Raw genomic sequence first — 53,170 nt, 5'->3', positions numbered from 1 at the left:
GTCGCCACGAGCAGCGCGACGACCGGCAGCACGACGGGCGAGCCGCTCCCCGGCAGCACGAGGGCACCCGCGCTCACGACGGCGACGGCCGCGGTCGGCAGGACGAGGGCGGCGGCGAGCACGCGCAGCGCGGTGACCGACCCGGGGCGCCGCGAGCCGACGAGCACGACCTCGAGCGCGAGCATCGCGACGCACGCGGCGACGGACCACCAGCTGCGCTCGTCGACGACCGTGAGGACGCCGAGCCCGAACGGCACGGCGGTCACGCCGAGCACCGCCCACCACGAGTCCCGGTCGACGCGCGGGACGAGCGTCACCGCGAGCGCGGCGAGCGAGGCGACCCCGGAGACCGCGCACAGGACGGCGACGGTCCCGGCGCCGCTCCACGCGAGAGTGACGCCCAGCACGAGGAGCGCGTACCCGTAGGCGGTGCCGACGAGCGGGGCGTGCAGGGCCCTGGGCGCAGCAGCACGGGCCGCGAGCAGGAGCGCGCCGACGACCACCGCCCCGGCCGTCGCGGTCGGGCGCGTGACCCACGACCCGGCCAGGAGGAGCAGGAGGGAGACGATCACGCCGGCGACGGCGGCCGCGTACCAGGCACGCGCCTCGGCCCGCCCGACGGGTCCGACGCCGTGCCGGACCGCCGCGCGCGGGCCCGGGAGCCGCCGGGCGACCGGGCGCAGGACGCGACCGAGGGCGCGCCGGACCGCCCGGACGAGCGCGCCGGGCGCGGCGCCGCCCCCGGCCGCGCCCGTCGCGACGGGGCGAGCGGTCGCGACGACGAGCAGCGCGGCGAGCAGGGCGAGCAGCCCGAGGGAGGTGACGCCCGCGAGCCGGGGGTCCAGCACGAGCGCGACGACGAGCGCGAGCAGCACCCACGGACCGAGCGCCCGCCCGGTCCGGACGACCGGCGCGGCGCCGAGCCGTCGCGCCCCGGCGAGGCGCGGGACGGGCACGGGGACCGGCGTGCGCAGCGAGAGCCGGGCGGCGACGAGGAGGACGACCAGCGCGGACAGCAGGCCGACGATCGTCCCGTCGAGCAGCGCGGCGCCGGGGGTGCCGCCGCGGACGCCCTCGCCCCACAGCCCGGCGGAGAGGACGCCGACGCCGAGCGGCGCGTCGTCGAGCGTCGCGGCGGTCCCGGCGGTGCCGGTCACGAGGACCTCGGCCGCGCGCACCCCCGCGACGGCCAGCGCGGGCCCTGCCCCGGCGAGGGCGACGAGCGCGCCGCCGAGGAGGGCGTCCGACCGCCCGACGGCAGGGACCGGGGAGCCGAGCACCCCGGACGCCACGCGCGGCGAGGTGAGGACCAGGACGAGGAGCCACGTGGCGGCGGCGAGCGCGGGGACCAGGCCCAGCCAGGCGACGTCGCCCCCGGTCCCGAGCAGCGCCCCCGCGAGGACGGCCGTCGCACCGCCGATCGCGTACCAGCGCCGCTCCCGGGTCGCGACGCGCAGGAGCGTCGCCGCGAGCGCCGCGCCGAGCGCGACGAGGGCGGCTCCGGAGCCGGTCGGGAAGCCCGGCGGGGCGGCGACCGTGAGCCCGACGACCACGGCGAGGGGCACCGCGACCGTCCGCACGACGCCGAGCAGCGCCTGCTCGCCCCGCAGGGTGCTGCCCACCCGCGCGCCGGAGCGCGCCGCGACGGGCGCGGCGAGGGCCGTGAGGCACGCCGTCGCGAGGAGGGCGACCGCCCAGCCCCAGGGCTCCCCCGCGGCAGGCGCCGCGACGAGCGGGACGAGCGGGCCGAGCACGACGGCGCTCGTCACCCAGGCGCGGACCCGCGCCCGGTCCCCGACCACTCCGAGACCCGCGACGACCACGGCGAGCAGCGACGCGCGCGCCACCGTGGTGCCGACCGGGTCGAGCCTCCACGCGCTGAGCGCGAGCTCGACGTCCACGACCGCGAGCACGACGGCGAGCCCCGCGACCGCCTCGGCGGACGAGCGCAGGCCGCGCGACCGCAGGAGCACCGCGGCCCCGACCGTGAGCACCGTGACGACCCCGGTCACGAGGGCGCGCAGCGCGAGGTCGTCGGCGAAGGTGAAGAAGACGAAGACCACCGTCGCGACGGCGAGGAGTCCCGCCCCCGCCCCGGCGAGGACCGGCTGGAGGCCGACCGAGCGCGACGGCGCCGCGCCGGGCACGACGACGCCGCGCGGTCCCGCCACCGCGGGGACCGGCCCGGCCGCGCCGGGACGGACCGGGACCGGACGGCGTGGCCCGGGCGCGGGCGCGGTCCCGACCGCCGGCACCGGGGACGGCGTGCGCGGGCCGGCCGGCCCGCGGCCTGCCGGGTCGAGCGGGCGCATCGCCCGCGGCGGGCCGGCGGGGACCGGGCGCGCGCCGGGCGGCGCCGCGGCGGCCGTGCGGGCCGCCCACGCCGCGGCCTCGGGCTGGCTCGCACGCAGGGCGTCGAGCGCGACCTGGCGGCGTGAGAGCGCGTCGGCCGCGTCGCTCGACGCGGCGGCGACCTCGAACGCGAGCGGTCCGGTGAGGTCGAGCAGGCACCGGTCGCAGCAGGACGACCGCAGCGTCGCGGCGCACGCGGGGCAGGAACGCGTCTCGGGCAGCCGCGCCAGCGCGACGTCGACCCACGGCTCTCTCATGACGGACATCCTGGCGAACCTGTGAGGCTCCTGGGGACGCGTCCACAGGGGGTCGCGTGGCGGTCCGGTGAAGGGTCCCGGTGGGCGCGGTCCCGGGGCGTCGTCCGGCCGTCAGCCGCCGAGGCCGGCGACGAGGGCGCGGGTGAGCGGCGCGTCCACGCCCGCGCGGTCGGCGGCCCGGACGATCGCACCGCCGATGGCGTCCACCTCGAGCGGCCGCCCGGCCTCGGCGTCGCGCAGCATGGACGACTTGGCCTCGGGCGCGAAGCGGTCGTAGAAGGCGAGCGTCCGCGCGGGGTCCGACGGCGCCCCGCTCGCCGCGGCGACCGCCGCGACCTCGCGCACGAGCGCCTCGAGCTCGGCGCGGTGCGTGGTCCGCACCTCGCCGATCGGAGCGCGGTGCGTCGTCGTGAGCAGGGCGAACGGCGCGAGGAAGCCGAGCTTGGCCCACATCAGCGCCGTCTCGTCGGGGTGGACCGTGGTCGAGATGCCGGCCCCGTCCAGGAGCGCGCGTACGGCCTCCACCCGCTCGGGCGGGACGCCGCCGGGCGCGAGGTCGACGTCGGTGAACGCGCTCGTGTGCTCGATCTCGCCCGGCGCGACACGCGTCGACTCGACGCGGATCGTCGCGGGGAGCACGCGCTCGGCCCCGTACCGCGCGCGCAGCACGTCGAGGTGGTCGAGCCCGTTGAGGAACGGGACGACGACGCCGTCGCCGAGCACCTCGGGCGGGACGCGGTCGAGCGCCTCGTCGAGCGCCGTCTGCTTGACCGCCACGAGGACGACGTCGACCGGGCCGTCGAGCCGCGTGGCCGCCCGCGCGGGGACGTGGACCTCGCCCACCTGGCGGCTGCGCACGTGCACCCCGTGCTCGGCCAGGGCCGCCGCCGTGGCCTCCCCCGCGAGGAACGTCACGTCGACCCCGGACCGCGCGAGCAGCGCGCCGACCAGACCGCCGACCCCACCCGGCCCCAGCACCGCTGCCCCTCGGCGGCCCCGGCCGCTCGTCGTCTCCGTCACCGTCGTCCTCCCGTCGTCCGGGTCGTCCCGTCCGGACGGGCGGGGCCGCCCCGCCGTCACGCCGCGGGGACCTCGACCCTACCCACGGGGACGGACGCCACCGACGCGGTGCCGGGCACGGTGAGCGCCGCGATCGCCGTCGTGACCGGGATCGCGAGGACGAGGCCGATCGACCCGACGAGCGTGCGTACGACCTCCTCCGCGATCTCGCCCGAGGTGAGGCTCGTGGCGAGGTTCTGGTCGGACAGGTAGACCGCCATGAGCAGCGGCAGCGCCGCGCCGACGTAGGCGAACGCGATCGTGTAGACGGTCGAGGCGATGTGGTCGCGCCCGATGCGCATCGCGCGCGCGAACAGCTCGCGCCGGGTCGCGAGCGGCGCGACCGCGCGCAGCTCCCACACCGCGGAGGCCTGGGTGATGGTCACGTCGTTGAGCACGCCCATGCCCGCGAGGACGATGCCGCACAGCACGACGCCCTGGATGTCGAGCGAGGGCGCGTACTGCGGGATCCACAGGGACTCCTCCGAGGTGAGCCCGGTGATGTTCGACGCGCCCGAGCCCCACCACCCCAGCACGGCCGTGATCGCGAGCCCGACGAGCGTGCCGAGCAGCGCCGTCGACGTGCGCGCGGTGAACCCGTGCGCGACGTACAGCACGACGAACATGACGAGCGACGACGTCACGAGCGCGACGCCCAGCGCGTTCTGACCCGTGAGCAGCGCGGGCAGCGTGAACCACGTGATGACGACGAACGCGCCCGCCAGCCCGGCGAGCGCGGCCAGGCCGCGCCAGCGCGCGACGGCCAGCACCACGACGGCGTACGCGATCGCGAGGACCCCGATGGGCAGCCCGCGCTCGAAGTCCATGAACACGTACGGGCTCACGCCCGCCCCGACGGCCTCGGCGAGGTAGAGGACGCGGAGCCGGTCGCCCTCGTCGAACCCGTAGGCGACGTACTCGGGCGGCGCGCCGACGGTGATCGCGTCACCGCCCACGTCGTCGCCGCCCGCGCGCGACCCCGCGTCGAGGCGGGCGGGGACCTCGCCCGTCTCCGGGTCGATCGGGCCGGTGACGGTGGCGCGCAGGACCGTGCTGCCCTCCGCCGCGACGGGGATGCGGTCGGGCACGTCGGCGGACGCGGGCCACAGCACGACCAGCCCGGCGAGCGTCGCGAGCAGGGCCGGGACGAGGAGCGCCGCGAGCGTCAGGCGCACCCGCCGCGTCGCCGGGGCCGCCGGCCCGTGCGCGTGGCCGTGCGGGTCGGCGCGCGACCGCCCGGGCTGCTCGCGGCGCTCCCGGCGCCCCGGGACGGGGCCGGACGTCGGATCGGGGCTCGGCTCGCTCACCCGAGGATGCTGCCACGGCGGGCCGACGACGCGTGGTGGCACGCGCCGTCGGGCGCTACGGGGTGAGGCGGTGGAGGTCCCGGGGGAAGAGCGCGACCTCACGGACGTTGGTCGCCTCCACCAGGCGGGCGACCCAGCGCTCGAGGCCGATGGCGAAGCCGCCGTGCGGGGGCATCCCGTGGGCGAACGCCTCGAGGTAGGTCGCGTACGGCTCGGCCGTCTCGCCCCGCGCCGCCAGCGCGGCGACGTAGTCCTGGTAGCGGTGCAGCCGCTGTCCGCCCGTCACCAGCTCCAGGCCGCGGAAGAGCAGGTCGAAGCTGTTGCTCCAACGAGGGTCGTCAGGTTGCGGGTGCGTGTAGAAGGGCCGCTTCCGCATCGGGTAGCCCTCGACCGCGAGGAAGTCGGAGCCGTGGGTCGACCTCGCCCACGCGCCCAGGGCCCGCTCGTGCTCGGGGGCGAGGTCCGGCTCGTCGTCCGCCGCACCGACGAGGGCGAGCGCGTCACGGAAGTGGATCACGGGGATCTCGGACGGCACGACCGGCAGCGCCGGCCCGAGCCGCTCGACGGCGTCGCCCGCCCCGTCCCGGAGCGCCCCGACCATGCCGGCGAGCACGTCGCGCAGCACCGCCAGGACGTCCCGGTGGTCGCGCACGAAGCCGAGCTCGACGTCCAGGGAGACGTACTCCGCGAGGTGGCGTGCCGTGTCGTGGGGCTCCGCCCGGAAGACCGGCCCGACCTCGTACACGCGCTCGAACACGCCGACCAGCTGCTGCTTGAAGAGCTGCGGGCTCTGGGCGAGGTAGGCGGTGCGACCGAAGTAGTCGACGGGGAACACGCTCGCGCCGGACTCCGTGGCGGACGCGACCAGCTTGGGCGTCTGGATCTCGGTGAAGCCCGCCGCGTCGAGCGTGGCGCGGAACCCGCGCAGGCTCGCGGCGGCGAGCTCCCAGCGGGCCCGCCGGGCCGGGTGCCGCCATGTCACGGCCGCGTGGTCCAGGAGCGTGGGCAGCGCGACGTCGAGGTCGGGGCGCCACAGCTCGACCGGCGGGCGGGTCGCGGGCGCGCCGAGCAGCGTGACCGTCGGCGCGGTGATCTCGACGCCGCCCGGTGCCTGCGCGTTCGCCGTGGCCGTCCCCGTGACCTGGACGGCGGTCTCCTCCGGCGGCAGCCCCTCTGCGGGCACCTCGTGCGGACGCAGGACGACCTGGGCGAGTCCGGTGCGGTCGCGCAGGACCAGGAAGGACACCGTCGCGAGCTCGCGGCGGCGGTGCACGTGCCCGCACAGGGTCACCACGTGTCCGGGTGGTGCGGCGGCGACGTCGGCGGCCAGGGTGCGGGCGGGTGCGGGCGGGGCGGGTGGTCTCATGACTCCTCCAGGGAAGGGCAGGCCCTGGAGGTGCGGGCGGGGGCTAGGTCGCGGTGCCACCACACCTTCGTCGACGTCTCGTCGACCTCTCGTCGGTACGCCGTCACGCGCGGGGAGCCGCCGCCGGTGTCGCCACCGGCCGAGGGTCGTCACGCCTCGCAGCCTCCGCGAGCGACGATACCGACCGACCCGCACGCCGACCACCGCATTGCGGTGGTCGGCGGCCAGGGGTCACTCGGGCAGCGTCACGTAGCCCCGGCGAACGCCCGCGACGAGCCGGCGGGGGAGGGTGAGCTCGCGCCCGTCGACGACGACGGTCACGAGCTCGGGCACCTGCGCCTTCCACTGCGAGCGGCGGGCACGGGTGTTGGAGCGGGAGAGCTTGCGCTTGGGCACGGCCATGAGGGGTCCTTCCGGTGGTGGTGCGCCCAGCCTAGCGGGCACTGAGAACGATTCTCAAGACGGTCCGGGGCCACGACCCCGGACGGCGGTAGCATCCCGAGGGCCGTCCGCCCGTCCGGCGGCGACGCAGCCGTCACACCCCGTCACAGCACGCCACCGAACGCAACGAGGAGCCAGCATGGCCACGGTCGACTACTTCCTGTCCGGCGACCCCGAGGTCGCCAAGCAGCACCTGCACGCCGCGCTCCAGGAGCAGGGCTTCACCGTCTCGACGCGACCCACGGGCCAGTGGGCCGCCGAGCGCGGGAGCAAGCAGAAGACGTTCTGGCTCGGCGCGTTCGCCGGCAAGGCGCAGCACCTCGTCTTCACGGTCGACTTCATGCTCCACGGCGACCAGCTCGTCGCGCGCATCGACCGCCCGACCGGCCACGGCGCCATGGCCGGCGCGGTCGGCGTGGCCCGCTCGAACAAGGCGTTCTCCGAGGTGGACCAGGCGATCGGCACGCGCCTGACCCAGCACGGCATCCTCGCGAACGTCGTCCACGCCTGACCTCGAGCGACGCCGCGACACGACGAAGGCCCGGAGCCCCTCGCGGGATTCCGGGCCTTCGTGCGTGCTGACCGGACCGGCAGCGGCCGGTCAGCGAGACGTCACTTGGCGACGGCCTTCTTGAGCAGGCTGCCGGCGCTGATCTTCACGCCGAAGCCGGCCGGGATCGAGATCTCCTCGCCCGTACGGGGGTTGCGGCCCGTGCGGGCGGCACGCTCGACGCGCTCGACGGACAGGAGGCCCGTGACCTTGACGGCCTCGCCCTTGCCCAGCGACTCGACGAGCACCTCCTGGAAGGCGTTGAGAGCCTTCTCGGCGTCCGCCTTCGACAGGTCGGCCTTGCTGGCGATGGCCGAGACGAGCTCGGACTTGTTGAGCGACATGCGAATCCCTTCTTCGGTTCACGACGCGCGGTGGTCACCACCCGTCGTCACGGTCTCAGTGTGCCAGCCGCGAGGCCGTGCACCGGGGACAACACTAGGGAACACGCGGAGTTTCGCGCGACTTCTCGCGGCCTCCGGGCGTCGCGTGTCTGCGCTCAGCCCTCCTCGTGCTCGTGGTCGTGGCCCTCGTGGCCCTCCTCGGCGGGCTCGTCGTGGGCGTGCTCGCCCTCCTCGTGGGCGTGCTCGTCGTCGTGCGCGCCGGCCGTGGCCGGCTTCCCCGTGACCCCGTTGAGCTCGTTCGGCACGACGTCGAGCTCCGCGCTCTTCCACACCTCGCCGCCGACGTAGTCGACCGCGTGGATCGCGCGGCCGGCCGGGTCGGTGACGTAGGCGATGCCGTCCTGCACGAGCAGCGTGGGCCGCGGCTCCTGCCACTCGTCGGGCTCCTCCCACGCGTCGACGACCGGGATGGACCGCACGACCGTGCCCGCCTCCGGGTCGATGACGTGCAGCGACCCGTCCGTGCCGAGCACGAGCGCCTCGCCCGCGTCGCCTCGGCCGAGCGAGCGGAACGTGTAGCTCGCGGGCAGGTCGACGAGGCGCAGGCTCGCGTCACGCGTGTCGATGAGGGAGACGCGGGTCGGCCGCTCCAGCTCGGCGTCGGGGTCGGACTTGTAGTCGCCCAGGACGAACGGCGACTCCTCGCTGCCCGCCTGGTTGCCGATGCGCCCGTAGGCGTCCGGGGCCGCGACCTTGCTGATCGCGCCGGCAGCGACGACGACCGCGCCGTCCTCGCAGCCGATCACGACGGCCTCGCCCGCGGCGACGGCCTCGCCGTGCACGCCGGGGCACTGGTCGCTCGCCGCGACCTCGTCGCCGGCGGCGTCGAGGAGGCGAACGCCCGTGCGGGCATCCTCGGTGCCCTCCGAGACGACGAGCGAGCCGTCGGACAGCTCGACCGCGACGCCGTGGTGCGCCTCGGGGGTCGTCAGGGTGCGCGCGTCGTCGAGGCCGTGCGGGTCGGCCACCGCGGCGGAGTCGAGCACGGTGATCTCGCCCGTGCCGTCGTCGAACAGCGCGGTCCGACCCTCGTGCACGACGACGTGGCCCGGCTTCTCGGCCGCGTACGTCACGTCCGTGAGGACGGGGTCCGCGGTGTAGTAGTGGTCGTGGTCGCCGTGCGGCTCGGCCCACGTGCCGACGTCGAGCACCTGGAACCCGCCGGACGTCGAGACGAGCAGGTGGCGGCCGTCGCCCGCGGGGTTGAGGCGGTTGAAGCCGGCGAGCTCGAGGTCGTCGACGACCTCGAGCGTCGTCGCGTCGAGGACCTGGACACCGCCGTCGTACGTGATCGCGAGGCGCGGCGTGAGCGCGGCCGCCTCGCTCACGTCGGAGGTGGCCGACGGCGCGGGCTCGGTCGCGTCGCCCTGCTCGCCCTCGGAGCCCGCCCCCTGCGCGCACGCCGCGACGAGCGTGAGCGGGAGGGCGAGGCCGAGCGCGAGGGCGAGCGGGCGCCGTCGGGCCCGTGCCCCGGGAGGGATGTCACCGGAGGGGGGACTCGCCCCGGCGGGATCGGCGTGGGCGTCGGTCGGGTCGGGTGCGGTGTGGTGCATGCGTGGTCGGTCGCCCGGGGACCCGGGCGACCGCTCCTCTCCGGTGGTGGTGGGTGCGCGGGTCAGCCCTGACGGGCCTTCCAGCGCGGGTTGGCCTTGTTGATGACGAAGGTCTTGCCGTGGCGGCGCACGACCTTCGCCCCGGGCTTGTCCTTGAGCGAGCGGAGCGAGGCGCGGACCTTCATCGCGCACCCCCGCCCTGCGCACCGCCGCGGGCGCCGTAGCGCTGGCGGAACTTCTCGACCCGGCCGGCGGTGTCCACGACGCGCTGCGTGCCCGTGTAGAACGGGTGGCTCGCGCTCGAGATCTCGACGTCGACGACGGGGTAGGTGTTCCCGTCCGTCCACGTCACGGTCTCGCGCGGGACGCCCGGGCCCTGCGGGTGGTCGCCCGCGAGGGTCGAGCGGGTCAGGAACGAGAAGTCGGCGGACTTGTCGCGGTAGACGACGGGCCCGTAGACGGGGTGGATGTCCTTCTTCATGGTGGTCTCCTTGCTGGGCCAGTGACAGGCGGGGGCCGGCCGCCGCTCGGGGCGGCGGCGGTCACCAGCTCGACTTCGTGACTCCGGGCAGCTCGCCGCGGTGCGCCTGCTGGCGCAGGCGGACGCGGGAGAGCCCGAACTTCCTCAGGTAGCCGCGCGGGCGGCCGTCGACGACGTCGCGGTTGCGCACCCGCGTGGCGCTCGCGTCGCGGGGTTGGCGCTGGAGCTCGAGCACCGCGGCCGCCCTCTCCTCGGACGAGGACGACGGCGATGCGACCACGCGTTTGAGCTCCGCGCGGCGCTCGGCGTAGCGGGCGACGACCTCGACGCGCTGGTCGTTGCGCGCGACCTTGGACCGCTTCGCCATCAGCGCTCCTCGCGGAAGTCGACGTGGCGGCGGACGACGGGGTCGAACTTGCGCAGGACCATGCGGTCGGGGTCGTTGCGGCGGTTCTTGCGGGTCACGTAGGTGAACCCGGTGCCGGCGGTGGACCGGAGCTTGATCACGGGACGGAGGTCGGTGCGGGTAGCCATCAGAGCTTCTCCCCTCGGGCGAGGATCCGCGCCACGACGGCGTCGATCCCCTGGCGGTCGATGGTCTTGATGCCCCGGGCGCTGACGCGCAGGGTCACGTGGCGACCCAGCGACGGCACCCAGTAGCGCTTCTTCTGGATGTTCGGGTCGAAGCGACGCTTGGTCCGCACGTGGGAGTGCGAGATCGCGTGGCCGAACCCGGGAGCGGTGCCGAGCACCTGGCAGACGGCGGACATGGCGGTTCCTCTCGGGGTCGGGTGAGGCGACGGGAGACGACACTAGATAGTGAGAATCATTCCCGTCAAGACGCTATGCTGACCCGCTGTCGAGAACAGTTCTCAGGAGCGGGTTGTTCCCGGTGCCGGCCGCGAGGTCGCGCGGGACGCCCCAGACCACGGATCGGAGCGCTTCATGCCCTTCTCGTCACCCTCGGCGTCGGGGGCCACGCCCGACGACGCGCACGACGTGCCGTCAGGCGCCGGGGACCTGCGCGTCGCGCTGAGCGTCCTCGCGACGATCGACCCCGTGCTGCGCGACAGCGCGGTGTTCGGGCTCGTCGTCGGGGCGCCCCGCGTCGTCGCGCTCCGGCACGACATCCGGGCGGCCGAGGGCGCGCTGCGCCGGGTCGTCGTCGACGCGACCGGCGTGGTCGAGGACGAGGTCGTACCGCTCGAGCACGCGTGCCTGTCGTGCGCCGTGCGCGAGGACGCCGTGCCCACGCTGCGGCGCCTCGCCGCCGACGGCCGGTGGGACCACGTGGTGCTCGCGCTGCCCGTCGCCGCCGAGTCGCTGCCCGTCGTCCGGGCGCTCGCCGCGCAGACCACGCCCGGCAACGAGCTCGAGCGCCTCCGCCTCGCGACCGTGCTCGCCGTCACCGACGTCGACACGCTCGAGCACGACCTGCTCGACGACGACCTCGTCGCCGAGCGCGGCGTCGGGCTCACCGAGGACGACCAGCGCGCGGTCGGCGAGGTGCTGGCGGCCCAGCTCGAGCACGCCGACCTCGTCGTGACGACCGGGGACCTCGCGGCCGCGGCGACCGGCTCCGGGCTCGTCGACCGGCTCCGGGGCGTCGGAACCCGGCGCGTCGACGGGCTCCACGCACTCGCGGCCGACGACCTCGCCCGGCACACCCACGACGCCGCTGCCGGCGAGCGCCGCGCCCACCCGCTCGGCGTGCGGGGCCCGCTCCCACGCCGCGTGACGCCCGACGGCGACCGGAGCTGGACGATCGAGCTGTGGTCGGCCCGGCCGTTCGACCCCGAGCGCCTGCTGCGCCGCATCGAGGACCTCGGCACCGGCCGGGTCCGGTCCCGCGGGGTGTTCCACGTCGCCAACCGCCCCGACTCGCTGTGCGCGTGGGACGGCGCGGGCGGTCAGCTCTGCATCGGCACGCTCGGCACGTGGGACGACGCGACCACCGCCGAGGGGCGGCCCGTCGAGCCGCACACGCGCGTCGTCATCGTCGGGGCCACGCCCGACGGCGAGGGTGACGGCGGCGACGACGAGCGCGGCCGCCTGCTCGACGCGTTCCGCGACGTGCTCGCGACGCCGGACGAGCTCGCCGACGGCGGCCTGCGCTGGCTCGGCCGCACCGACGTCCTCGCCCCCTGGCTCGGCGCGCGGAGCGACGCCGTGTGAACCGCCGAGCAGCCGGGAGGGGCCGGCGGATCAGGTCGTGACGAGCAGGACCACGAAGAGCACGATCGCGCCGCCGACGGTGGCGACGAGCCACGCACGCGCGCGACGGGGGCGGGCGATCGCGAGCCCGAGGAGCAGCGGCGCCGCGACGAGGCCGACCGCGAGGGCATAGGCCTGCGGCGCCCCGTCGCACGGGCCGCCCCACGCGTCCACGCACGCGTCGCTGCTGGAGTCGAGGCCGGGGAGCAACGCGAAGAAGGCCGGTGCGGCGACGAGGAGGAGCCCGAGAAAGGCCACGAACGCCCCCGCGGCGGCTCGATCGTGCCGCCTCCGCATCTCGGACGTCGTGAGCACCGCGCGGACCCGGGGCCCCCTCTCCTGCCCTCGCGCCGTGCCGTCCCCCTGCCGCTCGGGCGTGACGTCCTGTCCCGTCGACGCGCGGTCGTCGTGCTCCATGCCGACGAGTCTCGCGCTCGCCACCCGCACCCGCTGGGACCGGCAGCGCTCGGGCGCGTCCCACGCCCCGTCGGCACGGCGCTGCGCACCGACTCCCTAGCGCGCGAGGCCGACCGCGGTGCCGACGAGGACCGCCCACGTGGCGAGGCTCAGGCAGGCGGAGATCACTCCCGTTCGCCGCGGCCTGCTCGTCCCGACGAGGTAGACGGCCAGGACCGCCGGGACGAAGAGCCCCACGACGCCCCCCGCGATCTGGAGGAGGCCCTTGCCCGGCTGGGGGCACTCGACGGGCAGGAGCGTCCCGCACGACGCGGGGTCGAAGGAGCCCATCCCGGCGACGAGCAGGAACAACGCGAGGAAGCCGAACACGAGGTAGAGCACGCCCGCGACGAGCAGCGCGAGGAGCACGCGCCACGTCTCGGGCCCCTGCCCCGCCGAGCGACGGTCGACGGGGCGCTCGATCGGCTTCCGGTCCGTCGGGCTCTCCACGCCGCGAGTCTCGCAGACGCCCGCACCGTCAGGACACGCTCGGCGAACCACCCTGATCGAGATCGCGGCGGGAGCGGCTGGCTCCAGAGCGGTTGCGTCGCGCCGGATCCCGGAGCAGCCCTCAGTACGGTGGCCTCATGGGGGACGACGAGAGGATCCGGTCGGAGATCGAGCTGGTCGAGACGGAGCTGCGCGTCCGCGACACGACGGCCGCGGCTCACCGCGAGGACCGCGCGCTCCGCCTGATGAACGACTACGGGGCGGACTGGCCGCTGTGGCCCGCGACGTCCGCGGCCGTGGAGGAGCTGGGACCGCTCATCGGGCCGCCGCTCACCGCCCGGCTCCGCCGGTGGGCCCGGACGTTCAACGACCACTACCACCACGTCGACGGCTGGGACGACCCTGTGGTCGCCGCGGAGCACCGCGCCGAGGCCGAGCGTCTGCTCGCCGCGCTCCGGGAGACTCTCCCGCCGCCGTGGACGGTCAGCCTCGACTACTGGGAGACGACCGGCGACGGCCACTGAGTCGTCACGCGACGACGCGGCGGACCAGCTCGTCGACGCGACGGTCGTAGTTCTCGGCGGAGAACCTGCCCGCGCGCTGCAGCGTCGCGACCCCGTGCATCGCTCCCCACACGACCTCGGCGGCCGTCCCCACGTCCGACGGCGGCCGGTCGAGCGCGAGGAGCGCGTCGGCGATGGCGTCGAACCCCTCACGCATCGCGCGCGGCGTCTCGTCCGAGGCGAACGCGGCACCGATCGGCAGGTGGAACATGGCCTCGTACGTCGCCGGGTGGCGCGCGGCGAAGTCGAGGTACGCCACGACCAGCGCGCGGACCCGGCCCTCGCCGCTCGCACCCTCGCCGGGCTGCGGTCGGGCCGCGGTGAGCGCTGCGGCGAGCTCTTCGAAGCCGAGCAGCGCCACGGCCGTGACGATCTGGGACCTGCCCTCCGGGAAGTGCCCGTAGAGGACGGGTTGGCTGTAGCCAATCGCGTCGGCGAGCCGGCGGGTGGTGACGGCCTCCCACCCCTGCTCCTCGGCGAGCACGCGCGCCGCCGCGACGATCTGCGCTTCCCGCTCCTCGAGGAGCCGTGCCTTGCGCGCCACTGCCGGTGTGCTCATGGCCCGAGTCTAGCGCCGCTAGATTGCCTGTGCTAGTTTTCCTAGCATTGCTAGATTCCCTGGATCGAAGGAGCCGGACATGCAGTGGTTGCCGATCGTCGCCGTGGTCGTCCTGGGCGTGATGGTGGGGGTCGAGGTGTCGGTCGCGTTCGTCGTGAACCCGATCGTCGACCGGCTGCCGGGGAACGCCGGCCTGCTCGCCCGGGCCGACGGCGGGCGGATGCTCGGGCGGGCGATGCCGTTCTGGTACTTCGGGTCGCTCGCGCTCACCGCGGCGACGGCACTCGTGCTGCCCGCCGGCGCGTGGGCGGCCTGGACCGCGGCGGCCCTCCTGACGCTGAGCGTCGTCCTGTCGGTCGCCGTGCTCGTGCCCATCAACAACCGCGGCAAGACGTGGACCCCCGAGACGGCGCCCGCCGACTGGCGCGAGCAGGCCCACCGCTGGGACCGGTACCACCTCGTCCGCATCGCCCTGCTCGTCGCGGCGTTCACCCTGCTGGCCGTCGCGGTCGCCGCCTGACCCCTCGACCGACACGGCCCCGAGGCAGAGAAGGCACGACGACGGGCACATCGGAAGACGCCGGACACGGAGGAACCGGTGGCGATCCGCCGCGAGAGCTCCCCCCAGCGAAGCTCTCGTCGCGGACCGCCACCGGTCCAGGTGTCGCCGCGTGACCCGTCGCGACGACGTCCCCCACCAGTGCGAGAGGGGGCGGGCACATGTTCGGGACGTTCACGAACAGTGATCTGAGTCACAGTACGTCGGTCGTCGCCCCGCCGCCTGCTGACGAGGCCCGGCGTCCTCTCGCCGTGGGTCGGCGATGACCAGCGCGCTCCCGAGGCCGACCTCATCCGCCGACGACGAGCTCCCCGATGACCGTCTCCCCGTCGGACTCGTACACGGGGACGCTGATGGCCTTGCCCTCGCGCTCCTCCTGCCACGCCGCGGCCTCCTCGGGGCTCGTGGGCGAGCCGCCCTGCGCGTCCTCCAGATCCCGCGCGAACGCGTAGCCGACCCGCCCGTTCGTCGCGTAGACCGAGACGAGGTCGGGCCAGCCCGTGTCGTTCGCGACCCCGTACGTGTCGCCGTTCGCGTTGGTCGCCCAGGCGGTGACCGTCTCGTCGACGTAGGTGGCGACGAGGTGCCACCGCGCCCCCGGCTCGGCCTCCACGCGCACCGACTCGTCGCCCGGCACCGCGACGACGCTCCAGCCCATGCCGGCACCCTCCCCCGCCGCGAGCCGGCGCGCCTGGTCCTGCGCGTCCTCCGTCGAGCACGTCATGTTCGCGCCGTCCTCGAGCACGAACCGCCCCGCGTCGAGGCACACGAGCGACAGCTCGACGTGCGTCGCGCCGTCCGGCCTGGGCCCGAGCTCGACGGTCGAGGTGCCCGCGCGCGTGACCTCGACCGGCCCCGCCAGACGTGTCACGACCGTGCCGCCGGGCTCGACGAGCGCCGTCACGGCGTACGCCGTCCCGCCGGCGACCGCCAGCGCACCGAGCGCCCCGACGCCCGCCCACCACCGGCGTCGTGCCGGGCGACGGGGGGCCGCCACCGACGCCTGGGCCACGAGCGCGCCACGCAGCGCGTCGGCGAACACGGGATCGAGGTCCGGCATGCGGTTCTCGCTGTTCATGAGCGCCCTCCTTCGACGAACGCGCCGCTCGGACGCGGCCTCGCGCGCCCTGGTTCCACGTCTCCGACCGCGGCGCGGAGCCGGACGCGCGCCCGGTGCAGCCGGGACTTGGCCGCCGACGGCGTCAGGCCGAGCACCCCGGCGGCGTCGGAGATCGACCAGCCCTCCAGCGCGACGAGGGTGAGGAGCCGCAGGTCGGCCGCCGGCAGCGCCCGCAGCGCCGCGCCGAGCGCCGGGTCGACGACCTCGGCCGGGTCGTCGACGAACGCGGCGTCCTCGGCGGCGGGCACGTCGCCACCCCGGGGCAGGGCGTCGAGCAGCCGGCGATGGCGTCCGGTCCCCCGGCGGACGTTCCGCGCGACGTTCGACGCCGTGACGAGGAGCCACGGCAGGGGCGAGCCGGAGACGAGCCGCACCGACGTGCGGCGGCGCCACAGCTCGAGGAACGCCGCCGCCAGCACGTCCTCCGCCTGGTGCCGGTCGACCACGAGCCGGTACGCGTGCCGGAACACGCGGTCGCGGTGCCGGTCGAAGAGCACGCCGAACGCCGCGCTGTCGCCGCCCAGCGAGGCGGCCCACAGCGCGGCGTCGGTCTCTGCGTCACCCTGCTCGCCGGCAGGGCCCGGGTCGCCGTCCATGCCCCGTAGTGTCCAGGAGGGCCCGGACGGTTTCACCCGACGGCGGCGTCCGTCCTCACGTCGCCCGGACCCGCCGCCGGGACGCCCGACCGCCCGCGATCCCGGCCACCACGGCGCCGACCACGACGGCCGCGACGAGGGGCGCCGTCGGCGTCGGGGAGGCACCGGCGGCGACGGGCGCGGGGGCGAGCGACGCCGCCGTCGCGACGAAGGTCGGCGCAGGACGTGCTCCGGACGGGTCGGTGTCCGTCCACGCGTACGACGCCCCCGACGGGCACTCCTGCACGGCGGGGAAGACGAACGCCTGCCCCACGTCGCCCGTGACCCGGACGTCGAGCGTGAAGGCCGCACGCTCGCCGTCGGGCACGGGCTCGCCGGACCACGCCACCGCGTCGTCCGTCACGTCGGAGGTCCACCCGTCGGGCTGGCCCGCCGCGAGCGCCTCGACGCCCTCGGGGAGCGTGACGCGCAGCGCGTCGGTGGGCTCGCCGTCGCACCCGTGGTCGAACGTGAAGGTGAGCGTCGACGTGCCGTCGCCATGGGGCTCCACGGTCTCGATGAGCACGTGCGCGGCCGCCGGTCCGGCCGCCAGCACCGCCAGGGCACCGGTGGTGACCGCGACGGCGACGAGGCGGGACGCGCGCAGGGCGGCCCGGTGGTGACGGGTCATGAGGACACCTCCACGGGGATCTCGACGATCGGGTTCTCGTACTTGGACGTCCGGACGCTCACGTGGAGGGTCCAGTCGCCGGCCATCGGCAGGTCGAGCGTCGCCTCGTACGCGCCCGTCCCGGTCTGCGTGAGGGGCCGGGTGAAGGGGCCGAGCGCGGGGTCGGCGAGCGTCGTGGACAGCTCAGGCACGGCGACGGGCTCCAGGGGCTGCCCGTCGGCGTCGAGCAGCTCGATCTCGAGCGCGTTGACCCCGACCCGGCCGGGCGTGACCCGCGCGCGGAGCGTCCCGTCGCCGAGCGCCTCGACCACCTCGACCGCCGGTGCCGTGGCCTCCTGGGCGGACGCGTCCGACGCGGCGACCGGGCTGCGCGACACGAGCACGCCCGTCACCGCGAGCACGAGCACGAGCAGCACCGCCTCCGCCGCGACCGTTCGGCCGAGCCGACGGCGCGCGGTCGCCCCGGTCGTCCCAGCCACCGGCGCGGCGCCTCGCCCGCCTGGACCGCCGTCGGCCACGACCGCCGGGACGAGCCGGTAGCGGTTCCAGGCCGCGACGCCGACGAGGCACAGCGCGACGCCGACCTTGACGAGCAGGGTCTGGCCGTAGGCCGTCGACACGAGCGCGTCGAGCGTCCCGAGGATGCGCCACCCGAGGACGGTCCCGGTGACGGCGAGCGCGAGGACGACCCACGCGCCGAGCGCCGAGAACCGCGCGACGGTGACCGCCGCCCGCCGCGCGTCGAGGCGCGCCGAGGGCGCGAGCACGAGCGCGAGCCCGACGACGCCGCCGAGCCACACCGCCCCGGCCACGACATGGAGCGCGTCCGCCGTGACGACGAGCCACGGCGGGCCGAACGTGCGCGTGTGCCCCACGAGCACGAGCGAGCCCAGCGCCAGGGCCGCCGCGCCGAGCACGACGCCGGCGGGCCACGCCGCCCGGGTCTCGCGCGCCGCGCGCGGCGCGAGCAGGGTCGCGGCGACGAGCCCGGCGAGGCCGAGCGCGCCGGCGAGCGTCGAGTCGGTGGCGAGGCCCGCCGCCCAGGTCGCCGGGTCGACGAGCGCCCCCAGCCCGCCGCCGGCCTGCCAGGCCGGGGTGAGCGGGACCCCGAGCACGATCCCGGCCCCCGCGGCGACGAGCGCCCCGCGGCGCACGCGCTGCAGGCGCCGCCGCAGGACCGGCGCGGCGCCCGGCGAGACGTGCAGCACGAGCAGCTCGAACCCGACGAGCCCCGCGACGAGGAACGTCCCCGCGTAGACCGCGGCCTGGTCGAGCGCGCGCACGGCGACGAGCGCCGCCGTCGGCTCGGCCACGCGCGCCTCGACAGCGGTCGCGCTCGGTGCGCCCACCGAGAACGTGAAGGCGCCCGCCACGGGATGGGTGTCGAGGGACACGACGCGCCAGCTCACGACGTAGGTGCCGTCGTCGAGCGTCGCGGCCGGGGTGACGACGAGCGCGTCGTCGACCGCGGCGACGTCCACGTCGACGGGCGAGCCGTCGGCGGCGAGGACCGTCGTCCCGCCGGTCACGACCTGGACGGGCTCGTTGAAGGTGATGGTCAGCGCGTCGGGCGGCGCGTCGAGGACGGTGCCGTCCCAGGGGTCCGTGCCCACGAGGACGGCGTGGGCCGCGGCCGGGCCGCTCGCGAGGATCGCGAGCAGGACCGCGGCCGCGGCACCGACGACGACGGCCACCACCCGGCGCAGCACCGAGGGGCGGCCCACCGGTCAGGCCTTCGGGCGCGAGCGCACGAACCCGAGCGCCCCGAGCACCAGGCCCGCCGCCGCGAGCACGAGCGCCGTCCAGGTGAGCGCGGCGGGCGCGCCGTCGGACCCGTCGGCCGGCTCCGCGGACGCCGCACCGTCGGCTGCCGCGCCGTCCGACGCGGCGGCGTCGGCGTCGTCCGCGACGGTCTCGGCCGGGGCGTCGTGCCCGTCGCTTTCGGCGGCCGTCAGCTCGAACAGCGGCGCGGGCAGCTCGAGGTCGTGCCCGTCCTCGCCGTCGGCCGGGACCTGCACCCAGGCGCTCTCGCCCTCGGCGCACTCCTGGACGGTCGGGAAGACGAGCGTGTCCCCCGCCGCGTCGGGGAGCTTGAGCGAGAGCACGAGGGCGTCGCGGTAGCCGTCGGGCAGCGGGGCCTTCGCGGTGTACACGACCTCGGCGACGCGCTCGGTGTACTGGCCGCCGTGCCCGTCGTCGACCGGCTCGTCGAGGGCCGCCATGACCTTCTCGACGTCCCAGCCGGGGTTGACGGTGGGCGTCACGGTGACGACCTGCTCGGGGACCTGGATGGAGACCTTCGTGGTCGGCGAGTCGCCGCAGCCGTGCGGGACGCCGAACGTGAGGAGCGCGTACGCGCCCGCGTCGGTCGTGTCCGGCGTGACGGTCACGTGGGCGGACGCGGCGCCCGCGCCGACGACGACGATCCCGGTGGTCAGGGCGGCGGCGCCGACGGCGCGCAGGGTCTTTCGCATGGTGGTGCCTTTCGGGGAGATGAGGACGGAGGGCCCCGGCGCGCGAGCGCACGACGGCACGCCCCGGGACGACCGGGCTCGGCCGGCCGGGCGGGGAGGTGCGCGGGTCGCGCGGGCGCGCGGGAGCGGGACGCCGCGGAGGTGTCCGGTGAGGCGTCCGGGTGGGGTCAGGCGACGGCGGGCGGACCGCGCCCGGGCGCGGCACCGCGCACGAGCAGGTCGCGGACCGTCGGCAGCGCGCCGACGGCGGGCGGCGCCGCGAGGACGACGACGGCGCGCGGGCGACCGGGGACCCGGCGCCCCGCGAGCCACGTCCACAGCCGCCACAGGACGGCGTCGCCGTACCGCAGGACGAGCGCGACGGCGAGCGTCGCGACGGCGTGCGCGCCGAGCATCGTCAGGGGTGACGCGGCGTGGGCGTGCGCGGACGCGTCGGCCGGGGAGAGCGCGGCGCAGCGGTCGAAGACGACGTGCAGCACGAGCTGACCCGCGCCGAGCAGCCCGAGCAGCCGCGGCAGCCCGACCTGGCGCCGGGTGAGGGGCCGCACCGCGACGGCGGTGAGGACGGCGAGGACGCCCAGCGGGACGGCACCGGGGTCGGTGCCGCCGGCGAGCCCGTGCGCGACGACGGACAGCCCGAGGACCGCGGCGGCGAGCAGCAGCACCCGCACGCCGCGGAGCACACCTGCTCCGGGCGACGTCACGGACGCACCCTAGCGGCAGGAGGGGTGCGCGCGGCAGGGGCGGCCGCCGTCCTCCCCGGACCGGGGAGGACGGCGTGCACCGGCACGATCAGTCCTCGGGGTCGTGCGGGGCGCCCTCGTCGGTCGCCTCGTCGGTCGCCTCGTCGGTCACGGTGCTGCGGCGGCGCACGACGAGCACGACGACGACCGCCGCGGCGACCACGAGCGCGCCGAGCCCCACGAGGACCGGCAGGAGCGACGAGCCGCCGTCCTCCGCGTCCGTGGCGGCGTCCGTGGCCTGGGACGCCGACGACTCCGGCGACGTCTCCTCCGCCACGTCGGTCGTGGCGTCCTCGGTCGCGGTCTCCTCCGGCGTCGCCTCCTCCTCCGTCGTGGGCTCCTCGGACACCGGCGCCTCGGGCTGGGCCGCGACGGCGAACGCGAACGTGCCCTCGATGGGGTGGCCGTCGGACGAGACGACGCGCCACGCGACCGTGTACGTGTCGCCGCCGAGCGCGACGGCGGGGTCGAGCGCGAGCGTCGCGGTGCTGCCCTCGATCGTCGGAGCGCCCTGCGTGACGACCGTCCCGGCGGAGTCCGAGACCACGACCTGCGGCTCGACGGGGAGCGGCTCGGTGTTGAAGGTCAGCGTGATCGCGGTCGGGGGCGTCGCGAGCTGTGCGCCGTCGGCAGGGTCCGAGGAGAGCATGCGGTCGTGCGCGGACGCCGGCGAGGCGGTGAGCGTGGTGACGGCGGCGGTGAGGCCCAGGGCCAGCGCCGCGGCGGCGAGGAGGGCGAGGAGGGCAGGAAGGGCCGACAGGGGTCGGCGCAGGGAGAGGGTCATGAGGGTTCTTCCGTCGAGGCGCGGCAGTCGCCGCACGGTGGTGCCCCGTGGCCCGGTCGTCACCGGGTCGGCCTCGTCGGGGGCCGCGTCAGGACGCGGCGAGGGGGCGCAGCAGTGCTGCCGACGGGCCGACCGCCGTCGGCGGTCCACGCGTCGGGGCACGGCGCGCACGCCACAGGGACGCGACGCGCACCGTACGGGCCTGCGGCGTGCGCGGGCGGGCGGCGGGAGGGACGGGGACGAGCGCCGCGAGGCCGGCGCGCGGCGTCACCCAGGCGAGGAACCGCTCGAGCGCGCGTTCGCCGCGCGCGAGGACCAGCGCGAGCACGACGGTCGCCACCGCGTGCGCGACGACCATCCACAGGCCCGCGGTGCCCGACGTCGCGAGGTGCTCCGGGTGCACGAGGCTCGCCCCGCCGTCGACGGGGACCGGCGCGCCGACGGGCGCCGCGCAGACGACGTCACCCACCGAGGCGACGTGCCCGCCGTGCCCGGACGTGGCGCCGACCGGGACGCACGACCCGACGGGCGCGAGCACGACGAGCGCCTGGTGCAGCGCGACCTGGGCGCCGCCGAGAAGCACGACGAGGCGGGTGGGCGTGAACCGCAGCCGCGCGGCCGCCGTCGTGCCGGCGAGCGTGAACGCGGCGAGCGCCGCGAGGACCAGCGGGTCCGGGAGGGCGCCCCCGGCGAGGCGGTGCGCGAGCGCCGTCAGCGCGAGCACGAGGGTCGCCACGAGCGCGGCGCGGGCGACGCGCAGCGGACCGACGACCGGGGAGAGCACGACGGCCACCCTAGCGCGACGCGGGCGCGTCGTCCGGGCTGCCCGCCGCCCCCGCCGCCTCCGACGACGCGGCGGACGGTGAGCGGTCCGCGTACCGGCCGATCAGGGGGCCGGTGGGCAGGAGCCGGTCGATCCCGACGATGACGAGGCCGAGCACGAGGAAGCCGGCCCCGTAGAGCACGACGTTGACGAGCAGGCCTGTCCACCCCAGCGCGTCGAGGTCGACGAACCCGTACGGGTACTCGCTGCCGGGGCTCACGAACCCGCGGATCGTCGTGAACGCGAAGTACGCCAGCGGGTACAGGAGCCAGCGCGCGGCGTCGAGGCCGCGCAGGCGCCGGTGGGCGTCGAGCAGGAGGAAGTCGACGAACACCAGGAGCGGCAGCAGCTCGTGCTCGATCTGGCCGTCGGTCAGCCCGAGGAAGACGGCGGGGGCGTCGGGGTCCTCGGGCGCGAGCACGAGGTTGGCGACGAGCCCGGTGATCGCGGCGAAGAGCGTCACGCCGCCCTTGAGCCACCCCGGCGGCTGCCGGCGGCGCAGGAGCGACGCCACGCCCGCCCACGCGAGCACGACGGCGATGAGGAAGCCCGTCTGGTTCGTGAAGTAGACCAGCCCCTCGATGTCTCCGTCGCGCCAGATGGCGCGCGTCCCGACGAGGGCGAGGACGACGAGGAACAGCCGGAACAGTCCGACGACGACGTGCATGCGAGCTCCTTCGCGCGCGGTGCGGTGGTGCGCTCAGGAGCCTAGTGGTCCGCGCGTCGCAGCGTGCGCCGTCGCCGCGCCACGACCGCCCACACGACCAGGCTCCACAGCCCCGCCCACGCGAGGCCGACGAGCGCGGTCCGCAGGCTGCGCGCGGCGTCCTCCGCGCCGTCGGCCACGACGCGGTCGAGGTCGGAGCGCGCCATGACGGTCCCCGGCGCGTCGGCGTCCTGGACGGCGGCGAAGACCCCGGCGTACGGGCTGCCCGACGGCGCGGGGAGGTGGACCGGGGGATCGACGGCCGCGGGGTCGACGCCCTGCGCGCTCGTGGCGCCGTCCGTCCCGCGGAGCTCCACGGGGTCCGGCAGCCCGGGGACGCGCGCCGTCACGGTGCCGACCTGGACGCCGTCGGAACCGGCCTTGCCCTCCACGACGAGGACGGCGTCCGTCGCCTCGACGGCGACGCCGTCCCGGTTCAGCTCGTGCGCCAGGGAGACGTCGTGGGTCGTCGTGAACCACTTCCAGACCCCGACCACGGCGAGCGCGGCCCCGATCGCGATGGCCGCGATCACGAGCATGCCCGTGAGCTCGCGCCCCAGCCCGCGCGTCGCGCGGCGGGCCACGGTCCTGGTCGTGCTGGTCATCGTCGCTCCCTGTCCGAGGGGAACCACTCTAGGGGCGCCGCGGTGGGCACCGTTCGCGGAGCACTTGCCCCGGGCGATGATGGAGGCATGACGAACCCTGCCTCCCCCGCCCGCAACCAGCCCCGCACGACCCGGCGCAGCGTCGCCGTCGTGAACGGCTACGTCGTGCCCGTCGCCGCGGACCCCGTCGAGAACGGGACCGTCCTCGTCGAGGACGGGATCATCACCGCGGTCGGGGCGGACGTCGTCGTGCCCGACGGCGTCCCCACGCTCGACGCGCGGGGCCGCTGGGTGCTGCCCGGCTTCGTCGAGGCGCACGCGCACATGGGCGTCATGGAGGAGGCCGAGGGCTGGGCCGGCAACGACACGAACGAGATGACCGACCCGAACGGCGCGGCCCTGCGCGCGATCGACGCGATCAACGTCGAGGACGAGGGGTTCCGCGACGCGCTCGTGGGCGGCGTGACGAGCGCCGTCGTGAAGCCGGGCTCGGGCAACCCCATCGGCGGGCAGACCGTCGCGATCAAGACGTGGGGCGGCCGCACGGTGGACGAGCAGGTGATCCGCGAGGCGGTCTCGGTGAAGTCGGCGCTCGGCGAGAACCCCAAGCGCGTGTACGGGGACCAGAAGAAGACGCCGTCCACGCGCCTCGGGGTCGCGAAGGTCATCCGCGCCGCGTTCGTCGACGCCCAGAACTACGCCGCGAAGCGCGACGCCGCGGAGGCGAAGGGCGAGCCGTTCGACCGCGACCTCGCCAAGGAGACCCTCGCGCGCGTCCTCGCGGGCGAGCTCTACTGGGACCAGCACACGCACCGCGCCGACGACATCGCGACGGCGCTGCGTCTCGCGGACGAGTTCGGCTACAAGCTGGTGGTCAACCACGGGACCGACGGCGCCGCCGTCGCGGACGTGCTCGCCGAGCGCGACGTGCCGGTCATCTTCGGCCCCCTGTTCACCTCGCGCTCCAAGATCGAGCTGCGCAACCGCGACATCGCGAACCTCGGGGCGCTGGCGCGCGCCGGCGTGCGCGTGGCGATCACGACCGACCACCCCGTCGTGCCGATCAACTTCCTCGTGCACCAGGCGTCGCTCGCGGTGAAGGAGGGCCTGGACCGCGAGACCGCGCTGCGAGCGCTCACCGTCAACCCGGCGGCGTTCCTCGGCCTCGACGACCGGGTCGGCGCGCTCGCCCCGGGCCTCGACGGCGACGTCGTCGTGTGGTCGGGCGACCCGCTGGACGTGACGTCGCGCGCCGAGCACGTGCTGATCACGGGCGCCGAGGTCTACACGTGGGACGGGGAGGCGAACGACGGCCGCGGCGCGGGCCGCGTCGTCGAGCGCGGCGAGCGCTTCCGCGCCTGACCCGAGATCGACCCCTGCGGCCCGAGATCGACCCCCCGAAGGTCGATCTCGGCCGTGCGGGTCGACCTCGCGGCGGACGGACCGGCGCGGGCTTCCCGTGGCGCGACCCGGCACGACGGCGGACCATCGAGTCATGCGCACCCTCGACCCCTCGCGTCCGCGCCGCGCCACCGGGCTGCTCGTCGGCCTCGTCGCCGTCGGCGGTGTCCTCGCGGCGTGCTCGGGGCCCGGCCCCGGGGAGAAGGACGTCACCTACGACTCCCTCGACGCGCTCCACGAGTCCGCGACGACCGCGGGACTCACGTGCCTGTCGTTCGTCCCCGAGGACACCGGGACCCCTGACGCCGAGATGGGGGCGTGCGACGACACGACCCTGCTGGCCGTGTTCGCCGACGACGTGGACGAGGCCGAGTACTTCGCGCTCCTGCCCGAGACGCCCGCCGCGGAGGGCGAGGCCGCGCTGGTCGGGCCGAACTGGGTGATCGTCGGCGACACCGGCGACCTGCTCGAGACCCAGGCGGGGATCGGCGGGGACTTCGCGTCCGACCGCTGAGCCTCAGCGAGCCACCACCGCGCACGCGACGCACGTCCGCGCCGTCGGTCGCGCCTCCAGGCGACCGTCCGCGATCGGCTGTCCGCACGCCTCGCACACGCCGTAGGTGCCCGCGTCGAGGCGCGCGAGGGCGGCGTCCACCTCCTCCACCCGCGCCGCGGCGTCGCGAGCGAGCGCGTCCACCTGGGCCCGCTCGAACGCGATGGTCGCGCCGTCGGGGTCGTGCTCGTCGTCCGCGTTCGAGTCGCGCGACGCCTCGACGATCCCCGCGACCTCGGCGCGCAGCGCCTCCTGGCGCGCGACGGCGTCCGCGCGCACGACGAGCAGGCGCTCGCGCGCGGGATCGTCGGGGCCGGGTGGTCGACCGTCTCCTGGTGTCGTCATCTCGCTCCCCTCAACGTCGCGGAGGGGGTGAAACCGTCCCGGACGGGGAGTCCTCACCGTGCTGGGCGCATGACAGCGGCGGTCGGCGGATGGAAGAGTGGAACCGCCCGGCTCCCCCCGGGCCCGCTGCGCGGTCTCGCCCCCGCGGCGCGCGACCGACGTCCGACGGCGAGACCACAGGGGGTCTGCATGAGCACGGTCGTCGTCTTCGAGGCCTTCGGCGGGCCCGAGACGCTGCGGGTCGACGACGAGCACGTCGGCGAGCCCGGGCCCGGCCAGGTGCGCGTCGCGAACCGGGTCGTCGGCGTCAACCCCGCGGACCTCAAGCGGCTCGCCGGCGCGTTCGGGGGCCGGGTGCCCGGCGTGCTGGGGTTCGAGGCCGCGGGCGTGGTCGACGCCGTGGGGCCCGACGTCCCCGACCTCGCCCCCGGCGACGAGGTCGTCTGGCACGGGGCCGGCGCGCAGCGCGAGCTCTCGCTCGTCCGTGCCGACCACGTCCGGCGCAAGCCCGCGTCCCTGCCCTTCGAGCAGGCGGCGGTGCTGCCCGTCGCCGCGGCGACCGCGTTCTCCGCCCTCGTCCAGGCCGACGTCGGCGAGGGTGACGTGGTGCTCCTGCACGGCGCGAGCGGCGGCGTCGGGTCGGCGGCGGTGCAGATCGCGACCGCGCTCGGGGCACGCGTCGTCGGGACGGCGTCGCCCGCGAACCACGACTACCTGCGCGGGCTGGGCGCGACGCCGGTCGCGTACGGGCCCGGGCTCGTCGACGCCGTGCGCGCGCTCCCGGACGGCCTGGACGAGGTGAGCGTCGTCGTGGACCTCGTCGGCTCCGCGGACACGGTCGCCGCGACCGTCGCCCTGCTGGGCGAGGACCTGGCGCCCGCCACCCCGGACGACCCGCCGAGCGCGGTGACGATCGTCGGGTCGGACGCGTCCCGCGCCGCGGGCGTCGTCGACAAGGTCGACGCGAAGGGAGCCCTCGACGAGGTGCTCGCGCTCGCGGAGGACGGACGGCTCCGGGCCGAGGTCTCGGCCCGTTTCCCTCTGGCGGAGGCGGCGGAGGCCCTGCAGCTCGTCGCCGACGGGCACGCCCGGGGCAAGGTCGTCCTCGACGTCCCCTGACCGGGACCTCCGTCCCGGAAGGTTGTGACGCTGGGCACAAGGTTGCGTCGGGAACCGCGGGATTCCGCCGTTCCTGGGGGTGCCGCGCGCGAATCTTCTTGCGCCCCGCGTGCACGAGAGTGTGAAATCGTTAGCATGCGTAAGTTTCTTGCCGCTACCGCGGCGCTTTCCTGTGCCCTCCTGCTGGCGTCCTGCGCCTCGCCGACCGACCCGGCGAGCGACGACGCGGCGACCCCCGAGACCACGACCACGACCGAGGCGTCCCCCGAGGTGACGCCCGCCGTCGTCGCCGTGACGACCACGTGCGGCATGTTCTACGGCGGTGAGTACTCCGCCGAGCGCCTCGTCACCGAGACGACGCCGCTGCTCGAGACGCCCGAGGACGAGGCCGCCGCCGCCGCGATCTTCACCACGCGCGAGCGCCTCGCCGCGGTCCAGAACTTCGCGGACCCCGAGCTCCAGGAGAACCTCAACGAGATCAAGGCCCCGTTCGAGGCCGCCGTGCAGGGCGAGACGATCGACGCGTCGCAGCAGCAGGAGGCCCTCGACGCCTTCCGCGCGCAGTGCACCGAGGCCGGGTACGCCTTCGCGTCCTGACCTTCCCGCGCCGCGGTCCGGGCGGCCCGTCCCTCACCGAGGGGCGGGCCGTTCGCGCGTCCGGTGACCCGTGACGGATGACCCGACCTCTCGGCGTGGAGCGGGGTCGCGGCGACCGTGGGAGCATCCCACCATGCCCGTGGTCGAGTCCTCGCTCGTGGTCCCCGTCGACCCCGCGACGGCGTTCGCCGTCTCGCAGACGACCGGCACGGTCCGCCTGCGCTGGGACCCGTTCATCCGGCGGCAGTACTTCCTCGACGGCGCCACCGCGCCCGCGAAGGGCGTGCGCACCTTCACCCGGCACCGCAGCGGGCTGTCCATGGTGAGCGAGTACGTCTCCTACAACCCGCCGACGAACGTCGGGATGCGCATGGTCCGCGGGTCCTGGTTCTTCGAGAACCTCGCGGGCGGGTGGCGGTTCGCCCCCGACCCGTCCGGCGGCACGCGCGCGACGTGGCGCTACTCGTTCCGGTGCCGCCCCCGCTGGCTCGCCCCGCTCGCGGAGCGCGTCGGGTCCTGGGTGCTCGGGCGCGACGTCGACCACCGGATCGCGGGCTTCGCGCGCGGGTGCGCCGACCCCGTCGTGCTCGCCGCGGTGCGCGAGCCGACCGGATAGACGGCAGAGCTACAACCGGAACCGGACGCCCGTCGCCTGGAGCCAGGTGAAGAACCCCGCGGCCGACGTGACGAGCGCGACGACGAGGGCGACGAGGATCCAGCGCTGGGCGCGGTCGCCGAGCAGACGGAGACCGAGCCAGGCGACGCCCATGCCGACGAGGCCGCCGGCGGTGTTGGTGAGGACGTCGGTGACGTCGCTGGCCCCGATGCCGACGACGTACTGGACGATCTCGAAGGCGACCGACACCCCGACGACGAGCAGGAGCATCCTGGCGAAGCGTCGCTGCCGGGCCGCCAGGAGGACGAGCACGCCGAGCGGGACGAACACGAGGACGTTGACGGCGAGCTCTCGGGAGCCGAGGCCGCCGGTGGCGGTGCCACCCATCGGGACCAGGTTGACCGACCGGCGGCCGACGAGGTCGCCGAGGTCGCCGGTGTGGATCTTGAGCAGCACGACCCACACGAGCACCAGGACGTAGAGCCCGAGGACGACGCGCTCCGCGGTCCGGCCCGGGCGGGCCGGGGCGGGCGCGCCGCCGTCGGCCGCGCGGCCCTCGTGCTCCTCGACGAGCCCGGGGCCGACGTACGGATCGCGCGTTGCCACGGGACGCAGGCTACAGGCGACCAGCGCGCGAGCAGCACGTCGGGCAGCGGGCCCGCTGGGCCGCCTAGCGAGAGAGCGCCGCCTCGGCGTCGACGCGCTCCAGCTTGCTCGGGTTGACGACCGAGTAGAACCGCGTGATCCGCCCGTCCTCGACCGTGACCGACACGGCCGCGGCGAGCACGCCGTCGAGCTCGATCCGCACGGCGGGCGCTCCGTTGAGCCACACCGCCGACGCGCTCAGCGCCCCCGCGGTCTTGCGCAGCCCGCCGAGCAGGAACGCGACGACCCGGTCCGCGCCCACGACCGGCCTGCGTGCCGCCCGAGCGAGGCCGCCGCCGTCGGCCACCGCGACGACGTCGGGCGCGAGGACGTCCAGGAGGCCCTGGAGGTCGCCCGTGAGGAGGGAGTCGAGGAACCGCTCGACCACCCGTTCCTGCTCGGTCCGGTCGACCCGGACGCGCGGGCGCCGCGCGGCGACGTGGTCCCGCGCCCGGTGCGCGACCTGCCGCACGGCGGCCGGCGACTTGCCGACCGCCTCGGCGATCTCGTCGAACGGCACGTCGAACACCTCGCGCAGCACGAACACCGCGCGCTCCGTGGGGCCGAGCGTCTCGAGCACCGTGAGCATCGCCATGGAGACGCTCTCGGCCAGCTCGACGTCCTCGGCCACGTCGGGGCTCGTGAGGAGCGGCTCGGGCAGCCACTCGCCCACGTAGTCCTCCCGGCGCCGTGCCAGGGTCCGCAGCCGGTTGAGCGACTGCCGCGTGACGATCCGCACGAGGTAGGCGCGCGCGTCGCGCACCTGCGCGTGGTCGACGTCCGCCCACCGCAGCCACGTCTCCTGGACGACGTCCTCCGCGTCGGCGGCCGAGCCGAGGAGCTCGTACGCGACGGTGAAGAGCAGGCTGCGGTGGCGGACGAAGGGGTCGTCGCTCATGCGTCCGACCCTACGGCCGGCGCCGCCGCGACGGACCGGGGAGCGAGGGGCGGCAGGCCGCACGACGCCGCGAACTGCTCGGACCGGATGCCGAGCGCGACGTTGGAGCGGGCCGTGGCGTTCATCAGGCCCACCCGGGCCGAGAGCTCGACGAGCCCGGCCGGACCGAGGTCGTCGAGCAGCGCGGCCGAGAGCTCGTCCGTCACCACGGGCGGGGTCTGGCTCATCCCCTCCGCGTACTCCATCACCCGACGCTCGACGGGCGTGAAGACGGCGGACTCGCGCCAGCGCGGCACCTCGCGGGCCTTCACCTCGTCCAGGCCCTCGTTGCGCGACCGGAAGTAGTGGAGGTCGAGGCAGAACTCGCAGCCGACCGTCGCGGCGGACGCCATCTGCGCGAACGTCGCGAGGTTCGGGTCCAGCCGGTCCCACTTCTCGGACTTCCGGCCCACGCCCATGAGGTCCTTGAAGACCGCGGGATGGTGCCACAGCACGCCGATCGACTCCGGCACCTCGCCGAACATCGAGCGCGTCGCGCGCTTGACCAGGGAGCCGTAGAGCCCGGTGACCTCGGTGGGCGGCACTCGCGTCGTCATGTCTCCTCCTGCGTGTCTCGTGTCGTTCCCGTGTCGTGCCGACGGGACGTGTCGGGCATGAGACACCGGCGGGGCCTCTCGTGTGACACCTCGGGCGGACCGGATCGCTCGGGGGCGTGGTCCGCCCGCGGACGGCACCCCGGGACGACGGCGGCCGGCACCCCGGTCGGACGCGGCCCGGCCGTGCGCGGCGTAGCGTGCGACGCATGGGCCCGCTCGACCGTCGCCGCCCCCGGGCGTTCCTCGCCGTGGTGCTCGCGGTGGTCTCGGTCGCCGGGTCGGTCGGCGCAACGCACGGGCAGCCGGGCGCGCGGCCGCTCGACCTCGCGGCCGTCGCCCTGCTCCTGGTGTCGCCGCTCGCGCTCGTGCTCCTCGTGCCGCGCCCGGTCGTCGCGGTGCTCGTGTCCGTCACGGCGGTCGGCGTCTTCCTCGTCGCCGGGTACGCGTGGGGACCGGCGCTCGCCGGGCCCGTCGGCGTGCTCGTGGGGGTCCTCCTCAGCGGGCCCGCGGAGCGCGGGCGTCGCGTCGCCTGGGGCGGGGCCGTGCTGCTCGCGGGTGCCGTCGTCGCGGCCGCGGCCCTGCGTCCCGACGCCCCGCCGCGGGCGACGCTCCTGGGCGGAGCGGCCTGGACGGTCGTCGTGCTGCTCGTCGCGGGCGCGATTCGGGACCGGTCCAGCCGCATCGCCGCCGCACGCGAGGCCGAGCAGGTCGCGCGCGCCGAGCGAGAACGCACGGCCGTCGCGGACGAGCGGCTGCGCATCGCGCGCGAGGTCCACGACGTCCTCGCGCACTCGCTCTCCGCGATCACGGTGCAGGCCGGCGTGGGGCTGCACCTCCTCGACCGCGACCCGGACCAGGCCCGGAGCGCCCTCACCGCGATCCGCACGACGAGCACCGAGGCGCTCGACGAGGTCCGGGCCGTGCTCGGCGTCGTCCGAGGCGAGTCGCGCGCGGACCGCCCCACGAGCGACGACGGCGCCCCGCTCGCCCCGACGTGGGACCTTGCCGCGCTCCCCCGGCTCGTGCGACAGGCGGAGGGAGGCGGGCTCACGGTCGCGCTCGCCGTGGACCCCGCCGCCGCCGAACTGCCCGACCGGCTCGTCGGGGTCGTCTACCGCGTGGTGCAGGAGGCCCTGACGAACGTGCGACGGCACGCGCACGGCGCGACGCACGTCGACGTCCGCGTCGCCGTCGACGCGGGCGGCGGGTTCCGGTCCGACCTGGGCGACGCCGGTGCGGACGGGGACCACGCCTCGCGCCGCGTGACCGTGACGGTCACCGACGACGGCACGGGAGCGGCATCGGACCCCGAGCCCGGCTACGGGTTGCGCGGCATGCGCGAGCGCGTCGAGAGCGCCCACGGGTCGCTCGTGGCGGGACCGGTGCCCGGCCCGGCTCCGGGACCAGGAGCGGGCTCCGCCACCGCTGGACGCGGCTTCCGCGTGCGGGCAGTCTTTCCCTGGCCGGGCGCCACGCCCCGGCCGAGCACCACCCGGCGTTCCGACGACGGACCGCCGCGGCGCGAGGAGGCACCATGATCGACGTCGTGCTGGCCGACGACCAGGCGCTCGTGCGCGGCGGCTTCCGTGCGCTCATCGACTCCGAGGACGACATGCGCGTCGTCGCCGAGGCCGCGACCGGTGACGACGCCGTCCGGCTCGCGCTGGAGCACCTGCCCGACGTCGTGCTCATGGACATCCGGATGCCCGGGCTCGACGGGCTCGAGGCGACCCGGCGGATCGTCGCCGACCGCGCGGCGTCCCACGTGCACGTCGTCGTCGTCACCACGTTCGAGCTCGACGAGTACGTGACGGACGCGATCCGCGGCGGCGCGAGCGGGTTCCTCGTCAAGGACACCGAGCCCGTCGACCTCGTCCGGGCGGTGCGCGTCGCGGCGCGCGGCGACGCCCTGCTCTCGCCCACGGTGACCCGCCGCCTGCTGTCGCGGGTCGCGGACGCGACGCGCGCCGTCGGGCCGGTGCGCGGCGTCGAGGAGCTCACGCCGCGCGAGCGCGAGGTGCTCGTCGAGGTCGCGGGCGGGCTCTCGAACGACGAGATCGCGGGGACGCTCTACCTGTCGGAGTCGACCGTGAAGACGCACGTGTCGCGGGTCATGGCCAAGGTCGGTGCGCGCGACCGCGCACAGCTCGTCGTCGCGGCGTACGAGTCCGGGCTCGTGCGCCCCGGCTGGGCGGGCTGACCATCCTCCCAGGGCGCCACGGGGCCGACCGGCACCACGGGACGAGCGAGGTCGGCACGCGCGGGTGACGACGCGGCGTCGGGCGACGGGAAGCCTGGAGGTGCGGCCGGATCGCGGCCGCCCCCGCCGACCGGCGGGGTGCACCGACACCGGAGGTCGTCATGCTCACCGCACTCACCGGGGCCGCCGTGGTCCCCACGGAGGCCGTCGCGCACGTCGCGCACGCCGGCTGGGGGCCCGGGCCGTGGTGGTTCGTCTTCCCCCTGCTGTGGTTCCTGCTGTTCGCGTCCGTGATCTTCCTGATCGCCCGCCGCGCGCGTCGCGGCTGGGGCCCGGGCGGCCCCGGCGCGTGGCGGACGGCGGGCCCTGACCCGGTCGCGATCCTCGGCGAGCGGTACGCACGCGGCGAGATCGACGAGCAGGAGTACCGCTCCCGCCTCACGGTCCTGCGCGAGGATCGCCCCCAACCCTGACGCCGAGAACGACATGGGTGCCGTTATCCCGTGGATAACGGCACCCATGTCGTGTTCGACAGCGCGTGAGCGCGTGTTCGGCGTCAGGCGGGGGCGCCTACCGGCTCCTTGGCGCCCGACGGCGCGGACTCCCCGGTCTTGGCCGGTGCCGTGGCCTCGGTGGTCGCCTCGGACGACGCGTCGTCGTCCTCGTCCACGAAGAGGTCTTCCGCGCTGGCGGCCTCGTACTGCTCGAGGTCGAGGATGCCCTCGCGCTTGGCCACGATGGTCGGCACGAGCGCCTGGCCCGCGACGTTGACCGCGGTGCGGCCCATGTCGAGGATCGGGTCGATCGCGAGCAGCAGACCCACTCCCGCGAGCGGCAGGCCCACGGTCGAGAGCGTGAGGGTCAGCATGACGATCGCGCCGGTGAGGCCCGCGGTCGCGGCGGAGCCGACGACGGACACGAACGCGATGAGCAGGTAGTCGGTGATCGACAGGTCGATGCCGAAGATCTGCGCGACGAAGATCGCCGAGATGGCCGGGTAGATCGAGGCGCAACCGTCCATCTTGGTGGTCGCGGCCAGCGGCACGGCGAACGACGCGTACTCGCTCGGGACGCCGAGGTTGCGCTCGGTGACGCGCTGCGTCACGGGCAGCGTGCCGATCGAGGAGCGCGAGACGAACGCGAGCTGGATCGCGGGCCAGGCGCCCTTGAAGTAGCTCGAGATCTTCAGGCCGTTGGTGCGCAGGAGGATCGGGTAGACGACGAACAGCACGACCGCGAGGCCGACGTAGATCGCGACGGCGAACCACGCGAGCGACGCGAGCGACGTCCAGCCGTACGCCGCGATGGCGTAGCCGATGAGGCCGGCGGTGCCGATCGGTGCGAGGCGGATGATCCACCACAGGACCTTCTGCACGATCGCGAGCGCGGAGCGGTTGAACGCGAGGAACGGGTCCGCCTTCTTGCCCGACTTGAGCGCCGCGATGCCGATGACCAGCGCGACGACGAGGATCTGCAGGACGTTGAAGTTCACCGACGTGCTGGCGCTCGCGCCGGCGTCGGTCACCTCGACCTGCGTGCTCGCGCCGAGGCCCAGGACGTTGCCCGGGATGAGGCCGTTGAGGAAGTCGAGCCACGTGCCGGTGCGGCCCGGCTCGGACGCCGCGTCGAGCGAGACCGACGCGCGGTTGCCCGGCTGGAACAGCAGGCCCAGGCCGATGCCGACGGCCACGGAGATCGCCGCGGTGATGGCGAACCACAGGAGCGTCTGGCCCGCGAGGCGCGCGGCGTTGGTGACGGTGCGCAGGTTCGCGATCGACGCGACGATCGCGGTGAAGATGAGCGGCGGCACGACGGCCTTGAGCAGCGTGACGAACGACGAGCCGATCGTGTCGAGCGTCGTCGTCAGGCCGTTGGGGACCTCGCCGGCCGCGTCCTGCGGACCCATGGCGAGGGCGACCGCACCGAGGCCGACGCCGACCGCGAGGCCGAGCAGGATCTGGACGCTGAACGAGGGGAACCGGCGCTTCTTCTTCGCGGGCGCCGAGGCCGGGGCCTGGCTCGCCTGCTGCGGGTCGGCCTTGGAGACGGCCGACGAGGGGGTCGAGGACACAGGGGACCTTTCGGGGGGTGACGCGGGCGCACGAGCGCCCGCTCTCGGGAGAGGGGCTCGGGACGTCGTCGCGGGGCGCCGGCAGCAGCGCGGCCCGGGGCGGGATGCAGGGCACAGAGGTGACCCGCGGCCCGACGGCGAGGGCGCGCCACGCGCGTCAGCGGCTCAGGTCGCGAGGCGACCCGGGGTCCTGACGGGTGTGCGGAGGCGGAGAGGCGTCAGCGGCGACGGGGGGTCAGCGACACAGCGCGCTGGCGACTCGACGAAGGTCGACGTCGCGGCGCTGGGTGAGCTGCCAGGCAGGCACGCTGACGAACACGAAGGTTCTCCCGGAACGGTGGGTTCTCGCTGACGAGGCGGGCAGATCGACGCCCGCGGCAACCGATCATACCCGGTCGTGGTCAACCACCCGGCGCCCGGTCCTATTCCGGACGCCGGAGGAGAGCGACGATCAGCCGTTCGGCGCGTCGAGGAACGCGTGCATCAGCGGGCCCGCGGTGACGGCGCCGCCGTCGCCCGTCTCGACGAACACCGCCACCGCGAGGTCGCCCTGGGTCGCGATCATCCACGCGTGGGACTGGCTGCCGTCGCCGTACTGGGCCGTGCCCGTCTTGGCGCCCGGCTCGCCCGGGAGGTCCTGGAGGACGGACGCCGAGCCCTCGGTGACGACGGCGCGCATGAGGCCGCGCAGCGTCGTCGCCTCCTCCTCCGTGAGGGTGCCCGCAGGCTCCTCGTCGGCGACGGTCTGCACGTCCGGGTGGACCATGACGGGGGACACCGTGTGCCCGGCGGCGACGCTCGCCGCGACCGTCGCCATCGCGAGCGGCGAGGCCTGGACCTTGCCCTGCCCGATCATCGACGCCGCGTGCTCGGTGCCCTGCGAGTCGGTCGGGACGTCGCCGAAGAACGCGGGCGCCCCCAGCTCGGACTCGACGCCCAGCCCGAGCGACGCCGCGGCGTCGTGCAGCGCCTGCTGCGTCACCGTGTCCCGCTGCCCGATCATCGCGGTGTTGCACGAGTTGGCGAACGCGGTGCGCAGCGGCACGTCGCCGAGGGCCGCCGTCGGGTAGCCCGGGACGTTCTGGAACTCGCGGCCGTCCACGGAGATCGTGGGCGGGCACGCGACCGTCGTGTCGGGCGTGAGCCCCGCGCGCAGCATCGCGAGCGTCGTCGCGACCTTGAACGTCGAGCCCGGCGCGTACTGTCCGGTCGTCGCGGTCGAGAGCCCTTCGCCCGCCGTCGAGCTCGCCGCGGCCAGCACCGCGCCCGTCGAGGGCTGGATCGCGACGATCGCGCTCGGTCCCTGCCCCGCCAGCACCGCCTCGGCCGCGACCTGCATGTCCGGCCGGAGGGTCGTGCTCAGCGGCGTGCCGTCCACCGGGTCGACCGAGAAGACCTCGGTCACCTCGCCGTCGCCGTCGCCCTCGCCAGGCACGACCTCGATCGACAGGCCCGGGACACCGCGGAGCTGCTCGTCGTACTGGCGCTGGAGGCCCGAGAGACCGACCTGGTCGCCCGCGGCGATCGCCCCCTCGGACTCCTCGACGATCTCCGCCGTCGCGTCCCCCACGCGCCCGAGGATGGGGCGCGCGAACTCGCGCGTCGGGGCGAGCGGCAGCTCGTCGTCGACCACGCGGACCCCGTCGACGCCGCGCGCCGCGTCGACGTCCACGCCCGCGGTGTCCTCGGTGCGCACCGTGATCGCCTCGACGAACGCCTTCTCCCCCGCCCCGGCGACGCGCTGCGCGTACTCCTCGGGGTCGAGCCCGACGACCGCGGCGAGCTCCCGTGCGGCGCGGTCCCACGCGCCCGAGGCGACGAGCGTCTTGTCGACGCCGATGCGGTACACCGGCCGGTCCTGGACGATCGGGACGTCGTCGGCACCGAGGATGCCCGCGCGCACGGCGGGCACGCGGTTCACCGCGATCCGGTCGCCCTGGCCGAGCTCGGGGACGAGCACGTCCGGCTCCCACACGACGTCCCACGCCCCGGGCCCGTCCTCCCCGTCCGCCGCCTCCGCGAACGACAGCTCGGCCGTCGTCGTGTACTCCCACGCCTGCTCGCCCGCGACCTCCCAGCGGTAGGCGAGCGTCGCCGTCGCGCGGTCGCCCGCGTCGTCGCCCTCCTCCACGAGGTCCACGGTCTCGACCTCGACCGTGCGCTCGTACGGCGCGAGCGGCTCGAGCACCGCCTCGAGGTGGCTCTGGACGTCCGTGGCCGCGCCGTTGCGGAACTCCAGCCCGCTCACGTCGCCCGCCTGGATCGCCTGCGCGAGCGCGTCCGCCGCGTCCTGCGCCTCCGGCCGGTCGGGCGTGCAGGCCGCGAGCGGGAGGGCCAGGACGGGGGCGAGCGCCGCGGCGCTCGCCCAGCGCACGGCCCGGTGCCGGACCCGCGGCCGGCCCTGCGTGGTCGTCCGGCCGTGGTCGTGCGCGACGCTGCTCACTCGCTGCTCCCCTGCTCCGTGCCGTTCGGGACGGGAGGGACGCTACCCCACCCCCCGGACGTCCCGGACGCTCGGGACGAACCGGCCCGGTTCGTCCCCGGCTTCTTCACGTCAGGGGCGCTGACCTGCCCTTCCCGACAGGGCCAGAATGACCGCCATGGGAACGCGGACCGCCATACTGGCCCTCCTGACGGCGACGGTCGCGGCCTGCCTCGCCGGCTGCGGCACGAGTGGCGACGAGGCGTGCCGGCGGGCGGTCGACGCGTACGGGTCGACGCTCGAGGAGCTCGCGCGCGACCTCGCCACGGAGGGTGGGTCCCCGGGGGAGATCTGGTGCGACACCGACGGCCCCGGGATCGCGGTCGTCGACGTCGAGGCCGACCGTCCGAACGACTTTCGAGCCGAGACCCGTCGCCTGCGCGACGCACTCCTCTCGCGGGGGTGGGAGCCTGCGGGGCGGGTGGACGGCGGTGCCGAGACCTTCGAAAGACCTCAGGACGGCTACTCCGCGACGCTCGAGACCTTCCTCGACGGGAGCATCTCCGTCTCCTTCTCGTCACCGCACTGGTCGCCCGGCTCCTGACCGCCGGAGAGCCGCTGGTCGGTGGTCCTTCGCCTCCCGCGCGGTCAGTCCGGGGTGACCGGGCTGATCGCGTACCAGAGCCGGATGCTCTCGTCGCCTCCCGGGCCGGGCTCGTGACTGATCTGCACGGAGGTCACGACGTCACCGTTGGAGCCGTTGATCCCGGTCCGCTCGCGCGTCCCGCCCGCGCGCGACGCGTCGAGCGACGCGGGCAGCTCGTCGAGCCAGCGGTCGACCTGGGAGCGGGGGAAGCCGAGGACCTCGGCGTCGGAGACGAGCTGGTCGTGGACCGCCTGCCCGCCGGACAGGGTGCGGAACACGTTGATCGTGCTCACGTAGCCGCGGCGCGGCTGGATCGTCAGCTCCTCGGCCGTCGTCGACCACGTCCCGTCGGGGAGGGTCAGCTCGACCTGCGCCGCGCCGTCGGGCACCTGCACGACGGCCTGCGACTCGCCCAGCCCCACGGACTCCGCGGTGATCGGCCTGCTCACGTCCCAGCGCATGGGCTCGCCCCTCTCGATGTCCTCGATCGTCGTCGCCGTCCCGGTATCGCCGCCCGACGACGCCTCGCCGGGCGCCGTGCTCGTCCCGCCCGGGCTCGTGGTCGCCTCGTCCGAGCCGCCGAACGTCACCGTGCACGCCGTCAGGGCGAGCGACCCGGCGAGCACGAGGACCGCAGCCCGCGCCGCCGCCCGTCGTCGCCCGCCCGCGCCGAGCCGGCTCACTGGTCCACGTCCACGTCCCACTCGGTCAGTCTGTCAAGGATGCGGCCGATGCGTGCGGGGTTCGTGAGCCGGTAGTCGTCGATCCGGTCGGACACGTCGGTGCCGATGATCTGCGCGGCCTGGTCCGGGTGCTGCGTGACGAGCTGCTGGTACGCGGGCAGCGTGTCGCTGGAGATGTACTCCCAGCGTGTCCCCTGGTCGGCGATGTTGCCGCCCGGGAGCGGCGTCTCGACCGTCACGGTCCCCTGGACGGGGTTGTCGAACGAGATGCCCGTGAACGGGATGCCGAGGTTCTCCGGGCCGGGCGTCTCGACGCTCACCGTGAAGGGGTCGTACTGCGCGTACGTGCCCGCGCCCGGGATGGACGGCTCCCCGACGAGCGTCATGAGATAGGTGAACGCCTCACCCGTGACGGGGTGGCCGCGCATGGTCTGCCAGTCGTCGGCGATGATCTGGTTCTGCTCGCGCCACAGCAGCGCGGTGTTGCCGTCCGCGAGCGCTTGCGCGTCGCCGCCTCGCCCGGCCTCGATGTCCGCCCAGGCCTGGTACGCGGCGTCGTCGATGACGCCGGCCTCGAGCAGCCGCTCCATCTCCTCCATGCCGCCGTTCAGGTACGCCTCGTGCATGACGGCCTGGTCGACGAAGATCTCGCGCTGCATCGAGAGGAACTGGTTCTCGTAGAGCCCGAGCTCGGCGTCGGACATGGTCGCGATCGCGTCGAGCGCCGCGCGGTCGACGCCGGGCGGGAGGGCCTGGGCGCCGCTCGCGACGCCTTGCGCGAGCTGCCGCATCATGTCGAGGTCGAAGAACCCGGCGGCGAACGACGGCCCGATCATCGCCGCCATGCCGGCCCACTGCATCCACGGGTTGTCGAGGTAGAGCTCGCCGTAGTACGTGTAGACGCCCTCGATGATCTCGCGGTTGGCCGACGCCCCGGCGGACGGGTCCCAGTCGGCGAAGTCGAAGCCCGCCTCGGCGGCGGCGACGCGGGTCCAGTGCGCGACGGCGAGGTCGGAGAAGCCCGGGGAGTCGGGGTCGACGCCGAGCCGCACGAGCTGCGCGTAGAGCGCGGCGACCTGGGCGTCCGTCGCGTTCTCGAGCCACTCCGCGCGCTCGCCCGCGTCCATCGCGGCGTACTCGCCGGGGGTCGGCGTAGGGACGGTCGGTTGGCTGCCCGGCCCCGACGTGGGGCCGCCGCCCGGGCCGCCCGAGGTGCCCCCGCCGTCGCTGCTCGCGGACTCTTGCTGGTCCGCGTCGGCGGCGAGCTGGTCGGCCGCGGTGTCGAGGAGGGTCGCGGTGGCGGCGAGCGAGGGGCCGAGGCTCGCGGCCCAGTCGCTGCGGAACTCGGCGGCGTCGGGGCCCTCCCAGCGGGTCGCGACGTCGACGACGGACGTCACCTGCGCGCGGTGGGACCGCAGCGCGTCGGCGCCCGACCGCAGGCTCGACGCGAGCGCGCGCAGCGCCCGGACGTCGGCGCCCCACATGCCGCTCATGCCGTCTCCTCCCCGCACCCGCGCGTGTCCTCTCACGCGCACGTGTCGACAGCCGCGTCTGGACGGTCGCACGCCGACGCTACGCGGCACGGACGTTCGCCGCGATGGGGAGCACTGCCCATCCCGTGCGACCCGGCGACCCGCTGGGTCGGCGCCGTGCGGGGCGTGGCCGGGGCGGCCTTGCCTCAGCTCAGGCGGCGCTCGAGACGGACGGTGACCGTGTCGCCGACGTCCTTGCCGAGGCGCTTGCGCACGGCCGCGTTGAGCGACAGCATCAGGCCGCCGGAGCCGGTGGGCATCAGCCCGACGTTCCGCAGCGGCACGCCGTCGACGGTCGCGTCGACCCGGACGGACCGGAGCGAGCCGAAGAGGTCTCGCGCGTCGGGCACCTCGACGCAGGGCCAGGTGTCGCCCTTGACGTCGACGCCGACGGGCGCGGTGAACGTGCGGTCGAGGGCGACGGGGTCGAACGGCATGCGGTCCTCCGGAGGGTGGTGGGTCGTCGGTCGGTATGCCGACCGGTCGGCCGGCGCGGAGTCATCGGGCGGTTGCGTCTCGACGGCCGGCACGTCGCGCTCAGACCGCCGCGCGCACCGACTCCCCCATGCGCTCGACCGCCTCCGTGAGGACGTCGACGCCGGTCGCGAGGTTGAGGCGCACGTGACCCTCTCCGCCGGGGCCGAACCGGCGCCCGTCCTCCAGCGCGACCCGCGCCCGGTCGAGGAACCAACCGCGCGGGTCCTTCGCGGGCGCCGGGTCGGCGGCGCCGGCGACCGGGTCGACGCCCGTCGCAGCGCCGTCGATCCTTCGACAGTCGAGCCACGCGAGGTACGTCGCCTCGCCGGGGCGGTAGCCGACCTCCGGCAGGTGCTCCCCGAGGAGGTCGGCGAGGAGCCACGCGTTGCGCTCGACGCCCGCGAGGACGGCGTCGAGCCATGCCTCGCCGTGGTCGAGCGCGGCGACGTGCGCGATCACGGACACGTGCTGCACGCCGTGGCTCGCCTCCTCCGGGATCCGGCGCAGGTCGTCGGCGACGGCCGGTCCCCCGACGGCCGCCGCAGCCTTGAGGCCCGGGAGGTTCCAGGCCTTGGACGCGGAGACGATCGCCACGGCCTGCTCCGATCCCGGGACGGCGAGGAGCGGCGTGTGGGTCGTCGCCGGGCGCCCGTCGAGCCCGGGGCGGGTGAGGGGCGCGTGGATCTCGTCCGCGACGACGCGCACCCCGTACCGGGCGGCGAGCGCGAGCCCCGCCTCGAGCTCGACGGGCGTATGGGTCGTGCCGGTGGGGTTCTGCGGGTTGCACACGAGCCAGACGGCGCGGCGCCCGCTCCCGGGGCCGCGCCCGTTCGCGGCGACGCCCGTCGCGTCGGCGAACGCGCGCTCGAGCGCGTCGAGGTCGAGCCGCCCGTCGGTGCCCAGCGGCGCGTCGACGACGCGCCGTCCCTCGTTCGCGGTGAAGCCGTAGAACGGCGGGTAGACCGGCGGGTTCACGACGACCGCGTCCCCCGGGGCCGTGAGCACGCGCAGCACCTCGACGATCGCGAGCATCACGTCGGGGAGCGTGCGCGACGTCGACGCGTCGAACGACCAGCCCCACCGTCGCGCCGCGAACCGCGCGTACGCCTCGCCGTAGGTGGTGCCGACGTCGTACCCCGTGTCGCCCGCGCGCAGCGCCGCCGTCACGGCGTCGACCACGGCCTCGCACGGCGCGACGTCCATCTCCGCGACGAACAGCGGCAGCACGTCAGGCTCGAACGCCCGCCACTTCACCGACGTCCGACGCCGCAGCTCGTCGAGCGTGAGGACGTCCAGGGGTGTGCGCATCGTGCTCCTCCCTCGGTGCCGAACCCGGGACGGCTCCTCAGCAAGTCGCCCGGGTGGGGAGCGACCCCGGGTTCGGCGGGTCGACCCGGCCCACCCTAGGTCGTCTCCGGGGTCGCGGCAGCGGGGGCCGACTCCTCCGCGGCGGCGTTCGCCGGGCTCGTCGCGAGGACGACGCAGCCGCCCACCGCGGCGAGCGTCGCGACCACCGCGGGGACGGCCCAGCCCGCCCGCACGACGTCGCCGAGCACCGCGAGCCCGACGAACCCGGGGACGAGCACCTCGAGGACGGACACGGTCGCGGCGACCGTGCCCACCGCACCGCGCTCGAGCGCGCGCAGGTACGCGAGCGCGCCCGCGACACCGCCGAGGACGATCGCGATCGCCAGCGGCTGGAGCACCGTGTCGAGCAGGTCGCCGGACGCGTGGGCGCCGCGCGCGGCGACGGCGGCGACGGAGTAGCCCAGGCCGCCGAGCACGGCGAGGAGGACGGGGTGCCCGCGCCGGTAGGCGGCGGCGGTGCCCACAGCGACGGCGGCCCCGGCGACGTTGACCCACGTCGCGAAACCCGCCGGCGGGTGCGTCGCGGGCTGCTCCCCCGCGGCGAGCGCGAGCACGACGAGCCCGGCCACGACGACGCCCATCGCCACGAGGTCCGTGCGGCGCAGCGTCGCGCCGAGCACGAGCCGCGCGAGCAGCACGACGACGACCAGCGACGCCGCGACGACGGCCTGCACGACGAACAGCGGCAGATGGTCGAGGGCGAGGAGCGAGAGGAGCCAGGCGACGCCGTCGACCAGGAGCCCGCCGATGACGAGCGGCTGCGCGACGGCCGCCAGGCCGTGGGCGCGCCGTGTCGCGACGGCCTGCATGATCGTGCTCACCGCGTACAGGACGCTCGCCGTGACGGCGGCGAGCAGGGACAGGATCACGAGGCCTCGTCCCCGGGTGCCGCGGGTGCGGCCGTCGGCGCGGCAGGAGCGGCCTCCGTCGGCGCGGCGCCCACCCCGCGCAGGAACCGGCCGATCACGGGGATCTCCGTGACGCCCTCCGCCCCGGCCATGACGAGCGCCTGCGCGGCGGCCTGCTCCGCCGAGTCGAGGACGACGTAGCGGCGCGTCCAGCCCGGGTCGAACTTGTCGTTGAACGTCGCGAGCGTCTCCACCTGCGTGCCCTCGGAGAACTTCTTGACGACCGGCCGCACGAGCTGGTCGAGGCGCGAGTCGCGCTCGCCCTCCATGAGCTCGCGCAGGACGGCGAAGTTGAGCCCCAGCCCGCGCTGCCCCCGCGCGACGAGCTCCGCGATCGTCGCGACGATCGTCGCGTCCACGAGGCCGTTCGGCAGGTCGGGCACGTCGAGGCGGCGGCGCATGACGTCGAGCGACCAGCCGTCGATGTCGCTCGCGGGCACCCACTGGCAGAACGCGTCCACGCGCCCCTCGGAGGACCGGGTGACGGAGAGCATGAGCCCGGCGTCGTGCGGGTCGAACAGGCGCGAGAGCGTCATGGAGAACCCGCGCTCGTCCTCGCCGCGCCGGGACTCGTCGCTCATCGCGGAGATCTCGTCGCGCAGCGTGGGGTCGAGGGCCGTGGGGTCGTGGAACGTCGTCGTGTAGCCGGCGCGCGCGACGCGGTTCACCGCCTGGCGCAGCGACTTGTGGGCCTTGCCCTCGAGGCTGAACGACGGGCAGTCGACGGTCGCCTCGTCGCCGAGGTAGGCCGGGAGCAGGCCCGACGCCTCGTACACGGGCAGCCACGGCTCCCCCGCCGCCACGACCGCGACCTTCCACCCGTTGCGCCCCACGTGGTCGAGGAACTCGGCCCAGACGAGCTCGCGCTCGTCGGCCGGGCACACCGGGTCGGGCGAGACGAGGCACACGCCGTTGCGCACCGAGTGCGCGACGACGCCATGTCCGACGAAGAACCAGTCCTTGTCGTCGCGCAGCGCGAAGTAGTCGAGCGTGCCGCCCCCGTGCGCGGCCACGACGGCGCGCGCCTTCTCGCGCTCGGCGACGTGCTCGGCGGGCGTCGCGGGCTTGGGCGACCGCGGCGAGAGCAGCCACCAGAGCACGAGCACCACGAGCACGAGGTTGAGCACCGTCGCGACCGCGGCGAGCACGCGCGCCGCGCTCTCCAGCTCGGCGTCGCCCGCGTCGCGCGCCGCGAGCACGACGGCGACGCCCACGACGACCAGGACGAGCGCGACGCCGATCGCGACGAGGAGCAGCACCGCCCGGCGCACCGCGCGCCGCGTCGGCAGCACCGGGAACGCGCGCCACTGCGTGAGCAGCCACCCGACGGCGAGCAGCACCACGACGGCCGGCAGGGCGTGGCGGTGGTGCAGGAGGTGGGCGACGGCCGTGACCCCCAGCACCACGCACGTGACGAGCCAGGACAGCCGGTGCCCGTTCCGCAGCCCGCGCGCCGTGAGGAACAGGACCACCGCGACGAGCAGGATGCTCGACGCGTGGCTGCTCGCCTCGAGCCCCGGGATCAGGTCCTGGTAGAGCGAGAGCCGAACCCACAACCGCCGCGCCACGAGGCCCACGAGCGAGAGGACCGCGAGGACCACGACGACGGTCGCGGCGACCCGGCGCACGCGGACGCGGTGCCGCTGGGCCGCGAGCGGGGAGTGTCGACCGGTCGCGACGAGCGCGGCGTGCGGCGCGGACCGTGACGCGCCGGACGACGCGCTCGGGGACTGGCTCGGCGGCGCGCTCGGGTGGGGGGTCTCGTCGGGCACGCTCCGATCATCCGTCAGGCCCGGCCCGACCGCGCGGGCGGCCGACCTCGGGACGCGACGACGACGCGCGCCCCGAGAGGCACGGCGCCGCGTCCGTCAGCCGGCGGGGAGGATCAGGCGTCGTCGCGCGCGGGCGCCGACGACCGTCCGCCGCGCGCGTGGGCGGGCCGCTCGTCGTCGTGCACCCAGCGCCAGACGCGCGTGACGACGAACCACACCACCGCGGCCGCGACGACCGCGATGACGACCTTCTGGAGCACGCCCGCGTACTCCTCCACGACGTGCCACTGCTCGCCGAGCGCGTACCCGGCGTAGACGAAGATCGTGTTCCACACCGCGCTGCCCGCGGCGGTGAGCGCGGTGAACTTCCACAGCGGCATGCGCTCGACCCCGGCCGGGATCGAGATGAGGCTGCGGAAGATCGGGATGAAGCGGCCGAAGAAGACCGTCGCGCCACCGTGCTTGAGGAAGAACTGCTCGGTGCGGTCGACGTCCGCGACCTTGACGAGCGGCAGCCGCTCCGCGATCCAGCGCGTGCGCTCGCGCCCGATGATCGCTCCCACGGCGTAGAGCGCGAGGGCCCCGACGATCGACCCGGCCGTCGTCCAGACGATCGCCTCGACGAGCCCGAAGCTGCCCTGGCTCGCGGTGAAGCCCGCGAGCGGCAGGATGATCTCGCTCGGCAGGGGCGGGAACAGGTTCTCGAGCGCGATCGCGATGGCGGCGCCGACCGGGCCGAGCGTCTCCATGAGGTTCACGGCCCAACCCGCCACGCCGTCGAGCGCGGGCTCCGCCGTCGACGCGGCGGGCAGGGCGGCCGAGAGGGCGGCGGAGAGTCCGGAGGGCATGGTTCACGAGCCTAGGCGAGCGACCGGGTGCCCGAGGGCCGATGAGTTCGAGAGCGTGTGGAGGTCTCGTGGGGGAGCGCCGGGATCGCCCGGCCGGCCCGGAGGAGGAGCGCATGCGGATCACCACGACGGTCGAGGCGAGCGGCGGCACGACGACGGGCCTGCCCGTCCCGGAGGACGTCGCGCTGTCCTTCGGGCGGGGGCGCAAGGTCCCGGTCCTCGTGACGATCGGCGACCACAGCTACCGCTCCTCGCTCGTGTTCTACCGGGGTCAGTTCGTCGTCTCGCTGAGCGCGGCCAACCGGGAGGCGGCGGGGGTCGCGGCGGGGGACGAGGTGGAGGTCGACCTCGAGGTCGACGACGCGCCGCGCACGGTCGACGTCCCGGACGACCTCGCCCGCGCGCTCGACGACGCCGGCGCACGGGAGTCGTTCGACACCCTCTCGTTCTCGCGGCAGCGAGCGATCGTGGAGCCGGTGGCGTCGGCGAAGGCCGCCGAGACCCGGCAGCGCCGCATCGAGAAGGCGGTCGCGTCGCTCTCGTGAACGGCGTCTGTGCCGTGCGCTGCCCGTCACCCCGTCAGCCGGCCGGCTCGGTCAGCCGCGGACGAGCGCGTCGATCTGCCGCACCGGGCCCCAGGCGCCCGCCTCGCCGTTGGACACGACGACGACCGTCACCCCGGGCGCCCCGGCCGGCGGGAAAGCGTCCGGGCCGGATCGGCCCGCGCCCGGGTAGTGGCGCAGCATCGCGCTCGACCCGGTGTTGATCCCCTCCTTGTACGCGGAGCGCACGGACCCGTCGGCGAGGAGCTCGAACTCGAGCCCGAACCCGTAGTGCACGCTCGCAGCCCGCTCCACGCCTTCAGCGTCCTTGCCGTCCGTCTCGTCCGTGTCGCCGTCGTCGTGCTTGACCTGCGGGGTGAGGAACGCGCGCGTGAGGTCGGGCGGCAGCAGCTCACCGCCGCGGACCGCGGACCAGAACCGTGCGAGGTCGCGCGCGGTGACGTGCGCGCCGCCATCGGGCGAGCCGACGGGCGGGTAGGAGTAGATGTTCTGCCGCCAGCTGGTGACGGGCCCCTCGTCGTCCGGGCCCTCGTGGACCGGCTCCCAACCCTCCGCGACGTCGGGCTCGGCCTCGTCCATGCGGAAGAACCCGGAGCGGTCCATGGCCGCCCGCGCGAAGACGTGCTCGCGGACGTACTCGCGGTAGGTCGTCCCGGCGACCTTCTCCAGCGCGAGGCCCGCGAGGACGAACCCGACGTTGCAGTACCGGCACCCCTCCCCCGGCGGGAAGTTCGGCTCCTTGTGGACGAAGCCGGGGAGGAAGTCGGCCGTGCGCGTCACGGAGTAGCTCGGCCGGTCGACCCAGAGCGCCTCGTACGACTCGCCGGCCTCCTCGTCGGCGTCGTCCGCGATGCCCGAGGTGTGCGTGAGCAGGTGCCGGACCGTCACCCCGCTCGGGATCGTCGTGCCCGCGAGGTCGACGTGGTCGTGGATGCGGTCGTCGAGCCCGAGCCGCCCCTCCCCGACCTGCTGGAGCACCGCGACGGCGGTGAAGAGCTTGGTCACGGACGCGACGTCGAACCGCGTGCTCGTGCGGACGGGGACGCCCCACCGGCGCGACGCGACGCCGTACGCGCGCTCGAACAGCGGGTCGCCGTCGCGCTCGATCCGCACGACGCCGGAGAACGCGTCGGCATCGGCCGCCGCGCGCAGTTGCGTGTCGAGGGCGGAGAGGGCGGCGTCGTCGAGCGCGGTCATGCCCCGACGGTAGGCGCCGCGCTGCGCAGACCGCCAGGACTTTGCGGCCCGTCCCGGGCGACCTCGCAGGTGGGAGCGCTGTCAGAGTACGGTCGCCGTATGGCGACCTCGACGACCCCCGCGCTCGGCGTGATCCTGCCGCGCGAGCTCCCCGCCGACCAGATCGTGCCGTTCGCGCGCCGCGCCGAGGAGGTGGGCCTCGACGAGGTGTGGGTCGTCGAGGACCTGACGTTCCACGGCGGGATCGCGCAGGCCGCGACCGTCCTCGCCGCGACGCAGCGCCTCACCGTCGGCATCGGGATCCTCCCCGCCGCGACGCGCGCGCCGTCGACCGCCGCGATGGAGGCCGCGACCCTCGCCGCCCTGCACCCCGGCCGTCTGCACCTGGGGCTCGGGCACGGCATGCCCGCGTGGATGCGGCAGATCGGCGTCTGGCCCGCGAGCCCGCTCGCGATGCTCGAGGAGACGACGTCGGCCGTGCGCGCGCTGCTGCACGGCGAGCGCGTCTCCGTCTCGGGCCGGTACGTCACGATCGACGAGGTCGCGCTGCACGCGCCGCCCGCCTCGCCGCCGCCGGTGCTCGCCGGGGTGCGCGGCCCGCGCTCGCTCGAGGTCTCGGGCCGCGTCGCCGACGGGACGATCCTCGACATGCCCGTGACCCCGGAGTACCTGGCCGTCGCGCGCACCGCGATCGACGCGGGGCGCGCGAGCGCCGGCGACGCGGCCCCGCCCGAGCACCGCGTCGTCGCCTTCGCCATCGGCGCGGTGCACGACGACGTCGCGACCGCCCGCGCGATCGTCCGGCCGCACCTCGCCGTCCTGGGCGAGGCCGACTGGTCGGCGCAGATCGACCCGCTGCCGTTCGCCGCCGACTTCCGCGCCCTGCGCGACGCGAGCGACACCCCCGAGGCCTTCGCCGCCGCGATGCCGGACGCGTGGGTCGACGCGCTTGCCGTCGTCGGTCCGCCCGATGCCTTCCGCGCCCGGCTCGACGAGCTCGGCGCGGGCGGGGTGTCGAGCGTCGTGCTCGTCGCGACGAGCCCCGACCCGGCCCGCCCGGACGACCCGTTCGCGGCGCTCGACGCGCTGGAGGCGGTGGCGCACACCGCTCAGTAGCGCCAGGCGCGCATGTCCTCCTGGTACGTGCGCTGCACGGTCGGGGACAGCAGGGTCGACGGCGGCAGGTCGCGCGGCGGGTTGTCGGCGGGCAGGTGCGTGGTCGCGGCGAGCGACGCCGCGTCGTGGAACCGCAGGCCCTCGGGGAGCGGCGTGCGCGCGAAGAGCCCGGGGACGTCGTCGGGCTCCCCGGCCCCGGGTGCAGCCCCGCCCGGCGCGAGGGAGAGCGCGAAGCCCCACTCGCCGAACGACGGGACGTTGACCGTGAGCGGCACGACGGCTCGGTCCGGTGCTGCGGCGCGGACGGTGGACACGACCTGCCAGAACGCGTCGGGCGTGAAGTAGGTGGACGTCGCCTGGGTCGCGAACGCGCCGCCCGGCCGCAGGTGCGCCGCGACCATGCCGTAGAACTCCTGCGAGTACAGCTTGGCGACGCGCTCGGTCGACGGGTCGACGAGGTCGACCAGCACGACGTCGAACGTCCGAGGCGTGTCCTCGACCCACCGGAAGGCGTCGGCGTTGACGACGCTCACGCGCGGGTCGTCGAGCGCGTGCTCGTTGAGGTCGGTGAGGAGCCGGTTGTCACGGGCGAGGTCGGTCACCGCGGGGTCGAGGTCGACGAGCGTGACCTCCTGCACCGACTCGTACCGGAGCACCTCGCGCGCGAGGAGACCGTCGCCGCCGCCGAGGATCGCGACGGACGCGGGCGCGGCGACGGACGTCATCGCCGCGTGCGCGAGGGTCTCGTGGTAGCGGGCCTCGTCGACGGAGGAGAACTGGAGCTGGTTGTCCAGGTACAGGCGGGTGTCACCGCGGTACTCGGTGACGACGACCTGCTGGTACGCGCTGCGCTCCTGCGCCACGACCGGGTCCTGGTACATCCCCGCGCTGATGCGCGTCTCGAGCCACGTGGACGCGGCGAACCCCGCGAGGAGCACCACGAGCGTCACGGCGGCGAGCGCGGTCCACCGCGGCGGGTGGCCCATGCGCGCGAGCATGAACGCCGCGACGGCGACGTTGAGCACCGCGACCGCGAACGCGGTGCGGACGAGCCCGAGGTACGGCAGCAGGAGGAACGGGAACAGCAGGGACGCAGCGAGCGCCCCGAAGTAGTCGAGCGCGAGCACCTTCGACAGCAGCGAGACGGACCCCTCGCTCCCCCGCTCCTTGAGGACCGCGACGAGCAGCGGGATCTCGACGCCGATCGCCGTGCCGATCGCGAGCGAGAGCACGACGAACACGACCCACGCGAGCTCGGTCTGGGCGTACGCCCAGAACAGGGCGAGCACGGACGTGCCGCCCAGGAGCGAGAGCACGAGCTCGTTGCGCACGAAGCTCAGCCCCGCGGTGCGCTGGAGCCGCGGCGCGAGGAGCGAGCCGAGGCCCATGCCGAACAGCGTGAGCCCCGTCGCGACGGAGAACGCGACGACGGAGTCGCCGAACAGGTACGACGCCGCCGTCCCGAGGATGAGCTCGTAGACGAGGCCGCCGACGGCGACGAGCAGCGCGGCGGCGAAGACCGTCGGCCGGTCCATCGGGCGTGTGCGGCCGGTCCGCCCGGCCGGGGGCGCGGCGTCGCCCGAGTCGTCCGCGGCGGTCTCGGGCGGGCGGCCGGGCGGGAGCTCCTGCTGGTCGAGCACGGTCAGGAGCTGATCGTCCCCGCGATGATGAGGCCGATCGCGACGGCGAGGCCCGCGATCATCACGCCGAACGCGACGTTGTGCTCGTCGACGAGCTCGCGGTGGAGGTTGAGCCGGAACACCTTGTTCGCGACCACGAGCGTGACCAGCAGCAGGACGATGCCGAGCGCCGAGTACAGGATGGTCGAGAAGAAGGACCAGAGGAACGCCAGCGGGGCGGCGGCGGTTGCGATCACGGTGTCTCCCGGGGTCAGGTCGTGGGACGGGCGGTCGGGTTACGGGTTCGACGAGGGTTTCGACGGGCGAGCGGGTCACTTGCCGAGCCCGCCGCCCCCGCCGCCGTAGACGGTGCGGCGCACGCACGTGCCGTCCTGCTCGGTGGTGGTCACCTCGCCGGACGGTGCGACGGTCTCGACGGTCCGGGGCGTGCACGAGCCGTCACTCGTCGCGGCGCGCGCCGTGCACGAGGCGGCGAGCCCGACGAGCACGACGGCGGCGACCGCGAAGGCCACGAACCGGCCCCCGGGGAGCGTGCGCGGCGCGACCCGGCGCCCGAACAGGCGACGCTGCTCCACGACGTCGATGCGCCGGCCGCGGTACACGGCGGTCACGGGGCCGAGCGGGCCGGTCGTGCGCTCGATCGAGACGACCGTCCCGTGGGCCGAGAGGTCGACGTACTCGACGTGCTGCCCCACGACGAACGGCTCGGCGAACTGCCCCTCGACGTGCTCGACCCGGCCCGTCCCGCGCTCGCGCACGACGAGCGAGTACTGCCGCCCGTCGAGGCGCAGGCAGAGGGTGCGCCCGGTGTGCAGCGCCGAGAGGTCGACGACCGGAGGCCACGCCTCGGTCGGGTGCAGGAGCGTGACGTCGCGCGTGTCGTGGTCGTACTCGATCCAGACGTCCGAGCCGTCGTGGGCGAGGAGCTGCCACTCCTCCCACGTGAACGTCGTGCCGCCGTGCACGGTCGACAGGACGGCGACGGCGCGCGGCGTCGCGCGCTGGGGCGGCGTGCCGACGAGGTCCTCGCCCACGCGCAGCGCGAGCCGGGGGCGCGTCCGGCTCACACGAGGCTCCGCACGGCGACGTCGGCCGCGCCCAGCGCGTCGGCGAGCAGGGCGCGCACGTCGTCGGTGAAGGTGGCGGACGCCGGGGCCCGGCAGGTCGTGAGGGTCACGTAGGCGGTCCCGAGCTCGGGCCACGTGTGCACGGCGAGGTGCGACTCGGCGAGCAGGATCACGACGCTCGTGCCCTGGGGCTCGAACCGGTGCGACGCCTCGCCGAGCGGCGTCATGCCCGCGTGCCGGACGATCGCGTCGAGGCACCCGCGGACGGTCGGGTCGTCGTCGAGCAGCGCGGGGTCCGCGCCCGTCACGTCGAAGACGTGGACGAGGTTGCGCTGCACGCCCGCTCCCCCTGTCGCGCTCCTCGGTCCGTGGGCCGCACGCGGGTGAGCCGCCCGCGGTCCGGTGGCCGCGCCGTCGGGCCGCGCACACCCTAGCCGACGGGCGCCGCCCGCCGGCCGGCGCCTCCGCGACGCGAGACCCGAGGTCGAGGGTGGGGACCGCTCAGTCCGGCCGCGCCGGACCGTCCACACAGGAGTCAGGTCCATCTCGACGAGGAGGCCATCATGGCCGTTCAGCTCAGCCCCTACCTGAACTTCGACGGCGACGCCCGTGAGGCCGTCGAGTTCTACGGCACCGTGTTCGGCGTCGCGCCGGACATCAGCACGTACGACTCGATCGGCCCGGTGGACGACCCGGCGCAGGCGAAGAAGGTGATGCACTCCCAGCTCCCGATCGAGGGCGTCGGGACGCTCATGGCGTCGGACGTGCCGCCGGGGACGACGCTCACGGACCACGCGTCGGTGGCGCTCTTCGGCGCACCGGAGGACCGCGATCGCCTCCGCGCGTGGTTCGCCGCGCTGTCCGACGGCGCGCAGGAGGTCATGGCGATGGAGACGGCGCCGTGGGGAGACGAGTTCGGCATGCTCACCGACCGGTTCGGGGTCGGGTGGCTGGTGAACGTCGCCGGCGACGCGGCGCCCTGACCGGGGCGCGCCGGTCCGGTCGCCCTCAGGCCTGCGGCGCGAACTCGGAGAGGGTCAGGCCGGCGCCCTGCGGGTCGCGCACGGTCGCGTGTCGCGCCCACGGATCTTCCGTCGTCGCGAGCACGGTCGCTCCCGCGTCCCGGGCGGCGTCGACCGCGGCGTCCCGGTCCGCGACGGCGAACGCGACGGACCAGCGTGCCGGGCCGTCGTCGGGCACGATCCCGGCGACGGCGTCCGCGAAACCGGGCGGGGCGAAGCCCTCCTGGCGCTCGTGGATGCCCGGGTCGGACGTCCGCGCGAGGTGGTCGCCGTAGCCGGGCACGCGGGCCATCCCGGCGGCGAGGTCGGGGTCGACCTCCCACCCGAGCAGCGCGCCGTAGAAGGCGAGCGCAGCCGCGGGGTCGGGCGTGAGGACGTTGCTGAAGTTCCACGTGCCGGGCTCGTTGACGCGCTGCGCGCCGGGACGGGAGCCCGCCTGCCACAGCCGGCTCTCGACCCCCTGCGGGTCACGCACCGTCGCGGCGCGACCGGCGGGCAGGTCGGCCGGCCCCACGTCGGCGGGTGGCTCGAGGACCGCGCCGCCGAGGGCGACGACGCGACCGGCGGCGGCGTCGACGTCGACCGCGACGGAGGTGACCCAGCGGGCGGTGTCGAGGCCGGTCACGCCCGCGACCGCGGCGACCGCCGTCCCGTCGGTGCCGTCGAGGGATGCGACGACGTACCTCGCGCCCCCGCGCGGGGGCTGCTCGACGAACCGCCACCCGAAGAGCTCCCCGTAGAACGCGGCCGATGCGCCGACGTCGCGCGTCTCGACCTCGACCCAGCACGGGACGCCGTGCGGGTACGTGCGCTGCGTGACCATCGTGGCTCCATCGGCTCGGCGTCGGGGGTGAGCGAGCAGGCGACCGCACCAGCGTGGCACCGAGGGCATCGGCTCGCACCCGTGGCCCGTGGCCCGCGAGCGCCCGCCCGGGCGTCGGGCGGGCGGCAAGCGTCCCAGGGGGCGAGCGGCACGAGTGGCACGTATCGTCGTCCCGCTCACGAGACGGGAGACCTTCCACCATGGAGGACGGAGTGACCGGAGGCGTCCAGGTCGACGACGACACGCGGCACTGGGTGATGTGGGGAGAGATCGACTTCTCCGTCGCCCACGCGGTCAAGGAGCGCCTCGCCGCGACGATCGGCCAGCGGCCGTGGACGATCGACCTCTCGCGGGTCACGTTCATGGACTCCGGTGGCCTCCACCTCGTCCTCATGGGGACGCGGACGGGATACCGCCCCCGGCTCCTGCGCACGCCCGGGCACGTGCTCCAGCTCCTCGAGTTCAGCGGGGCGCTCGATCTCGTCGAGCTCGTCGAGACCGCGGCGGACGCCCCGGACCCTGACCCTCCGCTCGAGCGCTCGGCCGGCTGAGCAGCGCGTTCCCCCTCCCGCCACCCCTGGACAGGACACCCGATGAGAGCGTGGACACCCACGACCGAGATGGTCCGACAGCTGTACGTCGCCGGACGCGAGTCTCGCAGCCCTGCCGAGACGCTCCGCATGCACCCGGACGAGATCGCGGCGGAGTTCGACCGCTGGCTCGACTCCTTCCGCACGACGGCCGGAGAGCCCCCCGTCGCGACGGGCCTTCCCGACGCGTCGTAGCGGCGGAGGCCGTCCGCGTGCGAGCCCCGACGGTCCCTGCCATGCTGACAGACCTGGGGGCAAAACTCGCACAGCAGACAAAAAGGAGAAATCCATGGGTTGGCTCGCGTACATCGTCCTCGGTCTCGTCGCCGGTCTCATCGCGCGTGCGGTGCTGCCGGGCAAGCA

64 protein-coding genes (2 of these 64 running past the window's edge) are annotated in these 53,170 nt (G+C 75.4%); 19 read left to right on the top strand and 45 right to left on the bottom strand.

Going from position 1 to position 53,170, the window contains the following annotated elements; translation table 11 throughout:
- The 5 genes from A0J59_RS13780 to rpmF form a co-directional block, all read right to left on the bottom strand.
- Window positions 1-2,609: the 5' portion of an SCO7613 C-terminal domain-containing membrane protein gene (locus tag A0J59_RS13780; protein ID WP_156533043.1), read on the bottom strand. It extends 1,543 nt beyond the left edge of the window; only the first 2,609 of its 4,152 coding nucleotides appear in the window; the start codon lies at window positions 2,607-2,609; its stop codon lies off the left edge, out of view.
- 111 nt (window positions 2,610-2,720) lie between these two features.
- Window positions 2,721-3,629 carry a ketopantoate reductase family protein gene (locus A0J59_RS13775; protein WP_064316501.1) on the bottom strand — a complete coding sequence of 303 codons (909 nt, stop codon included), beginning with the start codon at window positions 3,627-3,629 and terminating at the stop codon, window positions 2,721-2,723.
- Between the two features lie 56 nt (window positions 3,630-3,685).
- A complete protein-coding gene (locus tag A0J59_RS13770; protein WP_082919031.1) occupies window positions 3,686-4,975 on the bottom strand; it encodes a YibE/F family protein in 1,290 nt (429 codons plus the stop codon).
- A 55-nt stretch (window positions 4,976-5,030) separates the two neighbouring features.
- On the bottom strand, window positions 5,031-6,341 hold the full coding sequence (gene aspS, locus A0J59_RS13765; RefSeq protein WP_064316466.1) for an aspartate--tRNA(Asn) ligase: 1,311 nt from the start codon (window positions 6,339-6,341) through the stop codon (window positions 5,031-5,033).
- Between the two features lie 231 nt (window positions 6,342-6,572).
- Window positions 6,573-6,743, bottom strand: coding sequence for a 50S ribosomal protein L32 (gene rpmF, locus A0J59_RS13760; RefSeq protein WP_047231794.1), 171 nt, complete (start codon window positions 6,741-6,743; stop codon window positions 6,573-6,575).
- Between the two features lie 178 nt (window positions 6,744-6,921).
- Between rpmF and A0J59_RS13755 the strand changes: the two genes are divergently transcribed.
- Window positions 6,922-7,293, top strand: coding sequence for a hypothetical protein (locus tag A0J59_RS13755; RefSeq protein ID WP_047231793.1), 372 nt, complete (start codon window positions 6,922-6,924; stop codon window positions 7,291-7,293).
- Between the two features lie 101 nt (window positions 7,294-7,394).
- Here the strand turns inward: A0J59_RS13755 and A0J59_RS13750 are convergent, their stop codons facing one another.
- The 7 genes from A0J59_RS13750 to rpmB all read right to left on the bottom strand — a co-directional run bounded on the left by A0J59_RS13750 (window position 7,395) and on the right by rpmB (window position 10,540).
- Window positions 7,395-7,676 (bottom strand): HU family DNA-binding protein, encoded by a 282-nt coding sequence (locus A0J59_RS13750; RefSeq protein WP_047231792.1) that lies wholly within the window; start codon window positions 7,674-7,676, stop codon window positions 7,395-7,397.
- Between the two features lie 155 nt (window positions 7,677-7,831).
- On the bottom strand, window positions 7,832-9,289 hold the full coding sequence (aztD, locus tag A0J59_RS13745) for a zinc metallochaperone AztD (RefSeq protein ID WP_255365218.1): 1,458 nt from the start codon (window positions 9,287-9,289) through the stop codon (window positions 7,832-7,834).
- Window positions 9,290-9,351: 62 nt separating this feature from the next.
- On the bottom strand, window positions 9,352-9,474 hold the full coding sequence (gene ykgO, locus A0J59_RS13740) for a type B 50S ribosomal protein L36 (protein WP_047231790.1): 123 nt from the start codon (window positions 9,472-9,474) through the stop codon (window positions 9,352-9,354).
- Entirely contained in the window at window positions 9,471-9,770 is a 300-nt protein-coding gene (locus A0J59_RS13735; protein ID WP_021483270.1) for a type B 50S ribosomal protein L31, read from the bottom strand. The genes ykgO and A0J59_RS13735 overlap by 4 nt, the downstream gene beginning before the upstream one ends.
- A gap of 61 nt (window positions 9,771-9,831) precedes the next feature.
- Complete coding sequence (rpsN, locus tag A0J59_RS13730) at window positions 9,832-10,137, bottom strand: 30S ribosomal protein S14 (RefSeq protein WP_064316465.1); 306 nt, start codon at window positions 10,135-10,137, stop codon at window positions 9,832-9,834.
- Window positions 10,137-10,304, bottom strand: coding sequence for a 50S ribosomal protein L33 (gene rpmG / locus A0J59_RS13725; protein ID WP_021483268.1), 168 nt, complete (start codon window positions 10,302-10,304; stop codon window positions 10,137-10,139). Before rpmG ends, rpsN begins: the two co-directional genes overlap by 1 nt.
- Window positions 10,304-10,540, bottom strand: coding sequence for a 50S ribosomal protein L28 (rpmB, locus tag A0J59_RS13720; RefSeq protein WP_021483267.1), 237 nt, complete (start codon window positions 10,538-10,540; stop codon window positions 10,304-10,306). The genes rpmG and rpmB overlap by 1 nt, the downstream gene beginning before the upstream one ends.
- 175 nt (window positions 10,541-10,715) lie before the next feature.
- Here rpmB and A0J59_RS13715 point away from each other — a divergent pair, with 175 nt between their 5' ends.
- Entirely contained in the window at window positions 10,716-11,945 is a 1,230-nt protein-coding gene (locus tag A0J59_RS13715) for a GTP-binding protein (protein WP_082919030.1), read from the top strand.
- A 30-nt stretch (window positions 11,946-11,975) separates the two neighbouring features.
- Here the strand turns inward: A0J59_RS13715 and A0J59_RS21650 are convergent, their stop codons facing one another.
- Both A0J59_RS21650 and A0J59_RS13705 read right to left on the bottom strand, forming a co-directional pair.
- Entirely contained in the window at window positions 11,976-12,401 is a 426-nt protein-coding gene (locus tag A0J59_RS21650; protein ID WP_064316464.1) for a hypothetical protein, read from the bottom strand.
- Window positions 12,402-12,497: 96 nt separating this feature from the next.
- Window positions 12,498-12,890 (bottom strand): hypothetical protein, encoded by a 393-nt coding sequence (locus tag A0J59_RS13705; RefSeq protein WP_064316463.1) that lies wholly within the window; start codon window positions 12,888-12,890, stop codon window positions 12,498-12,500.
- A 137-nt stretch (window positions 12,891-13,027) separates the two neighbouring features.
- On the opposite strand from A0J59_RS13705, the gene A0J59_RS13700 reads away from it, so the two are divergent.
- A complete protein-coding gene (locus tag A0J59_RS13700) occupies window positions 13,028-13,414 on the top strand; it encodes a hypothetical protein (RefSeq protein WP_064316462.1) in 387 nt (128 codons plus the stop codon).
- Between the two features lie 4 nt (window positions 13,415-13,418).
- Here the strand turns inward: A0J59_RS13700 and A0J59_RS13695 are convergent, their stop codons facing one another.
- Entirely contained in the window at window positions 13,419-14,012 is a 594-nt protein-coding gene (locus A0J59_RS13695) for a TetR/AcrR family transcriptional regulator (RefSeq protein WP_064316461.1), read from the bottom strand.
- A gap of 79 nt (window positions 14,013-14,091) precedes the next feature.
- On the opposite strand from A0J59_RS13695, the gene A0J59_RS13690 reads away from it, so the two are divergent.
- Window positions 14,092-14,532 carry an anthrone oxygenase family protein gene (locus A0J59_RS13690; protein ID WP_064316460.1) on the top strand — a complete coding sequence of 147 codons (441 nt, stop codon included), beginning with the start codon at window positions 14,092-14,094 and terminating at the stop codon, window positions 14,530-14,532.
- A gap of 328 nt (window positions 14,533-14,860) precedes the next feature.
- Here the strand turns inward: A0J59_RS13690 and A0J59_RS13685 are convergent, their stop codons facing one another.
- From A0J59_RS13685 to A0J59_RS13640, 10 genes are all read right to left on the bottom strand, one after another.
- Window positions 14,861-15,649, bottom strand: coding sequence for a hypothetical protein (locus A0J59_RS13685; protein ID WP_064316459.1), 789 nt, complete (start codon window positions 15,647-15,649; stop codon window positions 14,861-14,863).
- On the bottom strand, window positions 15,646-16,287 hold the full coding sequence (locus tag A0J59_RS13680; RefSeq protein WP_047231783.1) for an RNA polymerase sigma factor: 642 nt from the start codon (window positions 16,285-16,287) through the stop codon (window positions 15,646-15,648). The genes A0J59_RS13685 and A0J59_RS13680 overlap by 4 nt, the downstream gene beginning before the upstream one ends.
- A 55-nt stretch (window positions 16,288-16,342) precedes the next feature.
- Entirely contained in the window at window positions 16,343-16,957 is a 615-nt protein-coding gene (locus A0J59_RS13675; protein ID WP_064316458.1) for a DUF1775 domain-containing protein, read from the bottom strand.
- A complete protein-coding gene (locus tag A0J59_RS13670; protein ID WP_064316457.1) occupies window positions 16,954-18,681 on the bottom strand; it encodes a FixH family protein in 1,728 nt (575 codons plus the stop codon). The genes A0J59_RS13675 and A0J59_RS13670 overlap by 4 nt, the downstream gene beginning before the upstream one ends.
- Before the next feature lie 3 nt (window positions 18,682-18,684).
- Entirely contained in the window at window positions 18,685-19,431 is a 747-nt protein-coding gene (locus A0J59_RS13665) for a YcnI family protein (RefSeq protein WP_064316456.1), read from the bottom strand.
- A gap of 167 nt (window positions 19,432-19,598) precedes the next feature.
- A complete protein-coding gene (locus tag A0J59_RS13660) occupies window positions 19,599-20,135 on the bottom strand; it encodes a hypothetical protein (protein WP_156533041.1) in 537 nt (178 codons plus the stop codon).
- A gap of 88 nt (window positions 20,136-20,223) precedes the next feature.
- The gene (locus A0J59_RS13655; protein ID WP_064316454.1) at window positions 20,224-20,958 is read right to left on the bottom strand and encodes a copper resistance CopC family protein; all 735 of its coding nucleotides are present in this window, start codon (window positions 20,956-20,958) and stop codon (window positions 20,224-20,226) included.
- 88 nt (window positions 20,959-21,046) lie between these two features.
- Entirely contained in the window at window positions 21,047-21,742 is a 696-nt protein-coding gene (locus A0J59_RS13650) for a hypothetical protein (RefSeq protein WP_156533039.1), read from the bottom strand.
- 10 nt (window positions 21,743-21,752) lie between these two features.
- Window positions 21,753-22,448, bottom strand: a complete 696-nt coding sequence (locus A0J59_RS13645; protein WP_064316452.1) for a Pr6Pr family membrane protein — start codon at window positions 22,446-22,448, stop codon at window positions 21,753-21,755.
- 41 nt (window positions 22,449-22,489) lie between these two features.
- A complete protein-coding gene (locus tag A0J59_RS13640) occupies window positions 22,490-23,092 on the bottom strand; it encodes a hypothetical protein (RefSeq protein ID WP_156533029.1) in 603 nt (200 codons plus the stop codon).
- Between the two features lie 87 nt (window positions 23,093-23,179).
- Here A0J59_RS13640 and A0J59_RS13635 point away from each other — a divergent pair, with 87 nt between their 5' ends.
- Together A0J59_RS13635 and A0J59_RS13630 are read left to right on the top strand one after the other, a co-directional pair.
- A complete protein-coding gene (locus tag A0J59_RS13635; protein WP_047231777.1) occupies window positions 23,180-24,454 on the top strand; it encodes an amidohydrolase in 1,275 nt (424 codons plus the stop codon).
- Between the two features lie 133 nt (window positions 24,455-24,587).
- Entirely contained in the window at window positions 24,588-25,007 is a 420-nt protein-coding gene (locus A0J59_RS13630) for a hypothetical protein (RefSeq protein ID WP_053369189.1), read from the top strand.
- Between the two features lie 3 nt (window positions 25,008-25,010).
- Here A0J59_RS13630 and A0J59_RS13625 read toward each other — a convergent pair whose 3' ends face one another.
- Window positions 25,011-25,391 carry a TraR/DksA C4-type zinc finger protein gene (locus A0J59_RS13625; RefSeq protein ID WP_064316450.1) on the bottom strand — a complete coding sequence of 127 codons (381 nt, stop codon included), beginning with the start codon at window positions 25,389-25,391 and terminating at the stop codon, window positions 25,011-25,013.
- Window positions 25,392-25,580: 189 nt separating this feature from the next.
- Between A0J59_RS13625 and A0J59_RS13620 the strand changes: the two genes are divergently transcribed.
- The 3 genes from A0J59_RS13620 (at window position 25,581) to A0J59_RS13610 (ending at window position 27,723) form a co-directional block, all read left to right on the top strand.
- Window positions 25,581-26,510 (top strand): NADP-dependent oxidoreductase, encoded by a 930-nt coding sequence (locus A0J59_RS13620; RefSeq protein WP_047231774.1) that lies wholly within the window; start codon window positions 25,581-25,583, stop codon window positions 26,508-26,510.
- A 135-nt stretch (window positions 26,511-26,645) separates the two neighbouring features.
- Entirely contained in the window at window positions 26,646-27,107 is a 462-nt protein-coding gene (locus tag A0J59_RS13615) for a hypothetical protein (protein WP_144425402.1), read from the top strand.
- A gap of 133 nt (window positions 27,108-27,240) precedes the next feature.
- Entirely contained in the window at window positions 27,241-27,723 is a 483-nt protein-coding gene (locus tag A0J59_RS13610; protein WP_047231772.1) for an SRPBCC family protein, read from the top strand.
- Window positions 27,724-27,732: 9 nt separating this feature from the next.
- Here A0J59_RS13610 and A0J59_RS13605 read toward each other — a convergent pair whose 3' ends face one another.
- The 3 genes from A0J59_RS13605 to A0J59_RS13595 all read right to left on the bottom strand — a co-directional run bounded on the left by A0J59_RS13605 (window position 27,733) and on the right by A0J59_RS13595 (window position 29,862).
- Window positions 27,733-28,329: a VanZ family protein gene (locus tag A0J59_RS13605; RefSeq protein ID WP_064316449.1), complete on the bottom strand. Its 597-nt coding sequence runs from the start codon at window positions 28,327-28,329 to the stop codon at window positions 27,733-27,735.
- 64 nt (window positions 28,330-28,393) lie between these two features.
- The gene (locus tag A0J59_RS13600; protein ID WP_047231770.1) at window positions 28,394-29,266 is read right to left on the bottom strand and encodes an RNA polymerase sigma-70 factor; all 873 of its coding nucleotides are present in this window, start codon (window positions 29,264-29,266) and stop codon (window positions 28,394-28,396) included.
- On the bottom strand, window positions 29,263-29,862 hold the full coding sequence (locus A0J59_RS13595; RefSeq protein WP_047231769.1) for a carboxymuconolactone decarboxylase family protein: 600 nt from the start codon (window positions 29,860-29,862) through the stop codon (window positions 29,263-29,265). The genes A0J59_RS13600 and A0J59_RS13595 overlap by 4 nt, the downstream gene beginning before the upstream one ends.
- A 206-nt stretch (window positions 29,863-30,068) precedes the next feature.
- Here A0J59_RS13595 and A0J59_RS13590 point away from each other — a divergent pair, with 206 nt between their 5' ends.
- The 3 genes from A0J59_RS13590 (at window position 30,069) to A0J59_RS13580 (ending at window position 32,535) form a co-directional block, all read left to right on the top strand.
- Window positions 30,069-31,400: a sensor histidine kinase gene (locus A0J59_RS13590; protein ID WP_064316448.1), complete on the top strand. Its 1,332-nt coding sequence runs from the start codon at window positions 30,069-30,071 to the stop codon at window positions 31,398-31,400.
- Complete coding sequence (locus tag A0J59_RS13585) at window positions 31,397-32,062, top strand: response regulator transcription factor (RefSeq protein WP_047231768.1); 666 nt, start codon at window positions 31,397-31,399, stop codon at window positions 32,060-32,062. Before A0J59_RS13590 ends, A0J59_RS13585 begins: the two co-directional genes overlap by 4 nt.
- A 161-nt stretch (window positions 32,063-32,223) precedes the next feature.
- Entirely contained in the window at window positions 32,224-32,535 is a 312-nt protein-coding gene (locus tag A0J59_RS13580) for an SHOCT domain-containing protein (RefSeq protein ID WP_047231767.1), read from the top strand.
- An 83-nt stretch (window positions 32,536-32,618) separates the two neighbouring features.
- Here A0J59_RS13580 and A0J59_RS13575 read toward each other — a convergent pair whose 3' ends face one another.
- From A0J59_RS13575 to A0J59_RS13570, 3 genes are all read right to left on the bottom strand, one after another.
- Entirely contained in the window at window positions 32,619-33,968 is a 1,350-nt protein-coding gene (locus A0J59_RS13575; RefSeq protein ID WP_064316497.1) for a dicarboxylate/amino acid:cation symporter, read from the bottom strand.
- A 400-nt stretch (window positions 33,969-34,368) separates the two neighbouring features.
- Window positions 34,369-34,440: a putative leader peptide gene (locus A0J59_RS22650; protein ID WP_369799778.1), complete on the bottom strand. Its 72-nt coding sequence runs from the start codon at window positions 34,438-34,440 to the stop codon at window positions 34,369-34,371.
- Window positions 34,441-34,584: 144 nt separating this feature from the next.
- Window positions 34,585-36,576, bottom strand: a complete 1,992-nt coding sequence (locus A0J59_RS13570) for a penicillin-binding transpeptidase domain-containing protein (protein ID WP_255365214.1) — start codon at window positions 36,574-36,576, stop codon at window positions 34,585-34,587.
- 157 nt (window positions 36,577-36,733) lie between these two features.
- On the opposite strand from A0J59_RS13570, the gene A0J59_RS13565 reads away from it, so the two are divergent.
- Window positions 36,734-37,159 (top strand): hypothetical protein, encoded by a 426-nt coding sequence (locus A0J59_RS13565; protein WP_156533027.1) that lies wholly within the window; start codon window positions 36,734-36,736, stop codon window positions 37,157-37,159.
- A gap of 44 nt (window positions 37,160-37,203) precedes the next feature.
- Here the strand turns inward: A0J59_RS13565 and A0J59_RS13560 are convergent, their stop codons facing one another.
- From A0J59_RS13560 to A0J59_RS13530, 7 genes are all read right to left on the bottom strand, one after another.
- On the bottom strand, window positions 37,204-37,884 hold the full coding sequence (locus A0J59_RS13560; RefSeq protein ID WP_064316446.1) for a hypothetical protein: 681 nt from the start codon (window positions 37,882-37,884) through the stop codon (window positions 37,204-37,206).
- Entirely contained in the window at window positions 37,881-39,377 is a 1,497-nt protein-coding gene (locus tag A0J59_RS13555) for a hypothetical protein (RefSeq protein WP_064316445.1), read from the bottom strand. The genes A0J59_RS13560 and A0J59_RS13555 overlap by 4 nt, the downstream gene beginning before the upstream one ends.
- Window positions 39,378-39,562: 185 nt before the next feature.
- The gene (locus A0J59_RS13550; RefSeq protein ID WP_047231763.1) at window positions 39,563-39,853 is read right to left on the bottom strand and encodes a DUF1905 domain-containing protein; all 291 of its coding nucleotides are present in this window, start codon (window positions 39,851-39,853) and stop codon (window positions 39,563-39,565) included.
- Window positions 39,854-39,953: 100 nt separating this feature from the next.
- Entirely contained in the window at window positions 39,954-41,201 is a 1,248-nt protein-coding gene (locus A0J59_RS13545; RefSeq protein WP_064316444.1) for a MalY/PatB family protein, read from the bottom strand.
- Window positions 41,202-41,296: 95 nt separating this feature from the next.
- Window positions 41,297-42,130 carry a hypothetical protein gene (locus A0J59_RS13540; RefSeq protein WP_064316443.1) on the bottom strand — a complete coding sequence of 278 codons (834 nt, stop codon included), beginning with the start codon at window positions 42,128-42,130 and terminating at the stop codon, window positions 41,297-41,299.
- Window positions 42,127-43,941: a bifunctional lysylphosphatidylglycerol flippase/synthetase MprF gene (locus A0J59_RS13535; RefSeq protein WP_064316442.1), complete on the bottom strand. Its 1,815-nt coding sequence runs from the start codon at window positions 43,939-43,941 to the stop codon at window positions 42,127-42,129. Before A0J59_RS13535 ends, A0J59_RS13540 begins: the two co-directional genes overlap by 4 nt.
- Window positions 43,942-44,054: 113 nt before the next feature.
- Window positions 44,055-44,789 carry a DedA family protein gene (locus tag A0J59_RS13530; protein ID WP_064316441.1) on the bottom strand — a complete coding sequence of 245 codons (735 nt, stop codon included), beginning with the start codon at window positions 44,787-44,789 and terminating at the stop codon, window positions 44,055-44,057.
- Between the two features lie 113 nt (window positions 44,790-44,902).
- Between A0J59_RS13530 and A0J59_RS13525 the strand changes: the two genes are divergently transcribed.
- The gene (locus tag A0J59_RS13525) at window positions 44,903-45,334 is read left to right on the top strand and encodes a YdeI/OmpD-associated family protein (RefSeq protein WP_053369176.1); all 432 of its coding nucleotides are present in this window, start codon (window positions 44,903-44,905) and stop codon (window positions 45,332-45,334) included.
- A 51-nt stretch (window positions 45,335-45,385) separates the two neighbouring features.
- On the opposite strand, the gene A0J59_RS13520 is transcribed toward A0J59_RS13525, so the two are convergent.
- Window positions 45,386-46,549 (bottom strand): serine hydrolase, encoded by a 1,164-nt coding sequence (locus tag A0J59_RS13520; protein WP_064316440.1) that lies wholly within the window; start codon window positions 46,547-46,549, stop codon window positions 45,386-45,388.
- Between the two features lie 99 nt (window positions 46,550-46,648).
- On the opposite strand from A0J59_RS13520, the gene A0J59_RS13515 reads away from it, so the two are divergent.
- The gene (locus A0J59_RS13515) at window positions 46,649-47,665 is read left to right on the top strand and encodes an LLM class flavin-dependent oxidoreductase (RefSeq protein ID WP_064316439.1); all 1,017 of its coding nucleotides are present in this window, start codon (window positions 46,649-46,651) and stop codon (window positions 47,663-47,665) included.
- Here the strand turns inward: A0J59_RS13515 and A0J59_RS13510 are convergent.
- The 4 genes from A0J59_RS13510 to A0J59_RS21835 all read right to left on the bottom strand — a co-directional run bounded on the left by A0J59_RS13510 (window position 47,659) and on the right by A0J59_RS21835 (window position 50,710).
- Window positions 47,659-49,305: a polyamine aminopropyltransferase gene (locus A0J59_RS13510; protein WP_255365213.1), complete on the bottom strand. Its 1,647-nt coding sequence runs from the start codon at window positions 49,303-49,305 to the stop codon at window positions 47,659-47,661. The two genes, A0J59_RS13515 and A0J59_RS13510, sit on opposite strands and share 7 nt — an antisense overlap.
- Before the next feature lie 2 nt (window positions 49,306-49,307).
- Window positions 49,308-49,541, bottom strand: a complete 234-nt coding sequence (locus tag A0J59_RS13505; RefSeq protein ID WP_047231757.1) for a DUF350 domain-containing protein — start codon at window positions 49,539-49,541, stop codon at window positions 49,308-49,310.
- A 75-nt stretch (window positions 49,542-49,616) separates the two neighbouring features.
- Window positions 49,617-50,372 (bottom strand): DUF4178 domain-containing protein, encoded by a 756-nt coding sequence (locus tag A0J59_RS13500; RefSeq protein WP_064316438.1) that lies wholly within the window; start codon window positions 50,370-50,372, stop codon window positions 49,617-49,619.
- Window positions 50,369-50,710, bottom strand: a complete 342-nt coding sequence (locus A0J59_RS21835) for an S-adenosylmethionine decarboxylase family protein (protein ID WP_064316437.1) — start codon at window positions 50,708-50,710, stop codon at window positions 50,369-50,371. The genes A0J59_RS13500 and A0J59_RS21835 overlap by 4 nt, the downstream gene beginning before the upstream one ends.
- 225 nt (window positions 50,711-50,935) lie before the next feature.
- Here A0J59_RS21835 and A0J59_RS13490 point away from each other — a divergent pair, with 225 nt between their 5' ends.
- Window positions 50,936-51,355, top strand: a complete 420-nt coding sequence (locus tag A0J59_RS13490) for a VOC family protein (protein WP_064316436.1) — start codon at window positions 50,936-50,938, stop codon at window positions 51,353-51,355.
- A gap of 25 nt (window positions 51,356-51,380) precedes the next feature.
- Here A0J59_RS13490 and A0J59_RS13485 read toward each other — a convergent pair whose 3' ends face one another.
- Window positions 51,381-52,217 carry a VOC family protein gene (locus tag A0J59_RS13485; RefSeq protein WP_064316435.1) on the bottom strand — a complete coding sequence of 279 codons (837 nt, stop codon included), beginning with the start codon at window positions 52,215-52,217 and terminating at the stop codon, window positions 51,381-51,383.
- A 212-nt stretch (window positions 52,218-52,429) separates the two neighbouring features.
- Between A0J59_RS13485 and A0J59_RS13480 the strand changes: the two genes are divergently transcribed.
- The 3 genes from A0J59_RS13480 to A0J59_RS13475 all read left to right on the top strand — a co-directional run.
- On the top strand, window positions 52,430-52,768 hold the full coding sequence (locus A0J59_RS13480; protein WP_220084483.1) for an STAS domain-containing protein: 339 nt from the start codon (window positions 52,430-52,432) through the stop codon (window positions 52,766-52,768).
- 42 nt (window positions 52,769-52,810) lie between these two features.
- Window positions 52,811-53,002, top strand: coding sequence for a hypothetical protein (locus A0J59_RS21645; RefSeq protein WP_156533021.1), 192 nt, complete (start codon window positions 52,811-52,813; stop codon window positions 53,000-53,002).
- 94 nt (window positions 53,003-53,096) lie between these two features.
- Window positions 53,097-53,170: the 5' end (the start) of a GlsB/YeaQ/YmgE family stress response membrane protein gene (locus A0J59_RS13475; protein ID WP_047231751.1), read on the top strand. Its footprint extends 196 nt past the window's final position; the window shows 74 of its 270 coding nt (coding positions 1-74); the start codon lies at window positions 53,097-53,099; its stop codon lies off the right edge, out of view.

Source organism: Cellulosimicrobium sp. I38E (assembly GCF_001647255.1).
Taxonomy (GTDB): Bacteria; Actinomycetota; Actinomycetes; order Actinomycetales; family Cellulomonadaceae; genus Cellulosimicrobium; species Cellulosimicrobium cellulans_E.
The sequence above is the reverse complement of the archived record's forward strand: the minus strand, read 5'-3'. Positions and strand labels throughout refer to the sequence as shown.

Bases quoted from the DNA above. Each gene is read 5' to 3' on its own strand.
- A0J59_RS13700 (WP_064316462.1), top strand. From the start codon at position 13,028: ATGGGGGACGACGAGAGGATCCGGTCGGAGATCGAGCTGGTCGAGACG.
- A0J59_RS13735 (WP_021483270.1), bottom strand. From the start codon at position 9,770: ATGAAGAAGGACATCCACCCCGTCTACGGGCCCGTCGTCTACCGCGAC.
- aztD (WP_255365218.1), bottom strand. From the start codon at position 9,289: ATGCACCACACCGCACCCGACCCGACCGACGCCCACGCCGATCCCGCC.
- rpmG (WP_021483268.1), bottom strand. From the start codon at position 10,304: ATGGCTACCCGCACCGACCTCCGTCCCGTGATCAAGCTCCGGTCCACC.
- rpmB (WP_021483267.1), bottom strand. From the start codon at position 10,540: ATGTCCGCCGTCTGCCAGGTGCTCGGCACCGCTCCCGGGTTCGGCCAC.
- A0J59_RS13520 (WP_064316440.1), bottom strand. From the start codon at position 46,549: ATGACCGCGCTCGACGACGCCGCCCTCTCCGCCCTCGACACGCAACTG.
- A0J59_RS13625 (WP_064316450.1), bottom strand. From the start codon at position 25,391: ATGACGACACCAGGAGACGGTCGACCACCCGGCCCCGACGATCCCGCG.
- A0J59_RS13755 (WP_047231793.1), top strand. From the start codon at position 6,922: ATGGCCACGGTCGACTACTTCCTGTCCGGCGACCCCGAGGTCGCCAAG.
- A0J59_RS13695 (WP_064316461.1), bottom strand. From the start codon at position 14,012: ATGAGCACACCGGCAGTGGCGCGCAAGGCACGGCTCCTCGAGGAGCGG.
- A0J59_RS13590 (WP_064316448.1), top strand. From the start codon at position 30,069: ATGGGCCCGCTCGACCGTCGCCGCCCCCGGGCGTTCCTCGCCGTGGTG.
- A0J59_RS13610 (WP_047231772.1), top strand. From the start codon at position 27,241: ATGCCCGTGGTCGAGTCCTCGCTCGTGGTCCCCGTCGACCCCGCGACG.
- aspS (WP_064316466.1), bottom strand. From the start codon at position 6,341: ATGAGACCACCCGCCCCGCCCGCACCCGCCCGCACCCTGGCCGCCGAC.
- A0J59_RS13490 (WP_064316436.1), top strand. From the start codon at position 50,936: ATGGCCGTTCAGCTCAGCCCCTACCTGAACTTCGACGGCGACGCCCGT.
- rpsN (WP_064316465.1), bottom strand. From the start codon at position 10,137: ATGGCGAAGCGGTCCAAGGTCGCGCGCAACGACCAGCGCGTCGAGGTC.
- ykgO (WP_047231790.1), bottom strand. From the start codon at position 9,474: ATGAAGGTCCGCGCCTCGCTCCGCTCGCTCAAGGACAAGCCCGGGGCG.
- A0J59_RS13530 (WP_064316441.1), bottom strand. From the start codon at position 44,789: ATGCCCTCCGGACTCTCCGCCGCCCTCTCGGCCGCCCTGCCCGCCGCG.
- A0J59_RS13580 (WP_047231767.1), top strand. From the start codon at position 32,224: ATGCTCACCGCACTCACCGGGGCCGCCGTGGTCCCCACGGAGGCCGTC.
- A0J59_RS13685 (WP_064316459.1), bottom strand. From the start codon at position 15,649: ATGAACAGCGAGAACCGCATGCCGGACCTCGATCCCGTGTTCGCCGAC.
- A0J59_RS13750 (WP_047231792.1), bottom strand. From the start codon at position 7,676: ATGTCGCTCAACAAGTCCGAGCTCGTCTCGGCCATCGCCAGCAAGGCC.
- A0J59_RS21645 (WP_156533021.1), top strand. From the start codon at position 52,811: ATGAGAGCGTGGACACCCACGACCGAGATGGTCCGACAGCTGTACGTC.
- A0J59_RS13515 (WP_064316439.1), top strand. From the start codon at position 46,649: ATGGCGACCTCGACGACCCCCGCGCTCGGCGTGATCCTGCCGCGCGAG.
- A0J59_RS21650 (WP_064316464.1), bottom strand. From the start codon at position 12,401: ATGGAGCACGACGACCGCGCGTCGACGGGACAGGACGTCACGCCCGAG.
- A0J59_RS13555 (WP_064316445.1), bottom strand. From the start codon at position 39,377: ATGAGCGGCATGTGGGGCGCCGACGTCCGGGCGCTGCGCGCGCTCGCG.
- A0J59_RS13630 (WP_053369189.1), top strand. From the start codon at position 24,588: ATGCGCACCCTCGACCCCTCGCGTCCGCGCCGCGCCACCGGGCTGCTC.
- rpmF (WP_047231794.1), bottom strand. From the start codon at position 6,743: ATGGCCGTGCCCAAGCGCAAGCTCTCCCGCTCCAACACCCGTGCCCGC.
- A0J59_RS13680 (WP_047231783.1), bottom strand. From the start codon at position 16,287: ATGGACGGCGACCCGGGCCCTGCCGGCGAGCAGGGTGACGCAGAGACC.
- A0J59_RS13575 (WP_064316497.1), bottom strand. From the start codon at position 33,968: ATGGGTCCGCAGGACGCGGCCGGCGAGGTCCCCAACGGCCTGACGACG.
- A0J59_RS13665 (WP_064316456.1), bottom strand. From the start codon at position 19,431: ATGCGAAAGACCCTGCGCGCCGTCGGCGCCGCCGCCCTGACCACCGGG.
- A0J59_RS13635 (WP_047231777.1), top strand. From the start codon at position 23,180: ATGACGAACCCTGCCTCCCCCGCCCGCAACCAGCCCCGCACGACCCGG.
- A0J59_RS13485 (WP_064316435.1), bottom strand. From the start codon at position 52,217: ATGGTCACGCAGCGCACGTACCCGCACGGCGTCCCGTGCTGGGTCGAG.
- A0J59_RS13620 (WP_047231774.1), top strand. From the start codon at position 25,581: ATGAGCACGGTCGTCGTCTTCGAGGCCTTCGGCGGGCCCGAGACGCTG.
- A0J59_RS13550 (WP_047231763.1), bottom strand. From the start codon at position 39,853: ATGCCGTTCGACCCCGTCGCCCTCGACCGCACGTTCACCGCGCCCGTC.
- A0J59_RS13645 (WP_064316452.1), bottom strand. From the start codon at position 22,448: ATGCACGTCGTCGTCGGACTGTTCCGGCTGTTCCTCGTCGTCCTCGCC.
- A0J59_RS13615 (WP_144425402.1), top strand. From the start codon at position 26,646: ATGCGTAAGTTTCTTGCCGCTACCGCGGCGCTTTCCTGTGCCCTCCTG.
- A0J59_RS13525 (WP_053369176.1), top strand. From the start codon at position 44,903: ATGCGGATCACCACGACGGTCGAGGCGAGCGGCGGCACGACGACGGGC.
- A0J59_RS13675 (WP_064316458.1), bottom strand. From the start codon at position 16,957: ATGACCCGTCACCACCGGGCCGCCCTGCGCGCGTCCCGCCTCGTCGCC.
- A0J59_RS13690 (WP_064316460.1), top strand. From the start codon at position 14,092: ATGCAGTGGTTGCCGATCGTCGCCGTGGTCGTCCTGGGCGTGATGGTG.
- A0J59_RS13640 (WP_156533029.1), bottom strand. From the start codon at position 23,092: ATGACCAGCACGACCAGGACCGTGGCCCGCCGCGCGACGCGCGGGCTG.
- A0J59_RS13600 (WP_047231770.1), bottom strand. From the start codon at position 29,266: ATGAGCGACGACCCCTTCGTCCGCCACCGCAGCCTGCTCTTCACCGTC.
- A0J59_RS13585 (WP_047231768.1), top strand. From the start codon at position 31,397: ATGATCGACGTCGTGCTGGCCGACGACCAGGCGCTCGTGCGCGGCGGC.
- A0J59_RS13655 (WP_064316454.1), bottom strand. From the start codon at position 20,958: ATGACCCTCTCCCTGCGCCGACCCCTGTCGGCCCTTCCTGCCCTCCTC.
- A0J59_RS13545 (WP_064316444.1), bottom strand. From the start codon at position 41,201: ATGCGCACACCCCTGGACGTCCTCACGCTCGACGAGCTGCGGCGTCGG.
- A0J59_RS13595 (WP_047231769.1), bottom strand. From the start codon at position 29,862: ATGACGACGCGAGTGCCGCCCACCGAGGTCACCGGGCTCTACGGCTCC.
- A0J59_RS13715 (WP_082919030.1), top strand. From the start codon at position 10,716: ATGCCCTTCTCGTCACCCTCGGCGTCGGGGGCCACGCCCGACGACGCG.
- A0J59_RS13565 (WP_156533027.1), top strand. From the start codon at position 36,734: ATGGGAACGCGGACCGCCATACTGGCCCTCCTGACGGCGACGGTCGCG.